The organism is Escherichia sp. WS568, from assembly GCF_046486085.1.
GTDB lineage: Bacteria > Pseudomonadota > Gammaproteobacteria > Enterobacterales > Enterobacteriaceae > Escherichia > Escherichia coli.
This window is the reverse complement of the sequence record NZ_JBJQMC010000006.1, coordinates 113,759-169,946: the sequence shown is the minus strand read 5'-3', so window position 1 is coordinate 169,946 and position 56,188 is coordinate 113,759. Positions and strand designations below refer to the sequence as shown.

The 56,188-nt window shown below is 51.7% G+C and carries 58 protein-coding genes and 1 pseudogene (2 of these 59 cut by a window edge); 32 read left to right on the top strand and 27 right to left on the bottom strand.

Translation table 11 applies throughout. The annotated features are described in order from the left end of the window. Positions 1–295, bottom strand: partial view of a dipeptide/tripeptide permease DtpB gene (gene dtpB, locus ACJHWR_RS09245; RefSeq protein WP_001098627.1) — the beginning only. The gene continues 1,175 nt to the left of window position 1, outside the view; 295 of the gene's 1,470 nt are visible here — the first part of the coding sequence; it begins with the start codon at positions 293–295; its stop codon lies beyond the left edge, outside the window. A gap of 165 nt (positions 296–460) precedes the next feature. Here dtpB and ACJHWR_RS09240 point away from each other — a divergent pair, with 165 nt between their 5' ends. Continuing rightward, positions 461–514 carry a protein YriB gene (locus ACJHWR_RS09240; protein ID WP_211180512.1) on the top strand — a complete coding sequence of 18 codons (54 nt, stop codon included), beginning with the start codon at positions 461–463 and terminating at the stop codon, positions 512–514. 96 nt (positions 515–610) lie between these two features. Here the strand turns inward: ACJHWR_RS09240 and uspA are convergent, their stop codons facing one another. Beyond that, positions 611–1,045, bottom strand: coding sequence for a universal stress protein UspA (gene uspA / locus ACJHWR_RS09235; protein WP_000323571.1), 435 nt, complete (start codon positions 1,043–1,045; stop codon positions 611–613). A gap of 390 nt (positions 1,046–1,435) precedes the next feature. On the opposite strand from uspA, the gene uspB reads away from it, so the two are divergent. Continuing rightward, entirely contained in the window at positions 1,436–1,771 is a 336-nt protein-coding gene (gene uspB / locus ACJHWR_RS09230) for a universal stress protein UspB (protein ID WP_000626187.1), read from the top strand. 70 nt (positions 1,772–1,841) lie between these two features. Here the strand turns inward: uspB and pitA are convergent, their stop codons facing one another. After that, on the bottom strand, positions 1,842–3,341 hold the full coding sequence (gene pitA, locus ACJHWR_RS09225) for an inorganic phosphate transporter PitA (RefSeq protein ID WP_000902785.1): 1,500 nt from the start codon (positions 3,339–3,341) through the stop codon (positions 1,842–1,844). A 231-nt stretch (positions 3,342–3,572) separates the two neighbouring features. Between pitA and ACJHWR_RS09220 the strand changes: the two genes are divergently transcribed. Next, entirely contained in the window at positions 3,573–4,775 is a 1,203-nt protein-coding gene (locus tag ACJHWR_RS09220) for an NAD(P)/FAD-dependent oxidoreductase (RefSeq protein WP_000439205.1), read from the top strand. 314 nt (positions 4,776–5,089) lie between these two features. Here the strand turns inward: ACJHWR_RS09220 and ACJHWR_RS09215 are convergent, their stop codons facing one another. Then, positions 5,090–6,142, bottom strand: a complete 1,053-nt coding sequence (locus ACJHWR_RS09215; RefSeq protein ID WP_001028902.1) for a DUF2776 domain-containing protein — start codon at positions 6,140–6,142, stop codon at positions 5,090–5,092. Positions 6,143–6,524: 382 nt separating this feature from the next. On the opposite strand from ACJHWR_RS09215, the gene ACJHWR_RS09210 reads away from it, so the two are divergent. From ACJHWR_RS09210 to ACJHWR_RS09175, 8 genes and pseudogenes are all read left to right on the top strand, one after another. After that, on the top strand, positions 6,525–8,114 hold the full coding sequence (locus tag ACJHWR_RS09210; protein WP_000862335.1) for a DUF4049 domain-containing protein: 1,590 nt from the start codon (positions 6,525–6,527) through the stop codon (positions 8,112–8,114). Positions 8,115–8,375: 261 nt separating this feature from the next. Continuing rightward, on the top strand, positions 8,376–9,998 hold the full coding sequence (locus ACJHWR_RS09205; protein ID WP_012311703.1) for a DUF4049 domain-containing protein: 1,623 nt from the start codon (positions 8,376–8,378) through the stop codon (positions 9,996–9,998). Between the two features lie 189 nt (positions 9,999–10,187). Continuing rightward, entirely contained in the window at positions 10,188–10,301 is a 114-nt protein-coding gene (yhiY, locus tag ACJHWR_RS09200; protein ID WP_001296785.1) for a protein YhiY, read from the top strand. Positions 10,302–10,363: 62 nt separating this feature from the next. After that, complete coding sequence (locus ACJHWR_RS09195) at positions 10,364–11,431, top strand: HlyD family secretion protein (RefSeq protein ID WP_000361481.1); 1,068 nt, start codon at positions 10,364–10,366, stop codon at positions 11,429–11,431. Then, positions 11,428–14,163: a ribosome-associated ATPase/putative transporter RbbA gene (gene rbbA, locus ACJHWR_RS09190; protein ID WP_000149118.1), complete on the top strand. Its 2,736-nt coding sequence runs from the start codon at positions 11,428–11,430 to the stop codon at positions 14,161–14,163. Before ACJHWR_RS09195 ends, rbbA begins: the two co-directional genes overlap by 4 nt. Beyond that, positions 14,163–15,287 carry an ABC transporter permease gene (locus ACJHWR_RS09185; RefSeq protein WP_001314210.1) on the top strand — a complete coding sequence of 375 codons (1,125 nt, stop codon included), beginning with the start codon at positions 14,163–14,165 and terminating at the stop codon, positions 15,285–15,287. Before rbbA ends, ACJHWR_RS09185 begins: the two co-directional genes overlap by 1 nt. A gap of 72 nt (positions 15,288–15,359) precedes the next feature. Beyond that, a pseudogene (locus ACJHWR_RS09180) lies at positions 15,360–15,634 on the top strand (type II toxin-antitoxin system HicA family toxin). After that, positions 15,631–15,990: a type II toxin-antitoxin system HicB family antitoxin gene (locus tag ACJHWR_RS09175; RefSeq protein WP_000593555.1), complete on the top strand. Its 360-nt coding sequence runs from the start codon at positions 15,631–15,633 to the stop codon at positions 15,988–15,990. Before ACJHWR_RS09180 ends, ACJHWR_RS09175 begins: the two are co-directional and overlap by 4 nt. Positions 15,991–16,039: 49 nt before the next feature. Here the strand turns inward: ACJHWR_RS09175 and ACJHWR_RS09170 are convergent, their stop codons facing one another. The 15 genes from ACJHWR_RS09170 to ACJHWR_RS09100 all read right to left on the bottom strand — a co-directional run bounded on the left by ACJHWR_RS09170 (position 16,040) and on the right by ACJHWR_RS09100 (position 28,969). Next, entirely contained in the window at positions 16,040–16,900 is an 861-nt protein-coding gene (locus tag ACJHWR_RS09170) for a class II aldolase (protein WP_001131792.1), read from the bottom strand. A gap of 31 nt (positions 16,901–16,931) precedes the next feature. Beyond that, a complete protein-coding gene (locus ACJHWR_RS09165) occupies positions 16,932–17,201 on the bottom strand; it encodes an HPr family phosphocarrier protein (RefSeq protein WP_000949581.1) in 270 nt (89 codons plus the stop codon). Beyond that, positions 17,191–18,699, bottom strand: a complete 1,509-nt coding sequence (locus ACJHWR_RS09160) for an FGGY-family carbohydrate kinase (RefSeq protein ID WP_012311797.1) — start codon at positions 18,697–18,699, stop codon at positions 17,191–17,193. Before ACJHWR_RS09160 ends, ACJHWR_RS09165 begins: the two co-directional genes overlap by 11 nt. Beyond that, complete coding sequence (locus ACJHWR_RS09155; protein WP_001302220.1) at positions 18,692–20,050, bottom strand: PTS galactitol transporter subunit IIC; 1,359 nt, start codon at positions 20,048–20,050, stop codon at positions 18,692–18,694. Before ACJHWR_RS09155 ends, ACJHWR_RS09160 begins: the two co-directional genes overlap by 8 nt. 73 nt (positions 20,051–20,123) lie before the next feature. Further along, a complete protein-coding gene (locus ACJHWR_RS09150; protein WP_000084021.1) occupies positions 20,124–20,405 on the bottom strand; it encodes a PTS sugar transporter subunit IIB in 282 nt (93 codons plus the stop codon). Next, on the bottom strand, positions 20,402–20,875 hold the full coding sequence (locus ACJHWR_RS09145) for a PTS sugar transporter subunit IIA (protein WP_012311717.1): 474 nt from the start codon (positions 20,873–20,875) through the stop codon (positions 20,402–20,404). The genes ACJHWR_RS09150 and ACJHWR_RS09145 overlap by 4 nt, the downstream gene beginning before the upstream one ends. 24 nt (positions 20,876–20,899) lie before the next feature. Beyond that, a complete protein-coding gene (locus ACJHWR_RS09140; protein ID WP_001329803.1) occupies positions 20,900–21,646 on the bottom strand; it encodes a GntR family transcriptional regulator in 747 nt (248 codons plus the stop codon). Between the two features lie 198 nt (positions 21,647–21,844). Continuing rightward, positions 21,845–22,246 carry a nickel-responsive transcriptional regulator NikR gene (gene nikR, locus ACJHWR_RS09135; protein ID WP_001189000.1) on the bottom strand — a complete coding sequence of 134 codons (402 nt, stop codon included), beginning with the start codon at positions 22,244–22,246 and terminating at the stop codon, positions 21,845–21,847. 5 nt (positions 22,247–22,251) lie between these two features. Next, the gene (gene nikE, locus ACJHWR_RS09130) at positions 22,252–23,058 is read right to left on the bottom strand and encodes a nickel import ATP-binding protein NikE (RefSeq protein ID WP_000173687.1); all 807 of its coding nucleotides are present in this window, start codon (positions 23,056–23,058) and stop codon (positions 22,252–22,254) included. Then, positions 23,055–23,819 carry a nickel import ATP-binding protein NikD gene (nikD, locus tag ACJHWR_RS09125; protein ID WP_001136211.1) on the bottom strand — a complete coding sequence of 255 codons (765 nt, stop codon included), beginning with the start codon at positions 23,817–23,819 and terminating at the stop codon, positions 23,055–23,057. The genes nikE and nikD overlap by 4 nt, the downstream gene beginning before the upstream one ends. Then, the gene (gene nikC, locus ACJHWR_RS09120; RefSeq protein ID WP_001008963.1) at positions 23,819–24,652 is read right to left on the bottom strand and encodes a nickel ABC transporter permease subunit NikC; all 834 of its coding nucleotides are present in this window, start codon (positions 24,650–24,652) and stop codon (positions 23,819–23,821) included. Before nikC ends, nikD begins: the two co-directional genes overlap by 1 nt. Then, positions 24,649–25,593 carry a nickel ABC transporter permease subunit NikB gene (gene nikB, locus ACJHWR_RS09115; protein ID WP_000947080.1) on the bottom strand — a complete coding sequence of 315 codons (945 nt, stop codon included), beginning with the start codon at positions 25,591–25,593 and terminating at the stop codon, positions 24,649–24,651. The genes nikC and nikB overlap by 4 nt, the downstream gene beginning before the upstream one ends. Next, entirely contained in the window at positions 25,593–27,167 is a 1,575-nt protein-coding gene (gene nikA, locus ACJHWR_RS09110; RefSeq protein ID WP_000493128.1) for a nickel ABC transporter substrate-binding protein, read from the bottom strand. Before nikA ends, nikB begins: the two co-directional genes overlap by 1 nt. Positions 27,168–27,277: 110 nt before the next feature. Continuing rightward, positions 27,278–27,865, bottom strand: a complete 588-nt coding sequence (gene acpT / locus ACJHWR_RS09105; RefSeq protein WP_000285789.1) for a 4'-phosphopantetheinyl transferase AcpT — start codon at positions 27,863–27,865, stop codon at positions 27,278–27,280. A 54-nt stretch (positions 27,866–27,919) separates the two neighbouring features. After that, on the bottom strand, positions 27,920–28,969 hold the full coding sequence (locus ACJHWR_RS09100) for an AI-2E family transporter (protein ID WP_001361522.1): 1,050 nt from the start codon (positions 28,967–28,969) through the stop codon (positions 27,920–27,922). Between the two features lie 98 nt (positions 28,970–29,067). On the opposite strand from ACJHWR_RS09100, the gene ACJHWR_RS09095 reads away from it, so the two are divergent. Beyond that, a complete protein-coding gene (locus ACJHWR_RS09095; protein WP_012311745.1) occupies positions 29,068–30,318 on the top strand; it encodes an MFS transporter in 1,251 nt (416 codons plus the stop codon). A gap of 3 nt (positions 30,319–30,321) precedes the next feature. Here ACJHWR_RS09095 and dcrB read toward each other — a convergent pair whose 3' ends face one another. Together dcrB and ACJHWR_RS09085 are read right to left on the bottom strand one after the other, a co-directional pair. Then, positions 30,322–30,879 (bottom strand): phage sensitivity protein DcrB, encoded by a 558-nt coding sequence (gene dcrB / locus ACJHWR_RS09090; protein WP_001245295.1) that lies wholly within the window; start codon positions 30,877–30,879, stop codon positions 30,322–30,324. 72 nt (positions 30,880–30,951) lie between these two features. Beyond that, complete coding sequence (locus tag ACJHWR_RS09085) at positions 30,952–31,617, bottom strand: 7-cyano-7-deazaguanine/7-aminomethyl-7-deazaguanine transporter (RefSeq protein WP_001100467.1); 666 nt, start codon at positions 31,615–31,617, stop codon at positions 30,952–30,954. A 220-nt stretch (positions 31,618–31,837) separates the two neighbouring features. Between ACJHWR_RS09085 and tusA the strand changes: the two genes are divergently transcribed. After that, a complete protein-coding gene (gene tusA, locus ACJHWR_RS09080) occupies positions 31,838–32,083 on the top strand; it encodes a sulfurtransferase TusA (protein ID WP_000130623.1) in 246 nt (81 codons plus the stop codon). 214 nt (positions 32,084–32,297) lie between these two features. Next, positions 32,298–32,606, top strand: coding sequence for a hypothetical protein (locus ACJHWR_RS09075; protein WP_000385055.1), 309 nt, complete (start codon positions 32,298–32,300; stop codon positions 32,604–32,606). A gap of 32 nt (positions 32,607–32,638) precedes the next feature. Here ACJHWR_RS09075 and zntA read toward each other — a convergent pair whose 3' ends face one another. Both zntA and ACJHWR_RS09065 read right to left on the bottom strand, forming a co-directional pair. After that, on the bottom strand, positions 32,639–34,837 hold the full coding sequence (zntA, locus tag ACJHWR_RS09070; RefSeq protein ID WP_000106602.1) for a Zn(II)/Cd(II)/Pb(II) translocating P-type ATPase ZntA: 2,199 nt from the start codon (positions 34,835–34,837) through the stop codon (positions 32,639–32,641). Between the two features lie 73 nt (positions 34,838–34,910). Further along, positions 34,911–35,537: a lysoplasmalogenase gene (locus ACJHWR_RS09065; RefSeq protein ID WP_000964718.1), complete on the bottom strand. Its 627-nt coding sequence runs from the start codon at positions 35,535–35,537 to the stop codon at positions 34,911–34,913. A 140-nt stretch (positions 35,538–35,677) separates the two neighbouring features. Here ACJHWR_RS09065 and ACJHWR_RS09060 point away from each other — a divergent pair, with 140 nt between their 5' ends. After that, positions 35,678–36,037 carry a DUF2500 domain-containing protein gene (locus ACJHWR_RS09060; RefSeq protein WP_000042885.1) on the top strand — a complete coding sequence of 120 codons (360 nt, stop codon included), beginning with the start codon at positions 35,678–35,680 and terminating at the stop codon, positions 36,035–36,037. 2 nt (positions 36,038–36,039) lie between these two features. On the opposite strand, the gene ACJHWR_RS09055 is transcribed toward ACJHWR_RS09060, so the two are convergent. Further along, positions 36,040–36,309 (bottom strand): DUF1145 family protein, encoded by a 270-nt coding sequence (locus ACJHWR_RS09055; protein ID WP_001295207.1) that lies wholly within the window; start codon positions 36,307–36,309, stop codon positions 36,040–36,042. Then, positions 36,299–36,895: a 16S rRNA (guanine(966)-N(2))-methyltransferase gene (gene rsmD / locus ACJHWR_RS09050; protein WP_000743195.1), complete on the bottom strand. Its 597-nt coding sequence runs from the start codon at positions 36,893–36,895 to the stop codon at positions 36,299–36,301. The genes ACJHWR_RS09055 and rsmD overlap by 11 nt, the downstream gene beginning before the upstream one ends. Positions 36,896–37,044: 149 nt before the next feature. On the opposite strand from rsmD, the gene ftsY reads away from it, so the two are divergent. The 5 genes from ftsY to livJ all read left to right on the top strand — a co-directional run bounded on the left by ftsY (position 37,045) and on the right by livJ (position 42,779). Then, positions 37,045–38,583, top strand: a complete 1,539-nt coding sequence (gene ftsY / locus ACJHWR_RS09045) for a signal recognition particle-docking protein FtsY (RefSeq protein ID WP_001040624.1) — start codon at positions 37,045–37,047, stop codon at positions 38,581–38,583. A gap of 2 nt (positions 38,584–38,585) precedes the next feature. Continuing rightward, positions 38,586–39,254 carry a cell division ATP-binding protein FtsE gene (gene ftsE / locus ACJHWR_RS09040; protein WP_000617723.1) on the top strand — a complete coding sequence of 223 codons (669 nt, stop codon included), beginning with the start codon at positions 38,586–38,588 and terminating at the stop codon, positions 39,252–39,254. Beyond that, the gene (gene ftsX, locus ACJHWR_RS09035; RefSeq protein WP_001042003.1) at positions 39,247–40,305 is read left to right on the top strand and encodes a permease-like cell division protein FtsX; all 1,059 of its coding nucleotides are present in this window, start codon (positions 39,247–39,249) and stop codon (positions 40,303–40,305) included. Before ftsE ends, ftsX begins: the two co-directional genes overlap by 8 nt. Positions 40,306–40,549: 244 nt before the next feature. Beyond that, the gene (gene rpoH / locus ACJHWR_RS09030) at positions 40,550–41,404 is read left to right on the top strand and encodes an RNA polymerase sigma factor RpoH (protein ID WP_000130217.1); all 855 of its coding nucleotides are present in this window, start codon (positions 40,550–40,552) and stop codon (positions 41,402–41,404) included. Positions 41,405–41,675: 271 nt separating this feature from the next. Further along, positions 41,676–42,779 (top strand): branched chain amino acid ABC transporter substrate-binding protein LivJ, encoded by a 1,104-nt coding sequence (gene livJ / locus ACJHWR_RS09025; RefSeq protein WP_001021994.1) that lies wholly within the window; start codon positions 41,676–41,678, stop codon positions 42,777–42,779. A 187-nt stretch (positions 42,780–42,966) separates the two neighbouring features. Here livJ and panM read toward each other — a convergent pair whose 3' ends face one another. Continuing rightward, positions 42,967–43,350 (bottom strand): aspartate 1-decarboxylase autocleavage activator PanM, encoded by a 384-nt coding sequence (gene panM, locus ACJHWR_RS09020; RefSeq protein WP_000778801.1) that lies wholly within the window; start codon positions 43,348–43,350, stop codon positions 42,967–42,969. Between the two features lie 423 nt (positions 43,351–43,773). On the opposite strand from panM, the gene livK reads away from it, so the two are divergent. From livK to ugpQ, 11 genes are all read left to right on the top strand, one after another. Continuing rightward, positions 43,774–44,883: a high-affinity branched-chain amino acid ABC transporter substrate-binding protein LivK gene (gene livK, locus ACJHWR_RS09015; protein ID WP_012311903.1), complete on the top strand. Its 1,110-nt coding sequence runs from the start codon at positions 43,774–43,776 to the stop codon at positions 44,881–44,883. A gap of 47 nt (positions 44,884–44,930) precedes the next feature. Continuing rightward, positions 44,931–45,857 (top strand): high-affinity branched-chain amino acid ABC transporter permease LivH, encoded by a 927-nt coding sequence (livH, locus tag ACJHWR_RS09010; protein ID WP_001295097.1) that lies wholly within the window; start codon positions 44,931–44,933, stop codon positions 45,855–45,857. After that, positions 45,854–47,131 carry a branched chain amino acid ABC transporter permease LivM gene (gene livM / locus ACJHWR_RS09005; RefSeq protein WP_000803815.1) on the top strand — a complete coding sequence of 426 codons (1,278 nt, stop codon included), beginning with the start codon at positions 45,854–45,856 and terminating at the stop codon, positions 47,129–47,131. The genes livH and livM overlap by 4 nt, the downstream gene beginning before the upstream one ends. Then, positions 47,128–47,895, top strand: coding sequence for a high-affinity branched-chain amino acid ABC transporter ATP-binding protein LivG (gene livG / locus ACJHWR_RS09000; protein WP_000082101.1), 768 nt, complete (start codon positions 47,128–47,130; stop codon positions 47,893–47,895). Before livM ends, livG begins: the two co-directional genes overlap by 4 nt. Position 47,896: 1 nt before the next feature. After that, the gene (livF, locus tag ACJHWR_RS08995; protein ID WP_000416895.1) at positions 47,897–48,610 is read left to right on the top strand and encodes a high-affinity branched-chain amino acid ABC transporter ATP-binding protein LivF; all 714 of its coding nucleotides are present in this window, start codon (positions 47,897–47,899) and stop codon (positions 48,608–48,610) included. Between the two features lie 118 nt (positions 48,611–48,728). Beyond that, complete coding sequence (locus tag ACJHWR_RS08990) at positions 48,729–49,475, top strand: tetratricopeptide repeat protein (RefSeq protein ID WP_000558843.1); 747 nt, start codon at positions 48,729–48,731, stop codon at positions 49,473–49,475. 359 nt (positions 49,476–49,834) lie between these two features. Continuing rightward, on the top strand, positions 49,835–51,151 hold the full coding sequence (ugpB, locus tag ACJHWR_RS08985; RefSeq protein WP_000803579.1) for a sn-glycerol-3-phosphate ABC transporter substrate-binding protein UgpB: 1,317 nt from the start codon (positions 49,835–49,837) through the stop codon (positions 51,149–51,151). Positions 51,152–51,248: 97 nt separating this feature from the next. Further along, positions 51,249–52,136 (top strand): sn-glycerol-3-phosphate ABC transporter permease UgpA, encoded by an 888-nt coding sequence (gene ugpA, locus ACJHWR_RS08980; protein WP_000099282.1) that lies wholly within the window; start codon positions 51,249–51,251, stop codon positions 52,134–52,136. After that, positions 52,133–52,978 (top strand): sn-glycerol-3-phosphate ABC transporter permease UgpE, encoded by an 846-nt coding sequence (ugpE, locus tag ACJHWR_RS08975; protein ID WP_000572183.1) that lies wholly within the window; start codon positions 52,133–52,135, stop codon positions 52,976–52,978. The genes ugpA and ugpE overlap by 4 nt, the downstream gene beginning before the upstream one ends. A 1-nt stretch (position 52,979) precedes the next feature. Then, the gene (gene ugpC / locus ACJHWR_RS08970) at positions 52,980–54,050 is read left to right on the top strand and encodes a sn-glycerol 3-phosphate ABC transporter ATP binding protein UgpC (protein ID WP_000907827.1); all 1,071 of its coding nucleotides are present in this window, start codon (positions 52,980–52,982) and stop codon (positions 54,048–54,050) included. Next, positions 54,047–54,790, top strand: a complete 744-nt coding sequence (ugpQ, locus tag ACJHWR_RS08965) for a glycerophosphodiester phosphodiesterase (RefSeq protein WP_000073570.1) — start codon at positions 54,047–54,049, stop codon at positions 54,788–54,790. The genes ugpC and ugpQ overlap by 4 nt, the downstream gene beginning before the upstream one ends. On the opposite strand, the gene ACJHWR_RS08960 is transcribed toward ugpQ, so the two are convergent. Then, positions 54,777–55,217: a DUF2756 family protein gene (locus tag ACJHWR_RS08960; protein WP_000825994.1), complete on the bottom strand. Its 441-nt coding sequence runs from the start codon at positions 55,215–55,217 to the stop codon at positions 54,777–54,779. The two genes, ugpQ and ACJHWR_RS08960, sit on opposite strands and share 14 nt — an antisense overlap. A 119-nt stretch (positions 55,218–55,336) precedes the next feature. Here ACJHWR_RS08960 and ggt point away from each other — a divergent pair, with 119 nt between their 5' ends. Then, on the top strand, positions 55,337–56,188 hold the 5' end (the start) of the coding sequence (gene ggt / locus ACJHWR_RS08955; RefSeq protein ID WP_000595068.1) for a gamma-glutamyltransferase. The gene runs 894 nt beyond the window's last position; only the first 852 of its 1,746 coding nucleotides appear in the window; the start codon lies at positions 55,337–55,339; the stop codon falls past the right edge of the window.

Here is a 56,188-nt window from a genome sequence, read left to right as displayed (position 1 = left end):
CGGTCATGAAGTAGCCAATCGCCAGCACAAGTGCTCCGAGAACAATGGTGCGTTTGGTCCCCAGCAGGTGGTCGCCGACATAGCCGCCAATGGAAATGAGGCCATAGACCAGCGCAGCAAAAGCACCAAAAGTGACAAAAGCCTGTTCTTGCGAGAATCCAAGCTGCTTAACGAAGAAAACAGCCAGTACGCCCTGCACGCCGTAGTAGCCGAATCGCTCCCATAACTCGACAAAAAAGATCATGAAAAATGGGCGAGGTTGCTGCAGCATCCCCATGGGTGTTGTTGTATTCATATTTATTAACCTTCCAATACCATCCTGAAAAGTATGAACGCGTAAGGGATAACGCGCGAAAAAGTTTACATCTGTCAGAGATTCTTAATATTGATGCTGTGAATAGATTAATACACTATTACAACAGAAAATAACCAGCTGATCACACTAATGATGGAAAGTATGATGGTGTTAAATGTTGTATTGGCAGGGGATTTTGATTGCGTACGCAGACCGTAGGCCAGATAAGGTGTTTACGCTGCAAGGTAACAAGGCGCGCCAAAAAGCAAAACGCCCGCATATGCGGGCGTTCAGGAACACGTCGTAGAGGGAAGATTATTCTTCTTCGTCGCGTAGCGGAACAATCAGCATATCAACGTGAACGGTGTTGATCAGCTGACGTGCGGAAGACATCAGTTTGCTCCAGAAGTCCTGGTGGTGACCACAAACCACCAGATCCATATCGTATTTCTTGATTGCATCGACCAGAACCTGGCCCAGATCGCCGCTGCCGCTCAGGGTTTCAGTGATTGGGTAGCCTGCATTAGTGGAAAGCTCGGTCAGCGCATGATGTGTCTCTTCAGAGATGCGTTTCTGCATATCACCCAGATTCACATCAATAAGCCCGGTGTATAGGTCAGAGTAGTTTACATCTACGTGGATCAGAGAAACTTTCGCATTGTAGGGGCGAGCCATAGAGACTGCTTTCTCTACCAGAACTTTGCTTTCCGGGGAGAGGTCGACCGCGATGAGAATGTGTTTATAAGCCATAGTGTTACTCCTTCCATAAAGTTGTCGATGACTGGCCAGCTAGCGTTTCTTGTGCCGTTACGTCACCCGCGTCCTGCGAACTACGTGCGCGGGGCTAACCCAGCCGTAAAGATTCAGTGTTAAGACCATCCTTACCTTATAGCGACCCGGATGATCCGTCAATCCGCCTTGCTTACTCGTTAGATAAACAAATTTTCGACATGAATATATTGATAGTGGTTAACCTTCTGGAAAAAAAACAACCTGATCTCCTACACTATCTATAGAGCCGCTCGGATGTTGGTCACCACAAAAGCGGTTTCTCCAGGACCTGGTGTTAACTGATTGGCAGCGTATCGGGAGCGGTAGCCCCGGGGTGGAACTCCGCGGGCAGGTCGCCGGGGAGGAGGTATGATAAGCACCGTCGCATTATTTTGGGCTTTATGTGTCGTTTGCATTGTTAACATGGCGCGCTATTTCTCATCACTACGCGCGTTGTTAGTGGTACTGCGTAACTGCGATCCATTGCTCTATCAATATGTTGATGGAGGGGGCTTTTTTACCTCACATGGCCAACCCAACAAACAGGTGCGTCTCGTTTGGTATATCTATGCCCAACGTTATCGCGATCATCACGATGATGAGTTTATTCGCCGCTGTGAGCGGGTGCGTCGGCAGTTTATTCTGACCAGCGCATTGTGTGGTCTGGTGGTGGTCAGCCTGATTGCATTGATGATTTGGCATTAAGCACTTCAGCAATAATGACGCATAAAAAAAGCGGGCCAGTAAACTGACCCGCTCGTTTTGGTGCGTACGATTACAGGAACTGCAAGGAGAGCCAGTACAGCCCGCCGGAAAGCAGTACCGCAGCCGGAAGGGTAAATACCCAGGCCATCAGAATACTGGTTACGGTTTTACGCTGTAAGCCGCCGCCATCTACCACCATCGTCCCCGCGACAGAAGAGGAGAGTACGTGGGTAGTGGAAACCGGCATCCCGGTATAACTCGCCAGGCCGATAGACACTGCCGCCGTCATCTGGGCAGACATCCCCTGAGCGTAGGTCATGCCTTTCTTACCGATTTTCTCACCGATAGTCGTTGCCACACGACGCCAGCCAATCATCGTACCGATACCTAACGCCAGCGCGACCGCCATGATGATCCACACCGGCGCATACTCGATGGTGCTAAGCATGTCGGACTTCAGTTTCTTCAACAGACGCTGATCGTCAGCACTCACACCAGGCATCTTCACCACTTTATCGATAGTGTCAGAAACGCACAGCATAATGCGGCGCATCTGGCTACGTTGATCAAGCGACAGCTTATCGTAGCTTTCCACATCGGTAGTCAACATGCCTTTCAGGCGGTTGAGCGCGTTAATGGTATTCGACGGATGGCAATGGAACTCCGCAGGTTGCGTTGCGCCAGCTTCCGGAGCCGGTACTAACTGATCAGCACTGGTAGCCTGTTTCAGCAGCGCAGGGTGCTGCTCAAAGTAAGCTTCCACGTTGTTGATGGCATCACGGGTACGGGTGATTTCGTAGCCCGTGGCATTCATGTTCACCACGAAGCCTGCTGGTGCGACGCCAATCAATACCAACATAACCAGACCAATACCTTTCTGACCATCGTTCGCGCCGTGCGAAAACGCCACGCCGATAGCGGAAAGGATCAGCGCAATACGCGTCCAGAACGGCGGCTTTTTCTTGCCGTCTTTCTTTTCACGCTCCGCTGGGGTCAGGTGGATACGGGCGCGTTTCTTGGTGCCGCTCCAGTAGCGACGCAGCAAGAAAATCAGACCGCCAGCAAACACCAGGCCGACAATAGGGGAAACGATCAGAGAACCGAAAATACTTAATACTTTCGGGATATTGAGTGCATCCACCACTGACGTCCCGGTCATCAACGCATTGGTTAAACCAATCCCGATGATCGCGCCAATCAGCGTATGAGAGCTGGATGCAGGTAAACCAAAGTACCAGGTACCCAGGTTCCAGATAATCGCCGCCAGCAACATAGAGAACACCATGGCAAGGCCATGAGACGATCCCATATTAAGCAGCAGATCCGTCGGCAGCATATGCACAATGGCATAGGCAACACTCAGACCACCCAGCAAAACACCCAAAAAGTTGAACACCGCCGCCATAACCACGGCGAGCTGAGAACGCATCGCGCGGGTATAGATAACGGTTGCCACGGCGTTGGCTGTGTCATGGAAACCATTGATGGCTTCGTAGAACAGCACAAAAGCCAGTGCAAGCAATAATAACAGCCCGGTATGCAAATCCAGGCCAGCAAACAAATGTAGCATAGGACGTTACGCCATTTTGAGGACATGAACGCGGCGCATTATCAGTGACTTTCGCGGCGCGGGCAAAGTGAAATATAGACTTTTTTTGATTTGCCTCCTGTATGGATTTCACTCAAAAAATAATTATCTTATATAATTCAGGCAAATACTTCCTTTTAGTAATATTGATGCTGGTGCGACCACTGAGGAATCTTTACAATTCACGCCCGTTTTTTCTTAGAGGAGCGCAACGTGGAAAGGTTTGATGCCATTATTATAGGCGCTGGTGCGGCAGGTATGTTCTGTTCTGCGCTGGCAGGTCAGGCAGGACGCCGGGTTCTGCTGATCGATAATGGTAAAAAACCAGGGCGCAAAATCCTCATGTCTGGCGGTGGGCGCTGCAACTTTACCAACCTTTATGTCGAACCGGGCGCTTATCTGAGCCAGAATCCGCATTTTTGTAAGTCTGCACTCGCGCGTTTTACCCAGTGGGATTTCATTGATCTGGTCAATAAACACGGCATCACCTGGCACGAGAAAACGTTAGGGCAACTCTTCTGCGATGACTCCGCGCAGCAGATTGTCGACATGCTGGTGGATGAGTGCGAGAAGGGCAATGTGACCTTCAGATTGCGTAGCGAAGTGCTGAGTGTGGCGAAGGATGAAACAGGCTTCACGCTTGAACTGAACGGCATGACTGTCGGTTGCGAAAAGCTGGTCATCGCGACCGGTGGGCTGTCAATGCCGGGGCTGGGCGCATCGCCGTTTGGTTATAAGATTGCCGAACAATTTGGCCTCAACGTGCTGCCGACCCGCGCGGGCCTGGTGCCATTCACTCTGCATAAACCGTTGCTCGAAGAGTTACAGGTGCTGGCGGGCGTGGCGGTGCCTTCCGTGATTACCGCTGAAAACGGCACCGTTTTCCGTGAGAACTTACTCTTCACCCACCGCGGCTTATCTGGACCGGCGGTGTTGCAAATTTCCAGCTACTGGCAACCGGGTGAATTTGTCAGTATCAATCTGCTACCGGATGTGGACCTCGAAACCTTCCTGAATGAGCAGCGTAATGCACATCCGAATCAGAGCCTGAAAAACACACTGGCGGTTCATCTACCGAAGCGGTTGGTTGAACGTTTACAGCAACTCGGGCAAATCCCGGATGTTTCGCTAAAACAGCTCAACGTGCGTGACCAACAGGCACTGATTAGCACATTGACCGACTGGCGCGTACAACCCAACGGCACTGAAGGCTATCGTACTGCTGAAGTGACGCTCGGCGGCGTGGACACCAACGAACTCTCTTCACGGACGATGGAAGCGCGCAAAGTGCCAGGGCTGTACTTCATCGGCGAAGTGATGGACGTCACCGGTTGGCTGGGGGGCTATAATTTCCAGTGGGCGTGGTCGAGTGCGTGGGCTTGTGCGCAGGATTTGATTGCAGCGAAGTCGTCCTGAGCTATTTCCTAAAGATGAAAATTATTAGAGTCGCATTAAAAATGAGCTAATTTTGATAGTGGTTATCTTGTGATTATTTTCTAATGAGCCTGTGAACTGAAACCCTCCATGCTTAATATAAGGTGGAGGGAAAGGTGATTAAAACTCCCCCAGTGGCCAGATCTTTATAAAATATGAACAGGTTGAAAAAATCAGCAACTTTGCTGTTTATTTATACTTAACCACTATGCATTAATGCTGCGTTATTTCATGATACCTCAGAAAAACCAGCGTTACGCAAATAATCAACGCTGGTTTTATCCGGTACGTTGCAATTATTTTTTAGCAGAACCCGCTTCTAATATTGAAACGATTGAGAACAACGTAAAGCATACCGCTCCCAAACCGACCAGAACCCGCGAAGGAATAAAATACCCTATGTCGGTCTGCGCCATTTCCGCAAGAAACGATGCCAGGAAAAGGCAAAACAGGCAGGTGAAGACGGGAATCATCGGTATTCTGTTGGCTAACGAACAGGTACGTCTCCAGACCAGTGCCAGTAGCCAGACTTTTGAGAATATGCTGTAACAGATCATTCCGAGGCAAATGAGAATAATGCCGGGAGCCAGTCGGACGCTTGCATCGGAGCTGACTAACACGTATATGCCCTGCAGCACCGTGATTGAGCCGAGAATAATAACCCAATAACACCACAGCCAGTGTTCTTTGGATGAGAACGTATTACGTGTTTGATGGACGATTGTGGCAACAAGGCCAATTAGACAGGCACAGATTGCGGTTAACCCAAGCAATACGTGACCGGCGACATAATGCGGAGTTATGTCGGCACTACGTAACAGCGTAATAGACCAAATGAAACCGAGCAGGGTGAGTAAAACGGGAACGGCAATGAGGCAATTACCGATTAATGACGAATAAGCCTGTACCGGTGTTCCATCGCTCTTGCTCCCTGCTGCGTTTTTGGGAATGAGCAGAAAGTGACCGGATGACGCTGCCACTGTCGATACACAGGCGGCAATCATACCAACGCCAAAAATAACATGGCCGGCAACAAACTCGTCTGCCATCACATCATTGCCTGCTAACAGTGCCCAACCCCATATCATGGTGATAATTGACCCCGCATAGCCAATAATGGGGAACAATGTATTGTAAAACGTATTAACGCCGCGCGTGAGCTGCGAAATGATAATAAATGCGGTAGTGAATAATGCCAGGCATATGGCTGCCAGAGAAATCAGCACATGACCCGCGACGAAATACTCACTTTGCCCAGAACTTTCCAGCACAAAGCCACCTAACGCGATACAAATTAAGCCCATAATTAAAGGGATTAATTTGAAAAGCCACCCGATATATATGTTCACTTTAAACTCCTCAGGTATCCCTGCTAATATTGAAATGTGCATTAATGATAATTTCAGCCTGTTAATATAATGACGAGATATCATTAAAGACAAATGCATAGCATAACTATAGCGGGATTTACTTTGCAGAGCGCTACTTTTCAGCGTTCAAAAGGCCATGGTAAATAAATATTTATCCTAAGATTAATTCTTATTCTGTTGTTTTTTACAATTATCTTCCAGGGAGGGATTCTTTTTCATTATTTGGTAAAAGACCGGATGGTATCGGTGCTTAAAATCATCGAACATATAAGTATTATTGCTTTGTATCATCGTAAATATGTCTTTCAGACATGTGTCATTTATTTTGTTACTAACAAGTCAAAAATATCACGGGTTATTTATGAAAGTATTTCACAATATATTTAAGCACATCTCTTCAAACCATCAAGATAAGCATTCAGATAAAGTTAACAGTCATCAACACCATGGCAAGGTTGATAAAAAACATCGTTCAAAGATAGTTGAAATTGATAAGCTGGATAAACATTTGCAAATAGATAACGATTTTGGCCTGCATATCATCTATTTCCTGCAACATGGCTGCTGGAACGTAACTGAACATAGTTCTCAGATAGAAAAAATATGGTTTTACAATAGTGAGCCATCTATAGATATTAAAGAATATAATAGTTTCGCCGATAATACTACTGACACGTTTATCTTTACAATTATACCAGACAATAACCATGTGATAAAATTATCGTCTCCCATTACCGTTACGATTGAGCGTAAGGACGGTTATTATTTTATTAATTTCTCCGGGGATAAATCAGACATAATTTATAAAGTTGATGGGTTTTCTATCATAGAGAGAAATTTCTTTACTCTTCTTAGTGGTAATTTCAAACCTGACTGGCGTTGGGCTGTCTCTAAAGAGACGTTTACTAAGGAAAAGTTTGATAGCTATGTTGAATCTGTTTTTTCAAAAATAGACTTTTATAAACAGTGTGGTGTAATTAACCCACAAAATCCCAACACGGCTTATTTTGGCGATACAGATGGAAGAGTGGGCGCTGTACTTTATGCATTGCTCGTTTCAGGGCATATAGGCATCAGGGAAAAGGGGTGGAGTTTATTATGTGAATTATTAAAACACGAAGACATGGCTTCATTCGCATATGAAAATAAAAAATTGAAAAAACTCTTTACTTTATTAGATACGAGAGACATGATCTTGAATGAGTTGCATCAACATGTTTTTTTAAAAGGCGATGCGATTACCCCTTGTATCTTCCTTGGGGATCATACAGGCGATAGATTTAGTACTATTTTTGGTGATAAATATATCCTTACTTTGCTAAATTCTATGCGAAATATGGAGGGTAATAAAGATAGTCGTATAAATAAAAATGTCGTCGTTCTGGCTGGAAATCATGAAATCAATTTTAATGGTAACTATAGTGCACGACTAGCAAATCATAAACTCTCTTCCGGTGATACATATAACTTAATTAAAACGCTCGATGTTTGTAATTATGACTCAGAAACGAAAGTTTTAACCAGTCATCACGGAATAATAAGAAATGAAGAAAATGAATGTTATTGTCTAGGTGCTTTGCAGGTTCCATTTAATCAGATGAAAGACCCAATTGATCCTGAGGAATTAGCAAATATATTTAATAAAAAACATAAACAACACATGGATGATCGTCTTATCCATCTAATTAGAAGCAATGCTATAGCATCCACACCTGTATATGACAATTATTTTAATAACACTACTGCTTTCAGACCAAAACCTGAAGATATCTTCAAATGTGGACAGACGCTCAAAAAAAGTAAACAGAAATATGGCCATTATGGATTAGGGGTAGATCAGCATCAAAAAATTGATAATTATACCATGGGGCTAAATTCCTGGAAGATAGCACCTAACGAACGTGGTGATAAAAAAGGTGTCCCAGGGCTTAGTTGTTTTCAAGCACATTAAAACTCCATGAGTGCTGTGGTATGTCTTTTTAATCCTGCCAGTATTTCATAGTTTTTCTTAATCGATTGTAGAGGCATGTACTGATGACGCCTCTACAATCTTTAGGGACTTTCTCTACTATGAGATAAGAAATTTCATATTATGCTTTAAGGCTGAATGATTTGTGCAAAATATAATTATTTTTCCATCGAACATGAAGTGTTTGTCATAAGATTAAATGATAACTATGTATTCCTCGCGGTGAATTATATGAGGTAAAAGATGAAAATTGGAACTGTGGCAGGTACTAACGACAGTATAACGACTATCGCAACAAATGATATGGTGCAAGAGCATGTTACTAATTTCACTAAAGAACTGTTTGGGTATATTGCAAATGGTATAGGTGATGATATATCAAGTATTGCCAGGACAATACTCGGTGAAGTTGTGGAAAAAATTGATGATTGGCAAATAGAACGTTTCCAACAATCTTTTCAAGATGACAAAATTTCATTTACCATAGAAACGAATCATTCAGAAAAATATAGTATGCTATCGGGCATGCGTGCCCATATTCTACGTAGGAATAATAGTTATCAGTTTATTGTGACAATTAATAGTAAAAATTACGGTTGCCCTCTTGATGATACCGATATTGATTGGTGCAGCATTGTTTATTTACTTAATAATATGACAGTAAATGATAATGCTAATGATGTTGTAGTTACTGAGTCGTACAAACCCATCTGGGACTGGAAAATATCGCAATACAATGTATTTGATATTAAATTCGAAACAATAATAAAACCCCAGTTCGCTGACAGAATCTATTTCTCCAATTGTTCACCCGTTGATCCCACAAGTACCAGGCCGACCTATTTTGGCGATACCGATGGCTCAGTTGGTGCAGTTTTGTACGCGCTTTTCGCAACGGGACATTTGGGAATCATGGCTGAAGGAGAAAATTTCCTTAGCCAGTTGCTTAATATAGAAGATGAAGTTCTCAACGTATTGTTAAGGGAGAACTTTAATGAGCAACTTGACACTAATGTTAATACAATAATCAGTATTCTGAACAGAAGAGATGTTGTTTTAGAAAGTCTTCAGCCATATTTAGTTATTAATAAAGGCGCAGTGACGCCATGTACGTTTCTGGGTGACCAAACCGGCGATCGATTTAGTAATATCTGTGGCGATCAATTTATCATCGATTTGTTAAAACGCATAATGAGTATCAATGAAAATTTTCATGTATTAGCTGGTAATCATGAAACGAATTGCAATGGTAACTATATGCAGAACTTCACGCGTATGAAACCACTTGATGAGGATACCTACGCTGGGATAAAAGATTATCCTGTATGTTTCTATGACCCTAAATACAAAATAATGGCAAATCATCATGGGATAACTTTTGATGATCAGCGAAAACGTTACATTATAGGACCGATAACAGTCTCTATTGATGAAATGACCAATGCTCTCGATCCGGTCGAATTAGCGGCAATTATTAATAAAAAGCATCATATTATAATTAATGGTAAAAAGTTTAAAACTAGCCGGGCTATCTCTTGTCGATCCTTTAATCGTTATTTTTCTGTTTCGACAGATTACAGACCTAAACTTGAAGCACTATTAGCATGCTCACAAATGTTAGGTATAAATCAAGTTGTTGCACATAACGGAAATGGTGGGAGAGAACGCATAGGTGAAACGGGGACAGTTTTAGGTCTTAACGCCCGTGACAGTAAACATGCGGGAAGAATGTTCAGCATGCATAATTGCCAAATTAACCCTGGTGCGGGGCCTGAGATAACCACTCCCTGGAAGTCTTACCAGCATGAAAAAAACAAAAATGGACTTATGCCTTTGATTAGAAGGCGCACAATGTTACAGCTCTGAACCATAGACAACATGAATATTAATGTTACTATCTGGTTGAGACTGTTGATAAAACGTAAAAAGGAATGCTCTGTTCCTGCAACTGAACAGGCGTGAAACGCTATCCAACAGGATGGATACCGTTTTGTCAGCCAGTTTTATAGATCACACTTATGAGTATGCGTGTTTCATTTACGGCCAGGAATGCTGATGATGACAACATTACTACCCGTTTTCACTAAGCCTTCCCCATTGGCGCTCAATGCTCTGCGCGCTGGTCGTATTTGCCGTTTCCTTCTTATCCCGGATGGAAGAATCCGCTGAACGTCGTTCGGCGGCAGTTGTAACACGCGTCGTTTGCTTACAGGGATTATGGCGGGTCGATTATGGATAAGAGTAAGCGCCATCTGGCGTGGTGGGTTGTCGGGTTACTGGCGGTGGCCGCTATTGTGGCGTGGTGGCTGTTGCGCCCGGCAGGTGTGCCGGAAGGCTTTGCCGTCAGCAATGGGCGCATTGAAGCGACGGAAGTGGATATCGCCAGCAAAATTGCCGGGCGTATCGACACCATTCTGGTGAAAGAAGGCCAGTTTGTTCGCGAAGGGGAAGTACTGGCGAAGATGGATACTCGCGTGTTGCAGGAACAGCGACTGGAAGCCATCGCGCAAATCAAAGAGGCACAAAGCGCCATTGCCGCCGCGCAGGCTTTGCTGGAGCAACGGCAAAGCGAAACTCGTGCCGCACAGTCGCTGGTCAATCAACGCCAGGCCGAACTGGACTCCGTGGCTAAACGTCATACGCGTTCCCGCTCGCTTGCCCAACGTGGAGCTATTTCTGCGCAACAGCTGGATGACGACCGCGCCGCCGCTGAGAGCGCCCGAGCTGCGCTGGAATCAGCAAAAGCCCAGGTTTCTGCTTCTAAAGCCGCTATAGAGGCGGCACGCACCAATATCATTCAGGCGCAAACTCGCGTCGAAGCCGCGCAAGCCACTGAACGGCGCATTGCCGCAGATATCGATGACAGCGAACTGAAAGCCCCGCGTGACGGACGCGTGCAGTATCGGGTTGCCGAGCCAGGCGAAGTGCTGGCGGCAGGTGGTCGGGTACTGAATATGGTCGATCTCAGCGACGTCTATATGACCTTCTTCCTGCCAACCGAACAGGCGGGCACGCTGAAACTGGGCGGTGAAGCCCGGCTGATCCTCGATGCCGCGCCAGATCTGCGTATTCCTGCAACCATCAGTTTTGTCGCCAGCGTCGCCCAGTTCACGCCAAAAACCGTCGAAACCAGCGATGAACGGCTGAAACTAATGTTCCGCGTCAAAGCGCGTATCCCACCGGAATTACTCCAGCAGCATCTGGAATATGTCAAAACCGGTTTGCCGGGCGTAGCGTGGGTGCGGGTGAATGAAGAACTTCCGTGGCCTGACGACCTGGTGGTGAGGTTGCCGCAATGACGCATCTGGAACTGGTTCCCGTCCCGCCTGTCGCGCAACTGGCGGGCGTGAGCCAGCATTATGGAAAAACCGTTGCGCTGAACAATATCACTCTCGATATTCCGGCCCGCTGTATGGTCGGGCTGATTGGTCCGGATGGCGTCGGGAAGTCGAGCTTGTTGTCGTTGATTTCCGGTGCCCGCGTCATTGAGCAGGGCAATGTGATGGTGCTGGGCGGCGATATGCGCGACCCGAAGCATCGCCGTGACGTTTGCCCGCGCATCGCCTGGATGCCGCAAGGGCTGGGCAAAAACCTCTACCACACCTTGTCGGTGTATGAAAACGTCGATTTTTTCGCCCGCCTGTTCGGTCACGACAAAGCGGAGCGGGAAGTCCGAATCAATGATCTGCTGACCAGCACCGGGTTAGCACCGTTTCGCGATCGTCCGGCAGGTAAACTCTCCGGCGGGATGAAGCAAAAACTTGGGCTGTGCTGTGCGTTAATTCACGACCCGGAACTGTTGATTCTTGATGAGCCAACAACGGGGGTTGACCCGCTCTCCCGTGCCCAGTTCTGGGATCTGATCGACAGTATTCGCCAGCGGCAGAGCAATATGAGCGTGCTGGTCGCCACCGCCTACATGGAAGAGGCCGAACGCTTCGACTGGCTGGTAGCGATGAATGCCGGAGAAGTGCTGGCAACCGGCAGCGCCGAAGAGCTGCGGCAGCAAACGCAAAGCGCCACGCTGGAAGAAGCATTTATAAATCTGTTACCGCAAGCGCAACGCCAGGCGCATCAGGCGGTAGTGATCCCACCGTATCAACCGGAAAACGCAGAGATTGCCATCGAAGCGCGCGATCTGACCATGCGTTTTGGTTCCTTCGTTGCCGTTGATCACGTCAATTTCCGCATTCCACGCGGGGAGATTTTTGGTTTTCTTGGTTCGAACGGCTGCGGTAAATCCACCACCATGAAAATGCTTACCGGATTGCTGCCCGCCAGCGAAGGTGAGGCGTGGCTGTTCGGGCAGCCGGTTGATCCAAAAGATATCGATACCCGCCGTCGTGTAGGCTATATGTCGCAGGCGTTTTCGCTCTATAACGAACTCACCGTGCGGCAAAACCTTGAGTTACATGCCCGTTTGTTTCACATCCCGGAAGCGGAAATTCCCGCAAGAGTGGCTGAAATGAGCGAGCGTTTTAAGCTCAACGACGTTGAAGATGTTCTGCCGGAGTCATTGCCGCTCGGCATTCGCCAGCGGCTTTCGCTGGCGGTGGCGGTGATTCATCGCCCGGAGATGTTAATCCTCGATGAGCCTACTTCTGGTGTCGATCCGGTGGCGAGGGATATGTTCTGGCAGTTGATGGTCGATCTCTCGCGCCAGGACAAAGTGACCATTTTTATCTCCACCCACTTTATGAACGAAGCGGAACGTTGCGACCGTATCTCACTGATGCACGCCGGAAAAGTGCTCGCCAGCGGTACACCGCAGGAACTGGTTGAGAAACGCGGAGCCGCCAGTCTGGAAGAGGCATTTATCGCCTATTTGCAGGAAGCGGCAGGGCAGAGCAACGAAGCCGAAGCGCCGCCCGTGATACACGACACCACCCACGCGCCGCGTCAGGGATTTAGCCTGCGCCGTCTGTTTAGCTACAGCCGTCGCGAAGCACTGGAACTGCGCCGCGATCCGGTACGTTCGACGCTGGCGCTGATGGGAACGGTGATCCTGATGCTGATAATGGGTTACGGCATCAGTATGGATGTGGAAAACCTGCGCTTTGCGGTGCTCGACCGCGACCAGACCGTCAGTAGCCAGGCGTGGACGCTCAATCTCTCCGGTTCCCGTTACTTTATCGAGCAGCCGCCGCTCACCAGTTATGACGAGCTTGATCGCCGGATGCGTGCGGGCGATATCACCGTGGCGATTGAGATCCCTCCCAATTTCGGGCGCGATATCGCGCGTGGTACGCCCGTGGAACTCGGTGTCTGGATCGACGGTGCGATGCCGAGTCGCGCCGAAACGGTAAAAGGTTACGTGCAGGCCATGCACCAGAGCTGGCTACAGGATGTGGCGAGTCGGCAATCCACGCCCGCGAGCCAAAGCGGGCTGATGAATATTGAGACACGCTATCGCTATAACCCGGACGTAAAAAGCCTGCCAGCGATTGTTCCGGCGGTGATCCCGCTTCTGCTGATGATGATTCCGTCGATGTTAAGCGCCCTTAGCGTAGTGCGGGAAAAAGAGTTGGGGTCGATTATCAACCTTTACGTTACCCCCACCACCCGCAGCGAATTTTTACTTGGCAAACAGCTACCGTACATCGGGCTGGGAATGCTGAACTTTTTCCTGCTCTGCGCCCTGTCGGTGTTTGTGTTTGGCGTGCCGCATAAAGGCAGTTTCCTGACGCTCACCCTGGCGGCGCTGCTGTATATCATCATTGCCACCGGAATGGGGCTGCTGATCTCCACCTTTATGAAAAGCCAGATTGCCGCCATTTTTGGCACTGCGATCATCACGTTGATTCCGGCGACGCAGTTTTCCGGGATGATCGATCCGGTAGCTTCGCTGGAAGGTCCAGGACGTTGGATCGGCGAGGTTTACCCGACCAGTCATTTTCTGACTATTGCCCGCGGGACGTTCTCGAAGGCGCTGGATTTGACTGATTTGTGGCAACTTTTTATCCCGTTGCTGATAGCCATCCCGCTGGTGATGGGCTTAAGCATCCTGCTGCTGAAAAAACAGGAGGGATGATGCGCCATTTACGCAATATTTTTAATCTGGGTATCAAAGAGTTGCGCAGTTTGCTCGGTGATAAAGCGATGCTGACGCTGATTGTCTTCTCGTTTACGGTGTCGGTGTATTCGTCAGCGACCGTTACGCCAGGATCGTTGAACCTCGCGCCGATCGCCATTGCCGATATGGATCAATCGCAGTTATCGAACAGGATCGTTAACAGCTTCTATCGCCCGTGGTTTTTGCCACCGGAGATGATCACCGCCGATGAGATGGATGCCGGGCTGGACGCCGGACGCTATACCTTCGCGATAAATATTCCGCCTAATTTTCAGCGTGATGTCCTCGCCGGACGCCAGCCAGATATTCAGGTGAACGTCGATGCCACGCGCATGAGCCAGGCATTTACCGGCAACGGGTATATCCAGAATATTATCAACGGTGAAGTGAACAGCTTTGTCGCGCGCTACCGTGATAACAGCGAACCGTTGGTATCGCTGGAAACCCGGATGCGCTTTAACCCGAACCTCGATCCCGCGTGGTTTGGCGGGGTGATGGCGATCATCAACAACATTACCATGCTGGCGATTGTGTTGACCGGATCGGCACTGATCCGCGAGCGTGAACACGGCACGGTGGAACACTTACTGGTGATGCCGATAACGCCGTTTGAGATCATGATGGCAAAGGTCTGGTCGATGGGGCTGGTGGTGCTGGTGGTGTCGGGATTATCGCTGGTGCTGATGGTGAAAGGTGTACTGGGTGTACCGATTGAAGGCTCGATCCCGCTGTTTATGCTGGGCGTGGCGCTCAGTCTGTTTGCCACCACGTCAATCGGCATTTTTATGGGGACGATAGCGCGTTCAATGCCGCAACTGGGGCTGCTGGTGATTCTGGTGCTGCTGCCGCTGCAAATGCTTTCCGGTGGCTCCACGCCGCGCGAAAGTATGCCGCAGATGGTGCAGGACATTATGTTGACCATGCCGACGACACACTTTGTCAGCCTCGCGCAGGCCATTCTCTACCGTGGTGCCGGATTCGAAATCGTCTGGCCGCAGTTCCTGACGCTGATGGCAATTGGCGGCGCGTTTTTTACCATTGCGCTGCTGCGATTCAGGAAGACGATTGGGACAATGGCGTAAGGAAGGGAAACTTGACTTCATATTGTGATGTCATACTATTGATGTCATAAAGTGAAGTCATAAGGACATGCCATGAGAACCCTGGTACAGGCTTTACGGAAGAAACAAAAAATACATTGGATCAAATATTTAAATCTCCTGTTCCTCAAGGGATTAAGTGGTCTGATATAGAGTCACTGGTTAAAGCATTAGGCGGAGAAATTAAGGAAGGAAGAGGTTCGCGTTGTAAGTTCATACTAAATATGAGCGTTGCGTGTTTCCATCGGCCTCATCCGTCGCCAGATACCGATAAAGGCGCTGTAGAAAGCGTGCGTGACTGGTTACTAAGTATAGGGGTAAAACCATGATCAAACTGAAGACGCCAAACTCTATGGAGATTGCCGGGCAACCTGCTGTTATCACTTACGTGCCAGAACTGAATGCATTTCGTGGCAAATTCCTGGGCTTGTCAGGTTATTGTGATTTTGTCTCTGACAGCATTCAGGGGCTGCAAAAAGAAGGGGAGCTTTCCCTGCGAGAGTATCTTGAGGATTGTAAAGCTGCGGGTATTGAGCCGTATGCGCGTACAGAAAAGATTAAGACCTTTACATTACGCTATCCAGAATCGCTGAGTGAACGCCTTAATAATGCGGCTGCGCAGCAACAAGTCTCTGTAAATACTTATATTATTGAAACGCTAAATGAGCGTTTGAATCATTTATAACTTATAGCGGCCCAACAATTTCTGTTGCGCCGCTATATTTTTGTGGCTCTTAAGATGCCTTTCTAATCAATCGATGCCCCTCATTCATCATCAGGATTTTGCTATACACATCTTCCTCGACGGCATTTTTTGCTGATGCCATCACTCGTGCCAGATTCGCCTCGTTGTGATTATTCACATACGCTTTGCCGACGGCAGTGATAAACGCTTTGCGCAGATCGCTGGCGATATTCACTTTAGCGACGCGATAATTAACGAAACTGCGTAATATCTCCGGGGCGATACCGGAGCCGCCGTGAATAACCAGCGGCACCGGGCTGACTTCGGCAATGCGCTTCAGCAGGGGGATATCGATCCGCGGTATATCGTCCAGGCCATGAACGTTACCAATAGAAACTGCCAGCATGTCGCAACCGGTGCGTTCGACAAAGGTCTTCACCTTTTCCGGTTCCGTTTTGCAATCGGCTTCGCTGACGTGATCGTCTTCTTTGCCGAGAATCGCCCCCAGCTCCGCTTCAACCGGTACGCCATAGGATTTACAGAAATCGACAGCTTCCTGGGTGAAAGCGATATTCTCTTCAAAAGAGAATGCGGCACCGTCAATCATGACCGAGGTAAAGCCCGCGCGCACCGCCTGTTTAACATCCTCCTGAGTTTTCCCGTGATCAAGATGAAGACTGACCGGAACATCCATTTTATCAGCGTGACGTTTCACGATTTCATAAATGTAATCGTATCCCGACAGTTGTGCATTGGTGGGCGCAATCTGAATGAAGTTGGGTAATCCTGAACGCTCAATGGCGTTTAAAATTGAAATCGTTGTCTCCAGATTGGTGGTATTAAATGCGCCCGCTAATACCCGTTTTTCCTGAATGCGGTCGAGCAGTATCCGTCCATTAACTAATGGCATATTGAAAACCTCATCTTTTAATATCAGTTAATTATTCAGCTTCACCGAAGCGGTCGCGAAATAAGGTAGTGAGAGTTTGTATTGCCTCGTTTTCATCATCACCTTCGCAGCGTATTTCCACCGTTTTTCCGCCTTTTATTCCGGCGCGCATAATATTCATCATGCTGGTGGCATTAATATCATTACCTTCATAATGCAGCGTCACTTTACAGCTATATTTTTTGGCGGCTTTCGCCAGACAGGCCGCCGGACGTGCATGCAGGCCAGTACTGTTTCTGACCTCCACGGTTTTACTCAACATAGTGCTCCTCCCGATGATGTAATGGCATCACGCCTTCTTGCTGTAATTTCAACTGATACCAGCTTTTCCATTTGTGCTGATAACGCTGTAATTGATGGTATCTCGCCCGATTCGGTAACAAACGTTGGGCTATGGTGACTTGCGGCGGTGGAATATCCGGTGCGGCGGTTAATAATGCTCCGACAGAAACCGCCTCGTTAAATGCAATTGCTTCAACCGGACGCTGTAAAATATCCGCCTTTAATTGCAGCCAAAGGGGATTACGGGTTGCCGGACCTATCACTTTTAACGCGCTGGTGCCGGGCACATTAAAACAGGCGAAGCAGTTGGCAAATTCCATGGTTAATCCCAGTGAGACGCTGGCAATTAACATATCGATATTTAACGTATCGCCAAGCCCATAAAATAATCCTCGGGTATGGCGATTTTTATAGGGCGAACCCGAACCGCGAAGATGCGGAATAAAAACGGGAATGTCATCGAGCGACCAGTTCCCCGCCAGGTAATCCGCATGTCCGCGAGTAAGTGATGCGGCGATCTCCTCATCGGTTAGCCGGAACGTGTTGCGCAGCCACTCCAGAGCGAAACCGCCCACCGGCAGCGACGCAAACAGGGTGAACTGGTTTGCAAGCGAATAACAGCCGTTTGCCAGCTTGTCACGTTTGGCATGTTCATCCAGCGTCGGTTGTGTATCCAGTTGCAGAATGCCTTCTGTGGTGCCCGTCGAGTTAAGGATATCGCCCGGCGTCATCTGCAACGCCCGCGCACCCACCATATGGTCATGCCCGGCCAGCGTCACGCTGACCGGTTGCAAGAACCCAAGCGTTTTGCAGAGCGACTCGCTGACCCATCCGGCGTGCTCGCCTGGCTGCACCAATGGCGCAAATGCTGAACAGGGAACGTGTAACAACGCCGCCGCTTTCGCTGACCATTCGCCTTTACGCACGTCCAGACACAGCGTACGGCTGGCTAAGGTGATATCCGTACGCTGTTCGCCAGTCAGCCGCCAGAGCAGTACTTCCGGCGCATGTAGCCAACGCAGGCCGCGGCGATTACGCAGTGGATAATGCTCCAGCAACCAACGCATTTTGAAGGCAGAGTAATTGCTGTGCAGCGGTAGCCCGCAGATGTCATAAAGCGCCGCACTGTCTGCCTCACTAAGCGTTGCCAGGTACTCTTCACCGCGGCGGTCATACCATGCCAGCATTGGCGTCAGGATCTCGCCATGCTCGTCAAGAAACACCCCTGACTCGCCAAAACTGGCAATGCTTATCCGCCTGACCGGCAGCGGCGAAGCGGCGCTCAGTTGCGCTATTGCCTGGCGGACCTCCTGCCAGAGGGCGTCGATATCGAAATCGACATCGCCCTGTGGGGAGATCTGTTTTGCCGTCACGAATTTATGCGCGCCCAACGTCGTTGCATCCAGGCAGGAAAAGCAGGTGACTTTGCAATTGGTGGTGCCAATATCGATAACGATAGCTGCGCTGTTATCAGGCATAAACCGTGCTCCGCGTCATTCGGAAAATGCCATACAGTACCAGGGCGATAACCGGCACCAGACCAATGGCGATGAGATTGCCGTTGAAGATTTCCAGCAGCCAGAAGCGGAACGGGTTACCGCCATCAAGGAAACTGGAAACCTGGCCGCTGGAGCCTTCGGCAAATTTGAAGTTAACGTCTTTCGCCATTCCGGTAATAAACGGCGCGATTTTAGTGGCAATCCACAGGTCGGCAATAATCACCGGGATCGCCGCCAGAACGGTGCGGAAAATATTGCCACGGCTGGCTAAAGCAATCATCGACGCCATTACCGCCAGGTTGGCAAGGTCACCAAGCGGCAGGACTTCATTACCTGGGAGGACAAACGCGATAAAGACCGAGATTGGCGTCAGCAGCAGGGCGGTGGAGATAATCGCCGGGTTACCTACGGCAACGGCGATATCCAGGCCGATATAGAGATCGTCACGGTCAGGGTATTTGGCATTGAGATACTTTTTAATGGCTTCAGACAGCGGTAATAAACCTTCCATCAGGATGCGTACCATGCGTGGCAGGATGAACATCACACCGCCAATGCTGATGCCAAGCAGCAAGACTTTTTTGAAATCGTATCCGGCAATTACGCCGAGCAGAATGCCCAGAATAGTGCCAACCATCATCGGTTCGCCGAAGATGCCAAACTTTTTCTGTACGGTTTCCGGGTCGATATGAATACGATTGAGGCCAGGGATATGGTCGATGATTTTGTCGACCAGCAGACCGACCGGGAAGAACACCACCGAAGAGAGCGTCGGCAATGAGATCCCTTCCAGGCCAAAGTATTTTTGTACCAGTGGCGCAGACCAGTCGGCGAGTTTTAGCACCACCACTGCGGCAATCGCGGCCGCCAGCAAACCAAAGAACAGGCTGCCGGTGCTGTAATAAACCAGCGTACCGGCAAGGGCAAAATGCCAGTAGTTCCACATATCTACATCAACGGTGCGGGTTTTATTCAACGCCAGCATTGCGACATTAATCAGAATGGTCAGGGGAATAACAAACGGGGCAATTGGCGACCCCCAGGTAATGGCAGAAAGCGGCGGCCAGCCTAAATCCACCACCGGTAAATTAATTCCGGTGCGTTCAACCATCGCCTGGGCCGCTGGCCCGACATTGCTGGTAAGAATATCGAAAATGGCATAAATACCGACAAAACCAATGCCGACCGTTAATGACGAGCGTAAGGCTTTAGCGGGTTTTACTTTAAAACAGAGAGCAAGAATAAATAACACCAACGGCAACATTACCGTGGGGCCAAATCCCAATATATATTGCACAATATTATAGAGGGTATGCGCGATATCGTTCATAATAAACCTCTTTTTCAGGCGAGAGCGCACCTCGCGTTAGCGCCTGATGGAGTGGGTTGGAATTAATTATTAATTACTTTTTAAGAATCGAAACAATTTGCGCCAGCACTTTCTCTTCGCCAATACCGGTAATAATGGGTAAGCCGTTAACCACCGGCACGTCGAGTTCATAAGGCACTTTAGTCGTTGAAACAACCAGCGCTACGCCGTCGGTATTACCGGGTAAAGAGGCAACGTTGGTTTGGGAATAATTGACGTTAAGGCCGTGCTCTTTGCAATACTCCATGACTTTTTCTGTTACCGCCGTGGATGTGGCAATACCTGTGGCGCAGACAAATAAAATGGTTTGACTCATATTTCACCTCGTTCATTCATTTTGTTTAAGATTACTGTGTGTATTTCTGTTGTTTCCATCGTAAGCAAGGCTTGCATAAAGGGCGTATCCTGAATCATCTCCATAATCCAGCCCAGGGCATTTAATTGTTTGTTACTTTCGCTTAAGGCGAGCAAAAAAATCACCCTGACAGGCACGGGATCAGGGTCGCCGCCCATATCGGCAAACTCTACCGGCTCTGGCAAAATACCGACGGCAATTGCATTGTGCCGGACATGTTTATGGTCCGTGTGCGGAATGGCGACGCACGGTGGTTCGGTAGGCAGCCCCGTTGGATACGTCGCCTCACGTTTCAGTACGTGATTGGCAAAATCAGGGACCACCAGCTCAGCAGCAACCAACGGTTGCGCTAACTGACGGATGATCTGTTCAACGCTTAACCCTGCCGGAAGTCGTTGAATATAATTTTCCTGAAACTGTATGCCTTGCATTTTATTCCTCATAAAAAAGTGTATTTAACTCACTTCCCGCCGTTGCAGCACGGTGCCCAGATAATATTTATTTCCTTTTAACCAGACGTTGCCAAACTCAACGGGTAACTCTCGGGAGAAAAAGACTAACTGCTCCAGATGCAAAACGGGTGCATCTTCACTGATATCTAAAAAATGACCGCGTTCATTACCAATTAATCGCGCGGCATAGCGACTTTCCGAGTAACGAATTTTTCTTTGCGACAAACTTTCTATTGTTGGAAATAAATTGTGTTGATTAAAATCGATTTCCACGATGCCGGGGCATAGCTCAATATTGATACGGTTCTCTATCAGCATCGCTTTTTCATCACCAATTGAACGTAAACGCTCAAGGTAAAGAATATCCTGACCGGGCGTTATTCTTAATTTCTCTGCCACATAACGATTAGCCGGTTCAATCCGTGACGTAATAACTTCAGTGGTAAAATGTATTTTCTGGCTTTCCAGCGATTCCGCGAATGACAATAATCCTTCACCTAACGGATATGCCACGTTCTCTTTTTTGACAAAAGTTCCCTTCCCCTGGACCTGAATCAACACGCCTTCTTTTACCAGTTGGGCGACCGCTTTTTTAACGGTTCCCCGACTCACTTCCAGCATATCCATAATCTGGTATTCCGAAGGAATGCGATCGTCTTCCACCAGATCCCCGGTATAAATACTTTCTCTTATCCACTCCACCACTTGTTGATAGAGCGGTATTTGTGACGACTTACTTAATGATTTCATGGCGCGCACCTGAACATTTACAGTTGTCTATGGACAATCATGGACAACTTCAAGCGTATAGTAGGTGAACGGGAGAAAAAGAGGATCGAAGCGTCTCACATTTTGAGGGACCAAATCGTGATCAAAAAAATGTGACGTGAGTCGATATTTGGCAGGAATTTACTGCGCCGTCAGGAAATAACGGCGCGTGGGTAGGTGTTAATCTTCCTTCGGCAAGCACTGCAAATGCCCGTGCCGCACGCCGCGCTGGGCGATAACGTCATCGGCAAAATGCTGCACGTCGCCCATGTCACCTTTCAGCACGGCGATTTCCAGACAGTCGTCGTGATTAATGTGCACATGCAGCGTGGCGACCGAGAGATCGTGGTGATGGTGCTGGGTGGAGACAATACGGCTGGCTAAGTCGCGTTTTTCGTGTTCATACACATAGGAGAGCACTGCGAAACCTTGTGTGCCGTGCTGCTGGGTGGCCTCTTGCGCCAGGGCGCTACGCAGAATATCGCGGATAGCTTCGGAACGGTTGTTATAGCCACGACGCTGGCTCAGGCTGTCCAGCGTCTCCAGTAAATCGTCATCAAGCGTGATGGTGATTCGTTGCATTTGCGTTAAACCTTTTCTGTGGTGCGACGGCGCACGGGGAATGCGGGTAATACCGCGTTTTGTAGCACACGTCCGGCGTCAGAGGAAAAGGTTAATTTATCTCCCACCGCCTGGGTTTCGACGATTTGTCCGTTGTCCATCACCATCACTCGCTGGCAAAAGCGTTCCACCAGGCGTAAGTCATGAGTGATGAACAGGCAGGCAGTGCCAAACTGTTGTTGTAGCTTTTTCAGCAGGCGAATGACGCCCGCCTGTAACACGAGATCAAGGTTAGAAACGGCTTCATCCAGAATCAGTAGTTTCGGTTCGACCGCCAGCGCGCGAGCCAGGCAGACGCGCTGGAGCTGACCGCCGCTTAACTGCGGTGGGCGTTTGTCTAGAACGCTGTCATCGAGATCGACCGCCTTCAGCATTTCGCTGGCGCGCGCCAGTTGTTCGGCTTTTTTCAGCGATAGCAGGTGGCGCATCGGTTCTCGCAGGATCTCGCGCACGGTTTTGCGCGGATTCACGGCGCTGATGGAGTCCTGAAATACCATCTGAATATCGCGGCGGAACGCTTTACGCTGGGCGCGATTGAGCTTTGCCAACGGTTCGCCGCGCCAGCTAATATTCCCTTGTGAGGGAGACTCTAAGCCTACCAGCAGCCGCGCGAGAGTGCTTTTTCCGCAGCCGCTGCGCCCCAGCAGAGCGACGGTTTCGCCGCTTTTCAGGGTCAGGGAAACGTTATTCAGCACCGCCTGGTGTTGATGTTTTCCGCTAAATCCACCGTGCGCATAGTGATGGGAAAGGTCGGAGACGTTAAGTAAAGTCATGATGCCAGCTCCATACCGTAGAGGGCGAGATGAGCGGAAACCAGGCTGCGCGTTACCGCATGTTTGGGGGCATTAAACAGCGTTTCTACATCGCCCTGTTCGACAATTTTACCGTGTGACATCACCGCCACGTCATCCGCCAGACGCGCCACAACGCCCATATCATGGGTCACCAGCAGCATTCCCGGTGCTTGTTTTTGCATAATGCTTTCCAGCAGATCGAGAATGCGCGCCTGTGCTACCACGTCGAGATCGGTGGTCGGTTCATCGGCGATGATAAACGGCGATTCACACAACACCGCCATCGCAATCATCATGCGCTGCAACATGCCGCCGCTCATCTCAAACGGGTACAGCTTCAGCACGCGTGCGGCGTTTTCCAGCCCCACCGCTTCTATGGCAGCGGTAAGCGTAGCGTCATCGGCGGGTTTCCCCAGCGCCAGGCAGGTTTCCCGCGCGTGGGTGTGCATGGTGTGAAGCGGATTAAAGGCACTGCGCGGGTTCTGCATGATGGTGGCAATTTTGATGCCGCGCAGGGCACAGGGAGAAACCGGTTTGCCATCGGCTAAAATTTCCCCCGCCGTCTGGCGAACGCCTGCGGGCAGAATGCCCAGCGTCGCGGCGCAGGTCAGTGATTTCCCGCTGCCGCTACCGCCGACTAACGCCAGCACACGCCCGCGTTTAAGGGTTAACGATACGCCGTGCACCAGCGGCTGCGCGGCCTGTAGCGCGATATTACGTAGTTCAATCTGTTGCGGCATTAGTGTGCGTGCTCCGTCACCAGATGAGGGTCCAGATGATCGCGCAGTGCGTCACCCACCAGGTTAAAGGCCATCACGCTGATAAACAGCGCCAGCCCCGGCCAGAACATTTGCAGCGGCTGGGTCCAGATATACTGGCGCGCGTCGTTAATCATCACGCCCCATTCGGCGGTAGGCGCGGTCACGCCGAGGCCGAGGAAGGACATCCCCGCGACGTGTAGCATCATATGGCCGATATCCAGCGTTGCCAGCACCAGCAGCGAAGGGATCACCGCACCTGCCAGATGATCTACAAACACTCGCACATGGCCCGCGCCAGAAAGCCGTGATGCCAGTACAAACTCGCGCTGGCGTAGCGAAATCACCAGGCTGCGCACCATGCGTGCATACCACGCCCAGTGCGACAGGGCGATGGCGATAATTACGTTGGTCAGCCCGGTGCCGAGCACGCCAACCATAAAGAACGACAGAATCGAGGTCGGGAAGGTCATAAACATATCCGCGACGCGCATGGTGGCCTGATCAACGCGCCCGCCAATCAGTCCGGCGCTGCCGCCAATAACCAGCCCTAATGTCAGCACCAGCAGCAGGCAGGCCATTACCGAGCCGAGCGACACGCGGGTCGCCGCCATCAGCCGCGAGAAAATATCGCGCCCTAAATGATCGGTACCCAGCCAGTGCTGCGCATCCGGTGAAAGCAGGCGCGACGGCAGATCAATCGCCTGTGGGTCATACGGCAGCCACCACTGGCTGGTGAGCGCAATCAGTGCCAGCAGGGCGATAATGATCAGCGCCAGGCGAACCGACCAGCGGGAGGAGAGGAAAAAGTTCACGCGTGGGCTCCTTCATGACGACGAATACGTGGGTCCAGCGCGGCGTTGAGCAAATCGACAATCAAATTACAGACCACAAAAACCACCACCATCATCAGCGTAAAGCACTGGATCACCGGATAGTCACGGTTGAAAATCGCCGACACCGCATAGCGCCCGACGCCCGGCCAGGCAAAGATGTTTTCGATAATCATCGTCCCGCCAATCAGTTCGCCAATGTGCATCCCCACGGCGGTGATCATCGGCAGCGAGGCATTGCGCAGGATGTGGCGGCGTTCGGTCTGTTTGTCGTTCAGGCCGCGCAGTCGCGCCCAGGTCACATGACGCTGACCGGCGACGTCCAGCATACTGGCGCGCAGCAGACGCGCGTTAATCGCCAGCGACATAAAAGCGATGGAAACCGCAGGCAAAATGATGTGCTGCCAGCCGCCGTAACCCATCGCGGGCAGCCATTGCAGATACACTGAAAATGCCATCACCAGTAAAAACGCCAACCAGAAGTTAGGCATCGACACGCCAAGAAACGCGATAAAACGCACGGCGAAATCCGGCAGGCGGTCGCGATGGCGCGCCGCCCAGATGCCGAGCGGCACGGAAGTGAGCAGAATTAATACCAGCGCCGCACCCGCCAGCTCCAGCGTGGCGGGCAGGAAGGTCAGCATATCGTCCAGCACCGGGCGTTGGCTGGCGAATGAGATACCAAAGTCAAGATGCAGCGCTTTCCACAACCAGGTTCCGTACTGCACGTACAACGGCTGATCCAGCCCCAGCATGGTGCGGGTAGAAGCCAGCATTTCCGGCGTCGGCGGCAGGTTAGACAGACGCAGATAATCGAGCGCCGGGTCGCCGGTGCCGAGGCGCAGCATCAGAAAAATGATCACCGAGGCGGCGAGCACCATCGGGATCAGCAGCAGAAAGCGGCGTAATACATAACGCAACATTAAGGTTTCACCGGTTTAATCTGTTCGAACGGGATTTCGGTGGCGATCGGCGCGTAGGGGATGTTACCCAGTTCCGGTTTTGAAACCACCATCATTGAGATATAGCTGATGGGCAGATAAACCGCCTCGTTATGCAGACGGGTCAGAATGTCGCGATACAGTGCCTGACGTTGTGTTTCGTCGTGTGTCGCCAGCACTTCGCCAATCTCTTTATCAATCAGTGGCTTGTCGGCTAAACCTTGCTGTGCCTGGAAGTCAGCGTGCGACGGTACGCGCATTGAACTCAGGAAGGCGTGTGGATCGTATGGCGCGCCCCAGGTACGGTGGAAAATCATGCCAAAACGACCGTCGCGCTGACGAGCATAGATACTGCTCTCTTCTTCGCCGATCAGCGTGACATCCGCGCCAATCTGGCGCATATCAGCCTGAATGATTTCGGCCATTGATTTGCTTAACGCATCGGTGCCGATGAACGACAGTTCAATGCGCAGCGGCTGACCATTTTTCTCGCGGATGTCTTTGCCTGCGGGCAGCGTCCAGCCTGCTTGTTCCAGCAACGCTTTCGCTTTCTGCGGATCGTACTGGCGCGGTTTCAGGCCGAGATTGGCATAGGGCACGGAAGGGGCAAACAGGGTGTCGGCGACCTGCTGGGTGCCATACAACGCGTTATCGATCAGCGATTTTTTGTTTACCGCGTAATTGAGAGCTTCACGTACGGCCAGCTCGTTGGTGGGGGCTTTGGCAGTATTGAGCGCCAGCATCACGGTTTCGATCGGCTGTGACAGTTGGGTGTGGTAAGCCGAGTTCTGGCTAAAGCGGGCGAAGGTATCGAGCGGTAATAGCCCTTCATTACCGTATAGTAGATCGATATCGCCGGTTTCAAACGCTACTGCGCGGGTAGTCGGGTCTGGGATGACGTTAAAAGTGATCTTCTTAATCGCCGGCTTTTCGCCCCAGTAGTTTTCGTTACGGACGAAGACATCGTACTGATTCAGTTTCGATTCCTGCAAAACCCACGGCCCGGTGCCAATCGGCGCTTTAATCCCATTCATGGTTTCATGGTTTTTAAACTGCGAGGGGGCGATAAAGCGGAAAGGGCGCGGCAGGGCCAGTTCTTGCAGGAAAGGATAGTAGGCGCTTTTCAGGGTGATTTGCAGCTCGTTTTTGCTGAGTGCTTTGACATCAACAATCTGGTTTGCCAGCTCCAGCCAGGCGTGACGTTGACGGTTGTCGAGCACAGCGCGGAAGTTTTCTGCCGCGGCCTCTGCATCAAACGGTTCACCGTTAGAGAATTTCACATCATCACGCAGGGTGAAGGTCCAGGTTTTGCCATCTTCTGAATGGGTCCAGCTTTTTGCCAGCCACGGGATCACCGAACCGTCTGCCTGATATTTCACCAGTGGTTCATAAACCATGCTCTGGGCGAACATTTGGTTAGGCGTGTAAAGGTGCGGGTTTAGTGGCCCGACATTCACCGGCCAGGCGGTGGTGATTTCATCTGGTGCAGCGGCATGGACGATAAAAGACGCACAAGCCAGCAGCGCAAATAGAGTGCGGCGGAGTGTAGAGAACATGGTAACCCCAATGGATTAAAATAGATGGCGGAAATAAGTATGACGATTTTAAGTATTCGTCATACTGATTACCTGTTCTGGATCAATAGATGGGCAGTCGGGTGGGCGGATCAGTTAACTGAATCGATCCATTGCACACTGTCGGCGGTGAGCGTAAAGGGGGTAGGGGTGCAGATCGCCAGGCTTAAATTTTCTAGCTGACAATGGCTGACTGACAGCGAGGAGTTATAGGTGCTGTCTACGCTGACGATTTGCCAGGCGCTGCCGCCACGCTGTTTAACGATGGCTTCTTTGCGCGTCCAGATGCGCCAGAACATTTCCAGTTGCTGATCAGGATGCACGGCGTCCATCTCGGCATGTTCCCCAAGGCTGAATACGGCGTTCGCCAGCCAGCGCCAGTTGGCGCGCGGGCGAATCACTTCGATATCGCAGCCGACTTCGCCTTCATCGCTCAACAGCAGGGCGATATCGTCACCGCTATGGCTTAAGTTGAACCATAGCGGCGTTTCCGGCGCGAATGCAGGTTTGCCTTGTTCGCCATAGATGATCTCCGGTAGCGGGGAAAGCGTGTGCGAAAGCAATGCACGCCCCGCCAGCCAGCGTTCGCGTCGTGGACCTTGCGGTGCTTGCTCGCGTAAACCCGGTGGCAGAGGAGCTGCGCTTAAGGTCGAAACTTTCCCCAGAACTATCCGATACATATCAGGGCCAACGTTTAATGGAAAATGAAAGTGCGTATCGTAACACTTGTCGCCTCATCCCGGTAATCGACTTTTCGGTCTGCCCGGTCCCAGTAAAATCGCCAGTTTGCTACCGCCTTTGGTGGTTTCCATCCAGATTTTACACACGCTGGTTAATGGTACCGAAAGTAGCATCCCTACCGGGCCGAGCAGCCATCCCCAAATTAACAATGAAAGAAATACCACCATGGTGGACATCCCCAGGCGATGGCCCATCATCCGTGGTTCTAAAATATTGCCGATGACCATATGGACCACTAAAAACAATGCGCCGACCAGAATACATTCGTAAACGCCATTAAACAGCAGCACCTGAATCATTGGCGGTACGGCGGAAATTACCGCGCCGATATTGGGCACGTAGTTGAGCAAAAACGCCAGTACTGCCCACATCAGCGCAAACTGTACGCCCATTAGCGCCAGCCCCAGCCAGACGATTACGCCTGTCCATAAACTTAGCAGTGTCTTCAATGCAAGATAGTGCGAAACACCTTTTAAGGCGCGGTGTAGTCCGGCGATGTGAATCTGTGGATTATTCAACGCAAAACGCATTTTGTAAGGGACGTGGCGCACTTCAAACAGCATGAAAACTACGGTCATCACCAGCAAAAGCACGCTCGCCATTGCCCCGGAAAGCCCGGTCATTAGCGCCGTGGTGAAGGTAACCATTTTTTCCGAGTCCATCCGCTGCAGCATTCGCTCCGGCGACATATGCAAATTAAGAAAAGGCAACATCTCCTGCAATTTAAAAAGTTTGCGCGTCAGCTCCTTATTAAACTTCGGCAGCATAGAGATAAATTCGTTAAACGATGCCGCCAGTACGCCGACCAGCGCGGTTAGTGCGATCAGCATCACCACCACCACAATCGTAATGGCAACGGGGCGTTGTACTCCCCGACGAATAAACCAGGTGACGAGCGGGTTGAGGACGATGGCAAAAAACAGCGCCAGTAACAGCTGCACAATGATATCTGCCGCTGCGTGAATTCCCGCGAGGATCACCACCAGCGAGGCCAGCTTGAGCAGAATGTGCATGCCCGTTTTATCGGGTTGAGGGGTTTCCATTGGGGCTTCCTTGTGACTTTTTGTATTAAGTGTAGCGGGAGTCACGCCAGCAATATTCTGATTCTTACTGCTGATTTTCACGTCAGCACGTGGTAAAAATGAAACACTGTTGTAAAAATGTGGTGATCCTCATGCCCGAACCCGTAGCCGAACCCGCGCTAAACGGATTGCGCCTGAATTTGCGCATTGTCTCCATTGTCATGTTTAACTTCGCCAGCTACCTCACCATCGGGTTGCCGCTCGCTGTATTACCGGGCTATGTCCATGATGTGATGGGATTTAGTGCCTTCTGGGCAGGGTTGGTTATCAGCCTGCAATATTTCGCCACCTTGCTGAGCCGTCCTCATGCCGGACGTTACGCCGATTTGCTGGGACCCAAAAAGATTGTCGTCTTCGGTTTATGCGGCTGCTTTTTGAGCGGTCTGGGATATCTGACGGCGGGATTAACCGCCAGTCTGCCCGTCATCAGCCTGTTATTACTGTGCCTGGGGCGCGTAATCCTTGGGATTGGGCAAAGTTTTGCCGGAACGGGATCGACCCTGTGGGGTGTTGGCGTGGTTGGTTCGCTACATATCGGGCGGGTGATTTCGTGGAACGGTATTGTCACTTACGGGGCGATGGCGATGGGTGCGCCGTTAGGTGTCGTGTTTTATCACTGGGGCGGATTGCAGGCGTTAGCGTTAATCATTATGGGCGTGGCGCTGGTGGCCATTTTGTTGGCGATCCCGCGTCCGATGGTAAAAGCCAGTAAAGGCAAACCGCTGCCGTTTCGTGCGGTGCTTGGGCGCGTCTGGCTGTACGGTATGGCGCTGGCACTGGCTTCCGCCGGATTTGGCGTTATCGCCACCTTTATCACGCTGTTTTATGACGCTAAAGGTTGGGACGGTGCGGCTTTCGCGCTGACGCTGTTTAGCTGTGCGTTTGTCGGTACGCGTTTGTTATTCCCTAACGGCATTAACCGTATCGGCGGCTTAAACGTGGCGATGATTTGCTTTAGCGTTGAGATAATCGGCCTGCTACTGGTTGGCGTGGCGACTATGCCGTGGATGGCGAAAATCGGCGTCTTACTCGCGGGGGCGGGGTTTTCGCTGGTGTTCCCGGCATTGGGCGTAGTGGCGGTAAAAGCGGTTCCGCAGCAAAATCAGGGGGCGGCGCTGGCAACTTACACCGTATTTATGGATTTATCGCTTGGCGTGACCGGACCACTGGCTGGGCTGGTGATGAGTTGGGCGGGCGTCCCGGTGATTTATCTGGCGGCGGCGGGACTGGTCGCAATCGCGTTATTACTGACGTGGCGATTAAAAAAACGGCCTCCGGTGGAAGTACCTGAGGCCATCTCATCATCTTAAAACTTACTGAATAACCAGCGTATTAATGATGTTTTCTGCGGTGGTCTGTGCTTTTTGCTGATCGTCAGCGGGCAGTGTAATTTGCATGGTCAGTAGTTGATTACCCACGTTACCCAGAATAACGGAAGAGTACGCCGTCTGGCCTTTCGCGGAGATAATGCTGTCTAACTGCTGCATTTTGTGACCTTTCAGCTCAATGGCTTTATTGGTTACCACTTGCAGCTGCGGATCGCGGCTACGTTGCTGATCTTCCAGGCGCTTCGCCAGCACCGCCAGATCTTCTTTCGGATCATCGCCCATGATGACGATGACTGCTTTTTGCCCGGTGGCGTCGGACCAGACATGCATGTTATTAGCCTGCGTTCCCAGCTTACCGCTCTGGTCGGTCATATCCGCTGGCAGCGAGAAACTTAACTTGCCATCAAGCAGGTTGACGGGATTCCCGGTAGCGTTACTTTCCGCGACCGAACCCTGCGCCGTAGCGTTAGTGTCTTTATCATCACAGGCCGCAAGCCCCATAACCAGCAGGCCAATTCCGACATATTTAACCAGATTGCGCATTGACTTCTTCCTTTCGATAAACGGCCATAACGGCTCATTCATCCATCTTATCACAACTCTGATAACGAACCTTTAACTCGCCTGCAAAGCGTTGATTTCGGATTTATCTGCCAGTCTTTTCAACAGCATATTGAGTAATACGCCATACATTGGCAGGAAGAAAACGATACTGATTAACACTTTGAAACAGTAATCGACCAGCGCGATTTCCATCCAGTGTTCAGCCATAAAGGCATCTGGGCTGCGCCAGAAGGCAATGAAGAAGAAGGCCAGCGTGTCGCTGACGTTACCAAACAGGGTGGAAGCCGTCGGTGCCAGCCACCAGCGACGACTCTGACGCAGGCGGTTAAAAACGTGCACGTCGAGGATTTGCCCCAGCGCGTAGGCCATGAAACTGGCGGTGGCGATACGGGCGACAAACAGGTTGAAGTGGGCGAGCGCGCCGAATCCCTGCCAGGAACCCATATAGAACAGCGACGAGATGACGTAGGAGATCAGTAACGCCGGGATCATCACCGCAAAGATGATACGACGGGCCAGCGGTGCGCCAAAAATACGCACAGTCAGGTCGGTAGCAAGGAAAATAAACGGAAAGCTAAACGCGCCCCAGGTGGTATGGAAACCAAAAATGGATACGGGAAGCTGAACCAGATAGTTACTGGAGGTGATCACCAGAAGATGAAATAACGATAACCAGAACAACGCCTTATAGCGTTGAGTTTGCGAGAAAACGTTCATATTGTACCTTTTTGATTAACCATTGGGGTGAGGGAACCCAATACGTACGACACGTCTGTTACCTTAACATAATAACGTGCTGACCCTTTTTTCGAGCCGCCGCATGATACTGCTTTACGTTAACAATGCAATGGTTAATTTTCACGCAATCGTTAACCTGGTTTGCTTACGGACTCACAGGGCGTAAACTAGCGCCGTTTTTTTATGTGATGAGAAGAAAATGACCGATCTCTTTTCCAGCCCTGACCACACACTCGACGCACTTGGCCTGCGCTGCCCGGAACCAGTAATGATGGTGCGCAAAACAGTGCGCAATATGCAGCCAGGTGAAACGTTGCTGATTATTGCTGACGATCCGGCGACGACACGCGATATTCCTGGGTTTTGTACCTTTATGGAACACGAACTGGTTGCGAAAGAGACGGATGGACTGCCTTATCGTTATTTGATTCGCAAATCGGGGTAAGGTGGATCAGGCTAGCGGACCGATCGCGCTCAATTTTGCGGCTTGCAACCGGTTTGTAGGACGGATAAAAAGTTCAAGCTGCATCTGGCGATACGGTGCGCAATGCCTGATGCGACGCTGTCGCGTCTTATCATGCCTACGAGTTCGATGCCCTGTGTAGGCCAGATAAGGCGTTTACGCCGCATCCGGCACGCAAACGTAATGGAATGCACAAATGGATTATTTAATTCCAGTTTGTCTGGCATTGCTGGGATTGCTCGCGATCTTCACCCCCAATTGGCTGATCCCTGTTTTTATCGTCGTGGGGGGATGGCTGGGGGTACTTGCCTGGGGTTGGCTCTGGCTAATGATTTTTTTACCTTTACTTAACGGTGTCGGGCTTGCTTATGCCCTGTGGTTGATGTTCAAAAGGCCATCCATAGCATCCCGCCTGGTTGCTGCATGCTGTGTTATCTCCGTCATTCTGATGTTAGCGCTTTATTATGCTTTCCTGACTATGCCGCCGTTCCCGCCTCAGCACTAAGCCTGATAGCCAGAGGCTATCAGGCAACACTTTTACTTCCTGCGCAACAATCTTAACGCATTCGCCGTCACCAGCACCGTCGCACCCGTATCTGCCAGCACCGCCAGCCATAGCCCGGTCATTCCTAACAGTGTGGTGACGAGGAAAACGCCTTTCAGCCCCAGCGCAATGGTGATGTTCTGGCGGATATTGGCGTGAGTGGCGCGTGCCAGTTCAATCATTTGCACCAGACCGCGCAGGTGGTTATGGGTTAATGCTGCATCGGCGGTTTCCAGCGCCACGTCTGTGCCACTGCCCATTGCAATCCCGATGGCGGCAGCTTTCATCGCTGGCGCGTCGTTAATACCATCACCGACCATCGCCAGCGGCGCATGTTGATTCAGCTCGGTCACCGCTTTGACTTTATCTTCCGGCAACAGGCCCGCTTTAAATTCCAGCCCCAACTCCCCGGCAATTGCCGCCGCGGCGCGTGGATTATCGCCGGTGAGGATCACTCCTTTAACCCCCAGCGCGTTCAGTTCACTGATAGCAGTTGCAGCATCGGCGCGCAGGGTATCCTGCAACGCAATGACACCCAGCACGTCATCATTACGTACTACCAGCACTACCGTTTGCCCGGCGCTTTCCAGTTCATTAATCAAACCAGCAAATGCATCAGCAGGATGTTTTCCGGCAGCGCATATCAACACGCGCTCACCGTTAACCTGCGCTTCAATGCCAGACCCGACCAGCGCCCGCTGTGATTGGGCGGTGGGAATGGCGAGTTCAGCAACCTGTGCTTCGCGCACAATGGCTTGTGCCAGTGGATGCGTCGCGCCTTGCTCGACCGCCGCCGCCAGTGTCAGCAGTTCAGATTCACTAATACCCGTTGCCGGATGAATCGCGGTAACGCGCGGTTTACCGACGGTCAGCGTACCGGTTTTATCAAACGCCACCTGGGTAACACGACCCAGCTGCTCCAGCGCCGCGCCGCCTTTAATCAACGCCCCACGACGCGCTGCTGCCGCCAGCCCGGAGGTAATCGCCGCGGGCGTGGAGATAACTAACGCACACGGGCAACCAATCAGCAGCAGCGTCAGCCCTTTATAAATCCACTCTTGCCAGCTGGCGGCAAACAGCAGCGGCGGCACCAGCGTCACCAGCAGAGCGACGGCCATAATCGCTGGCGTGTAGATACGGCTGAAACGGTCGATAAACCGCTCAATGGGGGCGCGACGCTCTTCGGCTTCTTCGATCAGTTTCAGAATCCGGTCAATGGCGCTGGCACCCGGTTCTGACAGCACTTCCAGCGTTACCAGACGGTCTACGCTGGTGGCACCAGCAGGGACTTTATCGCCCGTTGCGCGCTCCACCGGAATGGATTCTCCGGTCAGGGCGCTTTCATCAAAACTGGCAAACGGTGAGAGCAGTTTACCGTCGGCAGGCAAACGCCCACCTGCCGCAACTTCAATCACATCGCCAGGGCGCAGGCTGTTAATCGCCACCTCTTCACGCTCACCGTTACGCAGACGCGTGGCGGTTTCCGGTTTCAGCGCCATTAACGCGCTAACGCCCTGACGCGCGCGGCTGGCGGCCCAGCCTTCCAGTCGTTCACCAATCAAAAACAGCAGCAACACCATCGCAGCTTCAGCCGTTGCGCCAATAAACAGCGCACCAATAGCGGCTACGCTCATTAAGGTTTCAATGGCGAAGTAGCTGCCAGATTTGATCAGCCGTAATGCCTGACGAGCAATCGGGTACAGCCCAACCAGCGTGGTCGCGATAAACGCCAGTTGACCAAACGGATGATTGAACTGCTCCAGACCCCAGCTGATTGCCATCATCACGATTAGCGTAATCAGCGGCAGATTCTCTTTCAGGCGTGATGCTTGTGGTTCGTCGGTGGTCTGTTCATCGCGCAGGGAATAGCCCGCTTTTTGCACCGCAGATTCAACCTGGGCACGGATGTCATTGTCGGCATCGACTACCAATTTTTCGGTGGCGAACAACACCTGCACCTGATTCACGCCTGCAAGCTGGCGCACGGCATTTTCCACTTTGCGCGCACAGGCGGCGCAGTCCATGCCGCTGACTTTCCAGCTATAGCGGGTGCCGGAGACGCTTTCAGAGAGCGTTGGCGTGCTGGAACATGCGCCATCGCAGCAACAGTCGTTGGTGTTCTGTACCGTAGTTAGCGGTTTGAACGCAGCAAATTGAGGGGCTTTCTTGCCGTGATTGTCAGGAGTCGACATGGCATCCTCCGGTTAAGTTTTTTCTCATTAACCGAAGGATACACTCTGGAGTCGACTCCAGAGTCAAGTTTTATCAGAGATACAGCGAGCGGACGATGAGGAAGTGACCAGCAAAGTAGCAGGCCGCAGCAATCGCGTTGTCCGCACGGAAGCGGCGGCGATAGTGACTACCCAGCCAGACAAAGTTACTGATAAACAGCAACGAAGCGCCGACAAACGCAGAGAGTGCCGGAGCGGTCGGACGGAAGAACCACAGTTCACCTGCCAGCCACACCATCACCAGCGTCATGCCGATAAACGTGCAGATAGGCCAACGATACTCTTCCAGACGCGTCCAGATAATCGCCAGTAACAGCGCGCCCAGAACCAACAGTACCAACGGCAGAGGCCAGAAGAAGGAGAGCGTCATCTGACTGGCGAAATAGATGGTGTACAGCAGGTGCGAGAGGAAAAACGCGCCGATGGCGTACATCAGACGTTGACGTGGCAACAGGGTTAGCGCATCGCCCAGCAGTGAGGCACACAGCCCCGCCAGCACCAGATAGCTAATGGCGTCGAACATCGGCGCTTGCCAGGCCAGCAACAGCAGGAGAAGAAGGGTTAACGGTTTAAACACCCAGCGTTGCCAGGTTGGCCCACGATACGATGCATCCACAGATAGCCATGCGGAAAGACAGACAGCGATAAACGACCAAAGCATCTTAGTTCCTTGAATTCGTTATTTTTTCGTAAGCGGAATGCCTACGGTCTTGCTTCCAGTTTAGTGGCGAGGGTGGACGGATGACAACACCATAACTGGCAGGGTATGCTTATTTCCGCATTTTCCGATGAGGGATAAAGATGAGTAAACCACCTCTTTTCTTTATTGTTATCATTGGCTTAATCATCGTCGCCGCATCGTTTCGTTTTATGCAACAACGACGGGAAAAAGCTGATAATGATATGGCACCGCTCCAGCAAAAGCTGGTGGTGGTGAGCAACAAGCGGGAAAAACCGATTAACGATCGCCGTTCGCGCCAGCAGGAAGTAACTCCGGCAGGCACCAGTATGCGCTATGAGGCAAGCTTCAAACCGCAAAGCGGAGGAATGGAGCAGACGTTTCGCCTAGACGCCCAGCAGTACCACGCCCTGACAGTGGGCGATAAAGGTACGCTGAGCTATAAAGGAACGCGCTTTGTCAGCTTTATAGGCGAACAATAAGGTTATTTTTTAACTTTAAATTTCTTCTGCCAGACCAGCAGTTCAAACACGCCGAAAAGGAAAATCCGCACCTTTTCGGCGGTGGTCATCTGCGGGCCATCTTTCGGCAAAGTGGATTTCAATAGCGCCAGCTGCATACCATGCATCAGCACGGTAAAAATCAGCGCCACGTTAACGAAAATATTCAGCGGACGCGGGAAGGGATGCACCAGGTTGAGGATTAAAAATCCCCAAACGCAGAGCATTAACAAACGTCCAATATTAATCAACATCACTTTCTCCTTGTGCTTCGCGTTGATACAGCCGATAAGCCACCTGACCCGCCACTTTTTCCCGATGTAATGACCAGTTCGCCGGAACAGTGGGCAGACCGTTTTCGACTTCGCTTTCGACATAAATCAGGGCTTCGTCAGCCAGCCAGCCGTTATCTTCCAGTAAATTTATCGTCTCTTCTAACAATCCACGGCGGAACGGTGGATCGACAAACACGATATTATGCGGTGTGCCTTTTTGCGCCAGGAATGACATCGCGTTGCTGTTCACCACGCGTGCATTGCCTGCTTTTAGTGTCGCCAGATTCTTAATTAACTGCTGAGAAACCGCACGATCCATCTCAATCAACGTGGCCCCCGCAGCGTAGCGCGATAACGCTTCCAGCCCCAGCGCGCCGCTTCCGGCGAAGCAATCCAGACATTGGGCGTCAACAATGACCGGAGCCAGCCAGTTAAACAACGTTTCGCGTACGCGGTCGGTGGTGGGGCGCAGACCTGGGCTATCAGGAACCGGGAGTTTACGGCCTCGCCACTGCCCGCCAATAATGCGGATTTGGCCGCTGCCGGAATGATTCGGTTTTTTCATGATAAATTGCTCAATCCGCCAGATAACACATACTTGCAGGCGGTGATGTGAATTAAGTTAAGTGATAGACTATTTCATCATTTTTTTAGCTGCTATGTACATAGCGTTAACGCTGTGCCATGAAGCAACAGCGAGGAGTGTAGTCGCAAATGGCGAAAGAAAAAAAACGTGGCTTTTTTTCCTGGCTGGGCTTTGGTCAAAAAGAGCAGACCCCGGAAAAAGAGACAGAAGTTCAGAATGAACAACCAGTTGTAGAAGAAATCGTTCCGGCGCAAGAGCCTGTGAAGGCTTCTGAACAAACCGTTGAAGAGCAGCCGCAGGCGCATACTGAAGCCGAGGCGGAAACTTTTGCTGCCGACGTTGTGGAAGTTACTGAACAGGTTGCTGAAAGTGAAAAAGCGCAGCCTGAAGCTGTTGCTGAACCGGAAGTTATTACTGAGCCGGAAACGATAGTTGAAGAAACGCCAGCGTCAGTCATTGAACCTGAAGTTACGCCAGAGCCAGTGGCTATCGAGCGTGAAGAGCTGCCGTTGCCGGAAGACGTCAACGCCGAAGAGGTTTCGCCAGAAGAGTGGCAGGCTGAAGCGGAAACCCTAGAGATTGTCGAAGCGGCGGAAGAAGAAGCGGCTAAAGAAGACATCACCGACGAAGAGCTGGAAGCACAGGCGCTGGCTGCCGAAGCGGCAGAAGAGGCGGTAATGGTGGTTTCTCCGGCAGAAGAAGAGCAGCCGGTGGAAGAAATCGCTCAGGAGCAGGAAAAACCGACCAAAGAAGGTTTCTTCGCGCGCCTGAAACGCAGCCTGTTAAAAACCAAAGAAAATCTCGGTTCCGGATTTATCAGCCTGTTCCGCGGTAAAAAAATCGACGATGATCTGTTTGAAGAGCTGGAAGAACAGCTGTTGATCGCCGATGTGGGCGTGGAAACCACACGTAAAATTATCACCAATCTGACGGAAGGCGCATCCCGCAAGCAGCTTCGTGATGCCGAGGCGCTCTATGGCCTGCTGAAAGAAGAGATGGGCGAGATTCTGGCGAAAGTCGATGAGCCGCTGAATGTTGAAGGTAAAACGCCGTTCGTGATCCTGATGGTGGGCGTCAACGGTGTGGGTAAAACCACGACGATTGGTAAGCTGGCGCGTCAGTTTGAGCAGCAGGGTAAATCGGTGATGCTGGCGGCAGGCGATACTTTCCGTGCGGCAGCGGTTGAACAGCTTCAGGTCTGGGGTCAGCGCAACAATATTCCGGTGATTGCCCAGCATACCGGTGCGGATTCCGCTTCTGTTATCTTCGACGCCATTCAGGCCGCTAAAGCGCGTAACATCGACGTCCTGATTGCCGATACCGCCGGACGCCTGCAAAACAAATCGCACCTGATGGAAGAGTTGAAGAAAATCGTCCGCGTGATGAAGAAACTCGACGTTGAAGCTCCGCATGAAGTTATGCTGACTATTGATGCCAGCACCGGGCAGAATGCGGTAAGCCAGGCCAAACTGTTCCACGAAGCCGTTGGCTTAACCGGCATCACGCTAACGAAACTGGACGGCACGGCGAAAGGCGGGGTAATTTTCTCGGTGGCTGACCAGTTTGGTATCCCTATCCGCTACATTGGTGTCGGCGAACGTATTGAGGATTTGCGTCCGTTTAAGGCGGACGACTTTATAGAGGCACTTTTTGCCCGAGAGGATTAACAATGATTCGCTTTGAACATGTCAGCAAGGCTTATCTCGGTGGGAGACAGGCGCTGCAGGGCGTTACGTTCCATATGCAGCCGGGTGAGATGGCGTTTCTGACCGGTCATTCCGGCGCAGGGAAAAGTACCCTCCTGAAGCTGATCTGTGGGATTGAGCGGCCCAGCGCCGGGAAAATCTGGTTTAGCGGCCATGACATCACGCGTCTGAAAAACCGTGAAGTTCCGTTTCTGCGCCGCCAGATTGGCATGATTTTCCAGGATCACCATCTACTGATGGACCGTACTGTCTACGATAATGTGGCGATCCCGCTGATTATCGCCGGTGCCAGCGGTGACGATATTCGTCGCCGGGTGTCGGCGGCACTGGATAAAGTCGGGCTACTGGACAAAGCGAAGAACTTTCCTATTCAGCTTTCCGGCGGTGAACAACAACGTGTTGGCATTGCCCGCGCGGTGGTGAACAAGCCTGCGGTACTGCTGGCGGATGAACCGACCGGTAACCTGGACGACGCGTTGTCGGAAGGCATTTTACGTCTGTTTGAAGAGTTTAACCGCGTTGGGGTAACCGTATTGATGGCAACGCACGACATCAACCTGATCTCGCGGCGTTCCTATCGCATGCTCACCCTGAGCGATGGTCACTTGCATGGAGGCGTGGGCCATGAATAAGCGCGATGCAATCAATCATATTCGGCAGTTTGGCGGGCGTCTGGATCGCTTCCGTAAATCGGTCGGCGGCTCTGGCGACGGCGGTCGTAACGCGCCAAAACGGGCGAAATCCTCGCCAAAACCGGTAAATCGCAAAACCAACGTTTTCAACGAACAGGTGCGCTATGCCTTCCACGGCGCATTGCAGGATCTGAAAAGCAAACCGTTCGCCACGTTTTTAACGGTGATGGTTATCGCCATCTCCCTGACGCTGCCCAGCGTCTGTTATATGGTGTACAAAAACGTTAACCAGGCGGCGACGCAATATTATCCGTCACCGCAAATCACTGTTTATCTGCAAAAAACGCTGGACGATGACGCCGCTGCGGGCGTGGTGGCACAGTTGCAGGCCGAGCAAGGCGTGGAGAAAGTGAATTATCTTTCTCGTGAAGACGCACTGGGCGAGTTCCGTAACTGGTCTGGTTTTGGTGGTGCGCTGGATATGCTGGAAGAAAACCCGCTTCCGGCAGTGGCGGTGGTGATCCCGAAACTCGATTTTCAGGGGACGGAATCACTGAATACGCTGCGTGATCGTATCACCCAGATCAACGGCATTGACGAAGTGCGGATGGATGACAGCTGGTTTGCCCGTCTGGCGGCGTTAACCGGGCTGGTCGGGCGCGTTTCCGCGATGATCGGCGTGTTGATGGTGGCAGCAGTGTTCCTCGTCATCGGTAACAGTGTGCGCCTGAGTATCTTTGCTCGCCGTGACTCCATTAACGTGCAGAAACTGATTGGTGCGACGGATGGTTTCATCCTGCGCCCGTTCCTATACGGAGGCGCATTGCTGGGATTTTCTGGCGCATTGTTGTCATTAATTTTGTCAGAAATTCTGGTGCTGCGATTGTCATCGGCGGTTGCGGAAGTGGCGCAGGTTTTCGGAACGAAGTTTGATATCAATGGTTTATCGTTCGATGAATGCCTGCTATTGCTGCTGGTATGCTCGATGATTGGCTGGGTGGCAGCGTGGCTTGCCACGGTACAACATTTACGCCACTTTACGCCTGAATAATAAAAGCGTGTTATACTCTTTCCCTGCAATGGGTTCCGTAGCAGGGAAAGAGACCCCGTTGTCTCTTCCCGGTATTTCATCTCTATGTCACATTTTGTGCGTAATTTATTCACAGCGTTGCATTGAACTTGTGGATAAAATCACTGTCTGATAAAACAGTGAATGATAACCTCGTTGCTCTTAAGCTCTGGCACAGTTGTTGCTACCACTGAAGCGCCAGAAGATATCGATTGAGAGGATTTGAATGACTGACAAAATGCAAAGTTTAGCTTTAGCCCCAGTTGGCAACCTGGATTCCTACATCCGGGCAGCTAACGCGTGGCCGATGTTGTCGGCTGACGAGGAGCGGGCGCTGGCTGAAAAGCTGCATTACCATGGCGATCTGGAAGCAGCTAAAACGCTGATCCTGTCTCACCTGCGGTTTGTTGTTCATATTGCTCGTAATTATGCGGGCTATGGCCTGCCACAGGCGGATTTGATTCAGGAAGGTAACATCGGCCTGATGAAAGCAGTGCGCCGTTTTAACCCGGAAGTGGGTGTGCGCCTGGTCTCCTTCGCCGTTCACTGGATCAAAGCAGAGATCCACGAATACGTTCTGCGCAACTGGCGTATCGTCAAAGTTGCGACCACCAAAGCGCAGCGCAAACTGTTCTTCAACCTGCGTAAAACCAAGCAGCGTCTGGGCTGGTTTAATCAGGATGAAGTCGAAATGGTGGCCCGTGAACTGGGCGTAACCAGCAAAGACGTACGTGAGATGGAATCGCGTATGGCGGCACAGGACATGACCTTTGACCTGTCTTCCGATGACGATTCCGACAGCCAGCCGATGGCTCCGGTGCTCTATCTGCAGGATAAATCATCTAACTTTGCTGACGGCATCGAAGATGATAACTGGGAAGAGCAGGCGGCAAACCGTCTGACCGACGCGATGCAAGGTCTGGACGAGCGTAGCCAGGATATCATCCGCGCGCGCTGGCTGGACGAAGACAACAAGTCCACGTTGCAGGAACTGGCTGACCGTTACGGTGTTTCCGCTGAGCGTGTGCGTCAGCTGGAAAAGAACGCGATGAAAAAATTGCGCGCTGCCATTGAAGCGTAATTTCCGCTATTAAGCAGAGAACCCTGGATGAGAGTCCGGGGTTTTTGTTTTTTGGGCCTCTACAATAATCAGTTTCCCCCTCCGGCAAAACGCCAATCCCCACGCAGATTGTTAATAAACTGTCAAAATAGCTATTCCAATATCATAAAAATGGGGTATGTTTTAGCAGAGTATGCTGCTAAAGCACGGGTGGCTACGTATAAAACGAAATAAAGTGCTGCACAACAACATCACAACACACGTAATAACCAGAAGAGTGGGGATTCTCAGGATGAACATAAAGGGTAAAGCGTTACTGGCAGGATGTATCGCGCTGGCATTCAGCAATATGGCTCTGGCAGAAGATATTAAAGTCGCCGTCGTAGGCGCAATGTCCGGTCCGGTGGCGCAGTACGGTGACCAGGAGTTTACTGGTGCTGAGCAGGCGGTTGCGGATATCAATGCTAAAGGTGGTATCAAAGGCAACAAACTGCAAATCGTGAAATATGACGATGCCTGTGACCCGAAACAGGCGGTTGCGGTGGCGAACAAAGTCGTTAACGACGGCATTAAATATGTGATTGGTCACCTCTGTTCTTCATCAACGCAGCCAGCGTCAGACATCTATGAAGATGAAGGCATTTTAATGATCACCCCAGCGGCAACCGCGCCAGAGCTGACCGCCCGTGGCTATCAGCTGATCCTGCGCACTACCGGCCTGGACTCCGACCAGGGGCCGACGGCGGCGAAATATATTCTTGAGAAAGTGAAACCGCAACGCATTGCTATCGTTCACGACAAACAGCAGTACGGCGAAGGTCTGGCGCGTGCGGTGCAGGACGGCCTGAAGAAAGGCAATGCTAACGTGGTGTTCTTTGATGGTATTACCGCTGGGGAAAAAGATTTCTCAACCCTGGTGGCGCGTCTGAAGAAAGAGAATATCGACTTCGTTTACTACGGTGGTTATCACCCGGAAATGGGGCAAATCCTGCGTCAGGCACGCGCGGCAGGGTTGAAAACTCAGTTTATGGGGCCGGAAGGTGTGGCTAACGTTTCGCTGTCTAACATTGCGGGCGAATCAGCGGAAGGGCTGCTGGTGACCAAGCCGAAGAACTACGATCAGGTTCCGGCGAACAAACCCATTGTTGATGCGATCAAAGCGAAAAAACAGGACCCAAGCGGCGCGTTCGTCTGGACCACCTACGCCGCGCTGCAATCTTTGCAAGCGGGGCTGAATCAGTCTGACGATCCGGCGGAGATCGCTAAATACCTGAAAGCGAACTCGGTTGATACGGTGATGGGGCCGCTTAGCTGGGATGAGAAAGGCGATCTGAAAGGCTTTGAGTTCGGCGTATTTGACTGGCACGCCAACGGCACGGCGACCGATGCGAAGTAATCATTAATCGGCAACTTTGGGTTGCCGCCAAATTGCTAATATCGAGTACGTTGCTTCATGCCGGATACGGCGTAAACGCCTTATCCGGCCTACAAGATTCAAAGAAATCAGTAAATTGCAGCACACATTGTAGGCCTGATAAGCGTAGCGCATCAGGCAATATCACTTGTGAAATCAAACTTGACGATTAACGCTTCTCCCAGCCACCCTGTTGTGCCGTAAATCCCAGTGCTCGCATAAACGCCGTCATCACGCCGCGATCTTCCACGCCAGCATCCGCCATCCACCAACATGAAACGCCAGGATTGGTACGCAAAACCTCTTCCAGCAGATATTGCCCCACACCGCGACGGCGGGTGACTTCCCGCACGCGCAGGGAATCCAGTGCCCCCTCAGTGCCGCTTAAGGTTACCCGCACGGCCGCGAGCAGGCGCTCGTTAAAACGCGCGGCGTAGATGCGGTGGTTATCGTCAACCTGTAAAGAGGAAGGGGAATATTCCGGCCAGATCTTTTGCAGGTCAATCCGGTCCTGGTCGCTAAAGTTTTCTAATCGAATGATGGTCAGCTTCATGGGGAACCCGTGTAAATCACAAAAGTGGAACCAGTGTAGCGAAATAATTTAATCGGAGGCTTTCTCTTTTTTATTTCTTTTGGCAGGTGATTAATTTTTTTTCAGCAATAATTACAAAGTTAAAACATTAGAGAATGAAAAATATCCAGCATAATCCCCTAAATGGTAGTGAATTATTCTGCCCTTTGTACCGTTATTTTATGCTGACAACGGCGCTCTTTTCTGTTTATCTATCAATAAATTCAGAATATTATCTGTTCTTAATCGACTGAAAAATAGGGATTTTAATCGCTATCATCACAAAATACTGCGCTAAACCCTTAATCAGACAGGTAAAAACAGTGCAGTATAAAAAAAGAACAGTCTGATTTGTTAACACATAAAAACAAAGCAACACAACATCACGAATGGGGATTTTTGACTATGAAACGGAATGCGAAAACTATCATCGCAGGGATGATTGCACTGACAATTTCACACACCGCTATGGCTGACGATATTAAAGTCGCCGTTGTCGGCGCGATGTCCGGCCCGATTGCCCAGTGGGGCGATATGGAATTTAACGGCGCGCGTCAGGCAATTAAAGACATTAATGCCAAAGGGGGAATTAAGGGCGATAAACTGGTTGGCGTGGAATATGACGACGCCTGCGACCCGAAACAAGCCGTTGCGGTCGCCAACAAAATCGTTAACGACGGCATTAAATACGTTATTGGTCATCTGTGTTCTTCTTCTACCCAACCTGCATCAGATATCTACGAAGACGAAGGTATTTTGATGATCTCGCCGGGGGCGACCAACCCGGAGCTGACCCAACGCGGTTATCAATACATCATGCGTACTGCCGGGCTGGATTCTTCCCAGGGGCCAACGGCGGCAAAATACATTGTTGAGACGGTGAAGCCCCAGCGCATCGCCATCATTCACGACAAACAACAGTATGGCGAAGGGCTGGCACGTTCGGTGCAGGACGGGCTGAAAGCGGCTAACGCCAACGTTGTCTTCTTCGACGGTATTACCGCGGGTGAGAAAGATTTCTCCGCGCTGATCGCCCGCCTGAAAAAAGAAAACATCGACTTCGTTTACTACGGCGGTTACTACCCGGAAATGGGGCAGATGCTGCGCCAGGCCCGTTCCGTTGGCCTGAAAACCCAGTTTATGGGGCCGGAAGGTGTGGGTAATGCGTCGTTGTCGAATATTGCTGGCGATGCTGCCGAAGGCATGTTGGTCACTATGCCAAAACGCTATGACCAGGATCCGGCAAATCAGGGCATCGTTGATGCGCTGAAAGCAGACAAGAAAGATCCGTCCGGGCCATATGTCTGGATCACTTACGCGGCGGTGCAATCTCTGGCGACTGCACTTGAGCGTACCGGCAGCGATGAGCCGCTGGCGCTGGTGAAAGATTTAAAAGCTAACGGTGCAAACACCGTAATTGGGCCGCTGAACTGGGATGAAAAAGGCGATCTTAAGGGATTTGATTTTGGTGTCTTCCAGTGGCACGCCGACGGTTCATCCACGGCAGCCAAGTGATCATCCCACTGCCCGTGAAAAACGGGCGGGTTTAGAAAGGTTACCTTATGTCTGAGCAGTTTTTGTATTTCTTGCAGCAGATGTTTAACGGCGTCACGCTGGGCAGTACCTACGCGCTGATAGCCATCGGCTACACCATGGTTTACGGCATTATCGGCATGATCAACTTCGCCCACGGCGAGGTTTACATGATTGGCAGCTACGTCTCCTTTATGATCATCGCTGCACTGATGATGCTGGGAATTGATACCGGCTGGCTGCTGGTGGCGGCGGGATTCGTTGGCGCAATCGTCATTGCCAGCGCCTACGGCTGGAGTATCGAACGGGTGGCCTATCGCCCGGTGCGTAACTCTAAGCGCCTGATTGCGCTTATTTCCGCAATCGGCATGTCTATCTTCCTGCAAAACTACGTCAGCCTGACCGAAGGTTCGCGCGACGTGGCGCTGCCGAGCCTGTTTAACGGTCAGTGGGTGGTAGGCCATAGCGAAAACTTCTCTGCCTCTATTACTACCATGCAGGCGGTTATCTGGATTGTTACTTTCCTCGCCATGCTGGCGCTGACGATTTTCATTCGCTATTCCCGTATGGGGCGAGCCTGCCGTGCCTGCGCGGAAGATCTGAAAATGGCGAGCCTGCTTGGCATCAACACCGACCGGGTGATTGCGCTGACCTTTGTGATTGGCGCGGCGATGGCGGCGGTGGCGGGTGTGCTGCTCGGTCAGTTCTACGGCGTAATTAACCCCTACATCGGCTTTATGGCCGGGATGAAAGCCTTTACCGCTGCGGTGCTCGGTGGGATTGGCAGCATTCCGGGAGCGATGATTGGCGGCCTGATTCTGGGGATTGCGGAGGCGCTCTCTTCTGCCTATCTGAGTACGGAATATAAAGATGTGGTCTCATTCGCCCTGCTGATTCTGGTGTTGCTGGTGATGCCGACCGGTATTCTGGGTCGCCCGGAGGTAGAGAAAGTATGAAACCGATGCATATTGCAATGGCGCTGCTCTCTGCCGCCATGTTCTTTGTGCTGGCGGGCGTCTTTATGGGCGTGCAACTGGAGCTGGATGGCACCAAACTGGTGGTCGACACGGCTTCAGAGATCCGTTGGCAGTGGGTGTTTATCGGCACGGCGGTGGTCTTTTTCTTCCAGCTTTTGCGACCGGCTTTCCAGAAAGGGCTAAAAAGCGTTTCCGGGCCGAAGTTTATTCTGCCCGCGATTGATGGCTCCACGGTGAAGCAAAAGCTGTTTCTCGTGGCGCTGCTGGTGCTTGCGGTGGCGTGGCCGTTTATGGTTTCACGTGGGACGGTGGATATCGCCACCCTGACCATGATCTACATTATTCTCGGTCTCGGGCTGAACGTGGTGGTAGGTCTTTCTGGTCTGCTGGTGCTGGGATACGGCGGTTTTTACGCTATCGGCGCTTACACTTTTGCGCTGCTCAATCACTATTACGGCTTGGGCTTCTGGACCTGTCTGCCGATTGCCGGGTTGATGGCGGCGGCGGCGGGCTTCCTGCTCGGTTTTCCGGTGCTGCGTCTGCGCGGTGACTATCTGGCGATCGTTACCCTCGGGTTCGGCGAAATCGTGCGCATATTGCTGCTCAATAACACCGAAATTACCGGCGGCCCGAACGGAATCAGTCAGATCCCGAAACCGACTTTCTTCGGCCTTGAGTTCAGCCGTACCGCCCGTGAAGGCGGCTGGGACACGTTCAGCAATTTCTTTGGCCTGAAATACGATCCCTCCGATCGCGTCATCTTCCTCTACCTGGTGGCGTTGCTGCTGGTGGTGTTAAGCCTGTTTGTCATTAACCGCCTGCTGCGGATGCCGCTGGGGCGTGCGTGGGAAGCGTTGCGTGAAGATGAAATCGCTTGTCGTTCGCTGGGCTTAAGCCCGCGTCGTATCAAGCTGACTGCCTTTACCATCAGCGCTGCGTTTGCCGGTTTTGCCGGAACGTTGTTTGCTGCGCGTCAGGGCTTTGTCAGCCCGGAATCCTTCACCTTTGCCGAATCGGCGTTTGTGCTGGCGATAGTGGTGCTCGGCGGTATGGGCTCGCAATTTGCGGTAATTCTGGCGGCAATTTTGCTGGTGGTGTCGCGCGAATTGATGCGTGATTTCAACGAATACAGCATGTTAATGCTTGGTGGTTTGATGGTGCTGATGATGATCTGGCGTCCGCAGGGCTTGCTGCCCATGACGCGCCCGCAACTCAAGCTGAAGAACGGCGCAGCGAAAGGAGAGCAGGCATGAGTCAGCCATTATTATCTGTTAACGGCTTGATGATGCGCTTCGGCGGCCTGCTGGCGGTGAACAACGTCAATCTTGAACTGTACCCGCAGGAGATCGTCTCGTTAATCGGCCCTAACGGTGCCGGAAAAACCACGGTCTTCAACTGCCTGACCGGATTCTATAAACCCACCGGCGGCACCATTTTACTGCGCGATCAGCATCTGGAAGGTTTACCGGGGCAGCAAATCGCCCGAATGGGCGTGGTGCGCACCTTCCAGCATGTGCGTCTGTTCCGTGAAATGACGGTAATTGAAAACCTGCTGGTGGCGCAGCATCAGCAACTGAAAACCGGGCTGTTCTCTGGCCTGTTGAAAACGCCTTCTTTCCGTCGCGCCCAGAGCGAAGCGCTCGACCGCGCCGCTACCTGGCTTGAGCGCATTGGTTTGTTGGAACACGCCAACCGTCAGGCGAGTAACCTGGCCTATGGCGACCAGCGTCGTCTGGAGATCGCCCGCTGCATGGTGACGCAGCCGGAGATTTTAATGCTCGACGAACCGGCAGCAGGACTTAACCCGAAAGAGACGAAAGAGCTGGATGAGCTGATTGCCGAACTGCGTAATCATCACAACACCACTATCTTGTTGATTGAACACGATATGAAGCTGGTGATGGGAATTTCAGACCGAATTTACGTGGTCAATCAGGGGACGCCGCTGGCAAACGGTACACCGGAGCAGATCCGTAATAACCCGGACGTGATCCGTGCCTATTTAGGTGAGGCATAAGATGGAAAAAGTCATGTTGTCCTTTGACAAAGTCAGCGCCCACTACGGCAAAATCCAGGCGCTGCATGAGGTGAGCCTGCATATCAATCAGGGCGAGATTGTCACCCTCATTGGCGCGAACGGGGCGGGGAAAACCACCTTGCTCGGCACGTTATGCGGCGATCCGCGCGCCACCAGTGGGCGAATTGTGTTTGATGATAAAGACATTACCGACTGGCAGACAGCGAAAATCATGCGCGAAGCGGTGGCGATTGTTCCGGAAGGGCGTCGTGTTTTCTCGCGGATGACGGTGGAAGAGAACCTGGCAATGGGCGGCTTTTTTGCCGAACGCGACCAGTTCCAGGAACGCATAAAGTGGGTGTATGAACTGTTTCCGCGTCTCCATGAACGCCGTGTTCAGCGGGCGGGCACCATGTCCGGCGGTGAGCAGCAGATGCTGGCGATTGGGCGCGCGCTGATGAGCAACCCGCGTTTGTTGTTGCTTGATGAGCCATCGCTCGGGCTGGCACCGATTATCATCCAGCAAATTTTCGACACCATCGAACAACTGCGCGAGCAGGGGATGACCATCTTCCTCGTCGAGCAGAACGCCAACCAGGCGCTGAAGCTCGCTGATCGCGGCTACGTGCTGGAAAACGGTCATGTGGTGCTCTCCGATACTGGTGATGCACTACTGGCGAATGAAGCGGTGAGAAGTGCGTATTTAGGCGGGTAAATTATCAATAACCCGGCAGCTAAGTTCTGCCGGGTTATTCGTCCGTATACAGACTTGTTTCAACAGACCGGGAGGATTAAAACCAGACCACTTATTTGCCACGGAAAGGTTTGCTCCCATGCATTATGCCGTTGTTGTCATGCTTGAACTGCTTTGCTGTATTCACGCTTACCGTACCGGACAAGAGCGGTACTGGATTTTTATCATTTTCTGTTTTCCGGTGATTGGCTGCGTGGCGTATTTCGTCATAGTGATGTTGCCTGAAACGGGCGCTGACCGTCACGGGCATACTTTGCTGATGCGCCTGCAGGACAAACTCAACCCTGAGCGCCACCTGCGCAAATTAACCGAAGAACTGGCGATTGCCGAGACGAATCAAAACCATTATGCGTTGGCTAATGAACTGGTGTGTCTGGGGCGTTATCACGAAGCTGTTCCCCATTATCAGCAGGCGTTAAGCGGGATATTCGTCCATGAAGCGGCAATGATGCTAAGCCTGGCGCAGGCGCAGTTTGCCATTCAGGAGTTCGCCGCCTGTCAGCAGACGCTGGAAGATGTGATGCGTTATAACCCCGATTTTCAGTCGGCAGACGGGCATTTGTTATTTGCCAGAGCGTTAGCCGCACAAGAAAAATACGCTGATGCGGAAAGCGAGTTTGAGGTGTTGATTTCTTATTACTCCGGCCCGCAGGCGCGTATTTACTATGCGGAAATGTTGGCGAAAATGAGTCGGTTACGTGAAGCCAACGAGCAGTATATTGCTGTGGTTGATACGGCTAAACGTTCAAAACCACATTATAGAAAACACCACCGGGAATGGATTAAGACCGCCAATGAACGGCTGAAGCAGAGTGTGGTGCAATGAAAATCTTCTTTGCCGTTAGACCAGTGTCGCGGCAATCTTTTGTTAAAATTGAAAAATGTAGCTCTCATCGGGCAGCAAAACTGGACGCAGAATTTGCTGCCATTTTTGCTCTTCATGGTAAGGAGTTCTGGCGATTAGCTGGCCGTTAATCGCCTCTTTTCAGTGCATTCTCGGGATATCCGTGCCCCATCTCCCATTTTCCCTCACCCGTACCGTCACCGCCTTGTCATCTTTCTGACACCTTACTATCTTAAAAATGTAACAAAATAGTTATTTTTCTGTAATTCGAGCATGTCATGTTACCCCGCGAGCATAAAACGCGTGAATTCGCGCATTCGGTACAACAAGAGAGATAATCAATGAAACCGTTACGTTATACAGCTTCAGCACTGGCGCTCGGACTGGCTTTAATGGCAAATGCGCAGGCAGCGACGACCATTCCGTTCTGGCATTCTATGGAAGGGGAACTGGGTAAAGAGGTGGATTCTCTGGCCCAACGTTTTAACGCCGAAAACCCGGATTACAAAATTGTACCGACCTATAAAGGCAACTACGAACAGAATTTAAGCGCGGGGATTGCCGCATTTCGTACCGGCAACGCTCCGGCTATTTTGCAGGTTTATGAAGTTGGCACCGCCACCATGATGGCGTCGAAAGCCATTAAACCGGTATATGACGTGTTTAAAGAGGCGGGGATTCAGTTCGATGAGTCGCAGTTTGTGCCGACGGTTTCAGGCTACTACTCCGACAGCAAAACTGGGCACTTACTCTCCCAGCCGTTCAACAGCTCGACTCCCGTTCTCTATTACAACAAAGACGCCTTCAAGAAAGCCGGTTTAGACCCGGAACAGCCGCCGAAAACCTGGCAGGATCTGGCGGACTATGCCGCGAAACTGAAAGCCTCCGGTATGAAGTGCGGCTACGCCAGCGGCTGGCAGGGCTGGATCCAACTGGAAAACTTTAGCGCCTGGAACGGTCTGCCGTTTGCCAGCAAAAACAACGGCTTTGACGGCACAGACGCGGTGCTGGAGTTCAACAAGCCGGAGCAGGTGAAACACATCGCTATGCTCGAAGAGATGAACAAGAAGGGCGATTTCAGCTACGTCGGGCGTAAGGATGAATCCACCGAGAAGTTCTATAACGGTGATTGCGCGATGACGACCGCCTCTTCCGGTTCTCTTGCCAACATTCGCGAGTACGCCAAATTTAACTATGGCGTAGGCATGATGCCTTACGATGCCGATGCGAAAGACGCGCCGCAAAACGCCATTATCGGCGGAGCCAGTCTATGGGTAATGCAGGGTAAAGATAAAGAAACCTACACCGGCGTGGCGAAGTTCCTCGACTTCCTCGCAAAGCCAGAAAACGCTGCCGAGTGGCATCAGAAAACCGGCTATCTGCCAATCACTAAAGCGGCGTATGACCTGACCCGTGAGCAGGGCTTTTACGAGAAAAACCCAGGAGCGGATATTGCCACGCGTCAGATGCTGAACAAGCCACCGTTGCCGTTCACCAAAGGTTTGCGTCTGGGCAACATGCCGCAGATCCGCGTGATTGTGGATGAAGAGCTGGAGAGCGTGTGGACCGGTAAGAAGACACCACAGCAGGCGCTGGATACTGCCGTTGAGCGTGGGAACCAGTTACTGCGCCGCTTTGAGAAATCGACGAAGTCTTAATCAGTGTAATGTCGGATGCGTTTCGCTTATCTGACCTGGCATCGCGTGTAGGCCGGATAAGCGAAGCGCATCCGGCACAGTTCAGGAATTAACTGTAATGTCATCATCCCGTCCGGTGTTCCGCTCGCGCTGGCTGCCTTATCTGCTGGTCGCGCCGCAGCTCATCATCACCGTTATCTTTTTTATCTGGCCTGCGGGCGAAGCGTTGTGGTACTCGCTGCAAAGTGTCGATCCATTTGGTTTCTCCAGCCAGTTTGTCGGCCTGGATAACTTCGTCACGCTGTTTCACGACAGCTACTATCTCGACGCCTTCTGGACGACGATAAAATTCAGCACCTTTGTCACCGTCAGCGGTTTGCTGGTGTCACTGTTCTTCGCGGCGTTGGTGGAGTACATCGTGCGCGGCAGCCGTTTCTATCAAACCTTAATGCTGCTGCCGTATGCCGTGGCTCCCGCCGTTGCCGCCGTATTATGGATCTTCCTGTTTAACCCCGGTCGCGGGCTGATCACCCATTTTCTCGCTGAGTTCGGCTACGACTGGAACCACGCGCAAAACAGCGGTCAGGCGATGTTCCTGGTGGTGTTTGCCTCAGTGTGGAAGCAAATCAGCTACAACTTTCTGTTCTTCTATGCCGCGCTGCAATCCATCCCCCGTTCGTTGATCGAAGCCGCAGCCATTGATGGGGCTGGCCCGATTCGCCGCTTCTTTAAGATTGCGCTGCCGCTTATCGCTCCGGTGAGTTTCTTCCTGCTGGTGGTGAACCTGGTGTATGCCTTCTTCGACACCTTCCCGGTGATCGACGCCGCCACGTCCGGCGGGCCAGTACAGGCCACCACGACGCTGATTTATAAGATCTACCGTGAAGGCTTTACCGGACTGGATTTGGCTTCGTCTGCCGCGCAGTCGGTGGTGTTGATGTTCCTCGTCATCGTGCTGACGGTGGTGCAGTTCCGCTATGTTGAAAGCAAGGTACGTTACCAATGATTGAGAACCGTCCGTGGCTGACAATATTCAGCCATACCATGCTGATCCTCGGGATCGCGGTGATCCTCTTCCCGCTGTACGTGGCGTTTGTCGCGGCGACACTGGATAAACAAGAAGTCTATGCCGCGCCGATGACGCTAATCCCCGGCACACATCTGCTGGAAAACATCCACAACATCTGGGTAAACGGGGTAGGCACGAATAGTGCGCCGTTCTGGCGGATGTTGCTTAACAGCTTCGTGATGGCGTTCAGCATTACGCTCGGCAAAATTACCGTCTCGATGCTCTCGGCATTTGCCATTGTCTGGTTTCGTTTTCCGCTACGTAACCTCTTCTTCTGGATGATTTTTATCACCCTGATGCTGCCGGTTGAAGTGCGTATCTTCCCGACGGTGGAAGTCATCGCTAACCTGAAAATGCTCGACAGCTACGCAGGTTTAACGCTGCCGCTGATGGCCTCGGCGACCGCGACCTTCCTGTTCCGCCAGTTCTTTATGACGCTGCCGGATGAGCTGGTGGAAGCGGCGCGGATCGACGGTGCGTCACCAATGCGTTTCTTTTGCGACATCGTTTTTCCGCTGTCCAAAACTAATCTGGCGGCGCTGTTTGTGATCACCTTTATTTACGGCTGGAACCAGTATTTGTGGCCGTTGTTGATTATTACCGATGTGGATCTCGGCACCACCGTAGCAGGGATTAAAGGGATGATCGCCACAGGCGAAGGCACCACGGAATGGAACTCGGTGATGGCGGCGATGTTGTTAACCCTGATCCCACCAGTAGTGATTGTTTTAGTGATGCAGCGTGCCTTCGTGCGCGGCCTGGTCGATAGTGAGAAATAAGATGGCAGGACTGAAATTACAGGCAGTAACCAAAAGCTGGGATGGCAAAACCCAGGTCATTAAACCGCTGACCCTTGATGTGGCGGATGGCGAATTTATCGTGATGGTCGGGCCGTCTGGCTGCGGGAAATCGACGTTATTGCGAATGGTGGCCGGACTGGAGCGGGTAACGACGGGCGATATCTGGATCGACCGCAAGCGTGTCACCGAAATGGAGCCGAAAGATCGCGGAATTGCGATGGTGTTCCAGAACTACGCGCTCTATCCGCATATGAGCGTAGAGGAGAACATGGCGTGGGGGCTGAAAATTCGCGGCATGGGCAAGCAACAAATTGCCGAACGTGTTAAAGAAGCGGCGCGCATTCTGGAGCTGGACGGCCTGCTTAAGCGCCGCCCGCGTGAGCTATCTGGCGGTCAGCGTCAGCGTGTGGCGATGGGGCGTGCGATTGTGCGTGAGCCGGCAGTGTTCCTGTTTGATGAGCCGCTCTCTAACCTCGATGCCAAGCTGCGTGTGCAGATGCGTCTTGAACTGCAACAGCTGCACCGTCGCCTGAAAACGACTTCACTCTACGTTACCCACGATCAGGTTGAGGCGATGACGCTCGCCCAGCGAGTAATGGTGATGAACGGCGGCGTTGCCGAACAGATTGGCACGCCAGTGGAAGTCTACGAAAAGCCCGCCAGCCTGTTTGTAGCGAGTTTTATCGGCAGCCCGGCGATGAACCTACTGGCTGGCCGCGTGAATAACGAAGGTACGCATTTCGAACTGGATGGTGGTATTACGCTGCCGCTAAACGGTGGCTACCGTCAGTATGCCGGGCGTAAAATGACCCTCGGCATTCGCCCGGAACATATAGCGCTAAGCTCGCAGGCAGAAGGTGGTGTGCCGCTGGTGATGGACACGCTGGAGATCCTCGGCGCAGATAACCTGGCGCACGGACGCTGGGGCGAACAGAAGCTGGTGGTGCGACTGGCACATCAGGAGCGCCCGACGGCAGGCAGCACGCTGTGGCTGCATCTGCCGGAAAATCAGCTACATCTTTTTGATGGTGAAACAGGACAACGAGTATGAGTAACTGGCCTTATCCCCGCATCGTCGCCCATCGTGGCGGCGGTAAACTGGCCCCGGAGAACACCCTGGCAGCAATCGACGTCGGGGCAAAATACGGTCATAAGATGATCGAATTTGACGCGAAGTTATCGAAAGATGGCGAGATCTTCCTGCTCCATGACGACAATCTTGAACGCACCAGCAACGGCTGGGGCGTCGCGGGCGATCTGAACTGGCAGGATTTACTGCGCGTGGATGCAGGCAGTTGGTACAGCAAAGCGTTTAAAGGTGAGCCACTGCCGTTGCTTTCGCAGGTGGCGGAACGTTGTCGCAAACACGGGATGATGGCGAATATCGAAATCAAACCCACCACTGGCACCGGGCCATTAACGGGCAAAATGGTGGCGCTGGCGGCACGCGAACTGTGGGCCGGAATGACGCCGCCGCTGCTGTCATCGTTTGAGATTGATGCTTTAGACGCCGCGCAACAAGCAGTACCAGAACTGCCGCGCGGTTTATTGCTTGATGAGTGGCGCGACGACTGGCGAGAATTGACCGCGCGACTGGGCTGCGTCTCTATTCATCTCAATCATAAGTTGCTCGATAAAGCGCGAGTGATGCAGTTGAAAGACGCCGGATTACGGATTCTGGTTTATACCGTCAATAAACCCCAGCGCGCGGCAGAGTTGCTGCGCTGGGGCGTGGATTGCATCTGTACCGATGCGATTGATGTGATTGGTCCGAACTTTACGGCCCAATAGTTTTCAACGGTATATCAGGCTGCGGCGTGCCGGGTTGATTCAGCATGTCGCCGTTTCTCCTCTCCGGCAACATATGCTGCTGATTCAACGAACTATCCGGATTACGGTTGCTGTTTAACATCCCGCCATTGGTGTTGGGCAGCATTTGCTGCCGGGCGGGATTTCGCTCCCCCGGCTGTGACTGCAACACCCGCTGAGAATTATTGTTTATCTGGTTTTCTAAATGCTGTTGTTGCAACTGAGTTTGCGTTTTCAGTTGCTGATTCAGCATCCCTTTTTGCTGGATTTGCTGCGTTTGCATTTGGGTTTGCATCCGCTGCTGACTGGGGATCTGATACCCCGGCTGGTTAGGGTTGTTCAGAGTATTAATGGGCTGTGCAAAGCCGACAAACGGCAGGAGTGCCGTTAGAATCAGAAGTCGTTTCATCGCGTATCCTCCTCTGAAGATATTCTTTAAGTTTACTCCTTTCCTGCAATCATCAGGATTAATTCAGAGTTATATACCAGGCTTAGCTGGGGTTGCCCCTTAATCTCTGGAGAATAACGATGATAAAACCGACGTTTTTACGCCGGGTGGCCATTGCTGCTCTGTTCACAGGAAGTTGTTTTAGTACGGTAGCCGCGCCACCTGCGCCGTCTCCTGTTTCTTACGGCGTGGAGGAAGATGTCTTTCATCCGGTACGCGCGAAACAGGGGATGGTGGCGTCTGTCGATGCCACTGCCACCCAAGTGGGGGTAGATATTCTAAAGGAGGGCGGGAATGCCGTTGATGCTGCCGTGGCAGTGGGCTACGCGCTGGCGGTAACGCATCCGCAGGCAGGAAATTTGGGCGGTGGTGGTTTTATGCTGATCCGCTCGAAAAATGGCAATACCACCGCTATCGATTTCCGCGAAATGGCACCCGCCAAAGCGACCCGCGATATGTTCCTTGATGATCAGGGCAACCCGGACAGCAAAAAATCACTCACTTCGCATCTGGCTTCTGGTACGCCCGGTACGGTAGCAGGTTTCTCGCTGGCGTTGGAGAAGTACGGCACCATGCCGTTGAACAAAGTGGTGCAACCGGCGTTTAAACTGGCACGCGATGGTTTTATCGTTAACGACGCGTTGGCTGACGATCTCAAAACCTACGGTAGCGAAGTATTGCCGAATCACGAAAACAGCAAGGCTATCTTCTGGAAAGAGGGCGCGCCGCTGAAAAAGGGTGACAAGCTGGTGCAGGCGAACCTGGCAAAGAGCCTGGAGATGATTGCCGAAAACGGCCCGGACGAATTCTACAAAGGCACGATAGCGGAACAGATTGCCCAGGAGATGCAGAAAAACGGTGGCTTGATCACTAAAGAAGATTTAGCGGCGTATAAAGCGGTCGAACGTACACCGATTAGCGGCGAATATCGC

What these genes read in the sequence shown, in the direction of transcription:
- tusA (WP_000130623.1), top strand. Translation starts at nt 31,838, where the DNA reads ATGACCGATCTCTTTTCCAGCCCTGACCACACACTCGACGCACTTGGC.
- ftsX (WP_001042003.1), top strand. Translation starts at nt 39,247, where the DNA reads ATGAATAAGCGCGATGCAATCAATCATATTCGGCAGTTTGGCGGGCGT.
- panM (WP_000778801.1), bottom strand. Translation starts at nt 43,350, where the DNA reads ATGAAGCTGACCATCATTCGATTAGAAAACTTTAGCGACCAGGACCGG.
- nikB (WP_000947080.1), bottom strand. Translation starts at nt 25,593, where the DNA reads ATGTTGCGTTATGTATTACGCCGCTTTCTGCTGCTGATCCCGATGGTG.
- ACJHWR_RS09175 (WP_000593555.1), top strand. Translation starts at nt 15,631, where the DNA reads ATGATCAAACTGAAGACGCCAAACTCTATGGAGATTGCCGGGCAACCT.
- ACJHWR_RS08990 (WP_000558843.1), top strand. Translation starts at nt 48,729, where the DNA reads ATGCATTATGCCGTTGTTGTCATGCTTGAACTGCTTTGCTGTATTCAC.
- ftsY (WP_001040624.1), top strand. Translation starts at nt 37,045, where the DNA reads ATGGCGAAAGAAAAAAAACGTGGCTTTTTTTCCTGGCTGGGCTTTGGT.
- ACJHWR_RS09150 (WP_000084021.1), bottom strand. Translation starts at nt 20,405, where the DNA reads ATGAGTCAAACCATTTTATTTGTCTGCGCCACAGGTATTGCCACATCC.
- rbbA (WP_000149118.1), top strand. Translation starts at nt 11,428, where the DNA reads ATGACGCATCTGGAACTGGTTCCCGTCCCGCCTGTCGCGCAACTGGCG.
- ugpE (WP_000572183.1), top strand. Translation starts at nt 52,133, where the DNA reads ATGATTGAGAACCGTCCGTGGCTGACAATATTCAGCCATACCATGCTG.
- ugpA (WP_000099282.1), top strand. Translation starts at nt 51,249, where the DNA reads ATGTCATCATCCCGTCCGGTGTTCCGCTCGCGCTGGCTGCCTTATCTG.
- ACJHWR_RS09195 (WP_000361481.1), top strand. Translation starts at nt 10,364, where the DNA reads ATGGATAAGAGTAAGCGCCATCTGGCGTGGTGGGTTGTCGGGTTACTG.
- nikE (WP_000173687.1), bottom strand. Translation starts at nt 23,058, where the DNA reads ATGACTTTACTTAACGTCTCCGACCTTTCCCATCACTATGCGCACGGT.
- livG (WP_000082101.1), top strand. Translation starts at nt 47,128, where the DNA reads ATGAGTCAGCCATTATTATCTGTTAACGGCTTGATGATGCGCTTCGGC.
- uspA (WP_000323571.1), bottom strand. Translation starts at nt 1,045, where the DNA reads ATGGCTTATAAACACATTCTCATCGCGGTCGACCTCTCCCCGGAAAGC.
- pitA (WP_000902785.1), bottom strand. Translation starts at nt 3,341, where the DNA reads ATGCTACATTTGTTTGCTGGCCTGGATTTGCATACCGGGCTGTTATTA.
- acpT (WP_000285789.1), bottom strand. Translation starts at nt 27,865, where the DNA reads ATGTATCGGATAGTTCTGGGGAAAGTTTCGACCTTAAGCGCAGCTCCT.
- ACJHWR_RS09170 (WP_001131792.1), bottom strand. Translation starts at nt 16,900, where the DNA reads ATGCCATTAGTTAATGGACGGATACTGCTCGACCGCATTCAGGAAAAA.
- ACJHWR_RS09055 (WP_001295207.1), bottom strand. Translation starts at nt 36,309, where the DNA reads ATGTTGATTAATATTGGACGTTTGTTAATGCTCTGCGTTTGGGGATTT.
- ACJHWR_RS09160 (WP_012311797.1), bottom strand. Translation starts at nt 18,699, where the DNA reads ATGCCTGATAACAGCGCAGCTATCGTTATCGATATTGGCACCACCAAT.
- ACJHWR_RS09210 (WP_000862335.1), top strand. Translation starts at nt 6,525, where the DNA reads ATGAAAGTATTTCACAATATATTTAAGCACATCTCTTCAAACCATCAA.
- rpoH (WP_000130217.1), top strand. Translation starts at nt 40,550, where the DNA reads ATGACTGACAAAATGCAAAGTTTAGCTTTAGCCCCAGTTGGCAACCTG.
- ACJHWR_RS09185 (WP_001314210.1), top strand. Translation starts at nt 14,163, where the DNA reads ATGCGCCATTTACGCAATATTTTTAATCTGGGTATCAAAGAGTTGCGC.
- ACJHWR_RS09075 (WP_000385055.1), top strand. Translation starts at nt 32,298, where the DNA reads ATGGATTATTTAATTCCAGTTTGTCTGGCATTGCTGGGATTGCTCGCG.
- ACJHWR_RS09145 (WP_012311717.1), bottom strand. Translation starts at nt 20,875, where the DNA reads ATGCAAGGCATACAGTTTCAGGAAAATTATATTCAACGACTTCCGGCA.
- ACJHWR_RS09155 (WP_001302220.1), bottom strand. Translation starts at nt 20,050, where the DNA reads ATGAACGATATCGCGCATACCCTCTATAATATTGTGCAATATATATTG.
- livF (WP_000416895.1), top strand. Translation starts at nt 47,897, where the DNA reads ATGGAAAAAGTCATGTTGTCCTTTGACAAAGTCAGCGCCCACTACGGC.
- ACJHWR_RS09100 (WP_001361522.1), bottom strand. Translation starts at nt 28,969, where the DNA reads ATGGAAACCCCTCAACCCGATAAAACGGGCATGCACATTCTGCTCAAG.
- ugpB (WP_000803579.1), top strand. Translation starts at nt 49,835, where the DNA reads ATGAAACCGTTACGTTATACAGCTTCAGCACTGGCGCTCGGACTGGCT.
- ACJHWR_RS09095 (WP_012311745.1), top strand. Translation starts at nt 29,068, where the DNA reads ATGAAACACTGTTGTAAAAATGTGGTGATCCTCATGCCCGAACCCGTA.
- ACJHWR_RS09065 (WP_000964718.1), bottom strand. Translation starts at nt 35,537, where the DNA reads ATGCTTTGGTCGTTTATCGCTGTCTGTCTTTCCGCATGGCTATCTGTG.
- ACJHWR_RS09085 (WP_001100467.1), bottom strand. Translation starts at nt 31,617, where the DNA reads ATGAACGTTTTCTCGCAAACTCAACGCTATAAGGCGTTGTTCTGGTTA.
- ACJHWR_RS09205 (WP_012311703.1), top strand. Translation starts at nt 8,376, where the DNA reads ATGAAAATTGGAACTGTGGCAGGTACTAACGACAGTATAACGACTATC.
- nikR (WP_001189000.1), bottom strand. Translation starts at nt 22,246, where the DNA reads ATGCAACGAATCACCATCACGCTTGATGACGATTTACTGGAGACGCTG.
- rsmD (WP_000743195.1), bottom strand. Translation starts at nt 36,895, where the DNA reads ATGAAAAAACCGAATCATTCCGGCAGCGGCCAAATCCGCATTATTGGC.
- ugpQ (WP_000073570.1), top strand. Translation starts at nt 54,047, where the DNA reads ATGAGTAACTGGCCTTATCCCCGCATCGTCGCCCATCGTGGCGGCGGT.
- uspB (WP_000626187.1), top strand. Translation starts at nt 1,436, where the DNA reads ATGATAAGCACCGTCGCATTATTTTGGGCTTTATGTGTCGTTTGCATT.
- ACJHWR_RS09060 (WP_000042885.1), top strand. Translation starts at nt 35,678, where the DNA reads ATGAGTAAACCACCTCTTTTCTTTATTGTTATCATTGGCTTAATCATC.
- ftsE (WP_000617723.1), top strand. Translation starts at nt 38,586, where the DNA reads ATGATTCGCTTTGAACATGTCAGCAAGGCTTATCTCGGTGGGAGACAG.
- dcrB (WP_001245295.1), bottom strand. Translation starts at nt 30,879, where the DNA reads ATGCGCAATCTGGTTAAATATGTCGGAATTGGCCTGCTGGTTATGGGG.
- yhiY (WP_001296785.1), top strand. Translation starts at nt 10,188, where the DNA reads ATGATGACAACATTACTACCCGTTTTCACTAAGCCTTCCCCATTGGCG.
- zntA (WP_000106602.1), bottom strand. Translation starts at nt 34,837, where the DNA reads ATGTCGACTCCTGACAATCACGGCAAGAAAGCCCCTCAATTTGCTGCG.
- livM (WP_000803815.1), top strand. Translation starts at nt 45,854, where the DNA reads ATGAAACCGATGCATATTGCAATGGCGCTGCTCTCTGCCGCCATGTTC.
- livH (WP_001295097.1), top strand. Translation starts at nt 44,931, where the DNA reads ATGTCTGAGCAGTTTTTGTATTTCTTGCAGCAGATGTTTAACGGCGTC.
- ACJHWR_RS08960 (WP_000825994.1), bottom strand. Translation starts at nt 55,217, where the DNA reads ATGAAACGACTTCTGATTCTAACGGCACTCCTGCCGTTTGTCGGCTTT.
- ugpC (WP_000907827.1), top strand. Translation starts at nt 52,980, where the DNA reads ATGGCAGGACTGAAATTACAGGCAGTAACCAAAAGCTGGGATGGCAAA.
- livJ (WP_001021994.1), top strand. Translation starts at nt 41,676, where the DNA reads ATGAACATAAAGGGTAAAGCGTTACTGGCAGGATGTATCGCGCTGGCA.
- ACJHWR_RS09165 (WP_000949581.1), bottom strand. Translation starts at nt 17,201, where the DNA reads ATGTTGAGTAAAACCGTGGAGGTCAGAAACAGTACTGGCCTGCATGCA.
- ACJHWR_RS09140 (WP_001329803.1), bottom strand. Translation starts at nt 21,646, where the DNA reads ATGAAATCATTAAGTAAGTCGTCACAAATACCGCTCTATCAACAAGTG.
- livK (WP_012311903.1), top strand. Translation starts at nt 43,774, where the DNA reads ATGAAACGGAATGCGAAAACTATCATCGCAGGGATGATTGCACTGACA.
- nikD (WP_001136211.1), bottom strand. Translation starts at nt 23,819, where the DNA reads ATGCCGCAACAGATTGAACTACGTAATATCGCGCTACAGGCCGCGCAG.
- nikA (WP_000493128.1), bottom strand. Translation starts at nt 27,167, where the DNA reads ATGTTCTCTACACTCCGCCGCACTCTATTTGCGCTGCTGGCTTGTGCG.